This is a genomic window from Porticoccus sp. W117 (assembly GCF_030341905.1).
GTDB lineage: Bacteria > Pseudomonadota > Gammaproteobacteria > Pseudomonadales > Porticoccaceae > SCSIO-12696.
The window spans coordinates 120344-178014 of the sequence record NZ_JATAAF010000004.1 but is presented as its reverse complement, the minus strand read 5'-3'; the positions used below and the strand labels follow the sequence as shown (position 1 = coordinate 178014).

The 57671-nt window shown below is 53.2% G+C and carries 51 protein-coding genes (1 of these 51 cut by a window edge); 23 read left to right on the top strand and 28 right to left on the bottom strand.

The window, feature by feature from the left end:
• The first annotated feature begins 18 nt into the window (after positions 1 to 18).
• The 7 genes from QSV34_RS05110 to QSV34_RS05080 all read left to right on the top strand — a co-directional run bounded on the left by QSV34_RS05110 (position 19) and on the right by QSV34_RS05080 (position 7238).
• The gene (locus QSV34_RS05110; RefSeq protein WP_289152552.1) at positions 19 to 819 is read left to right on the top strand and encodes a MotA/TolQ/ExbB proton channel family protein; all 801 of its coding nucleotides are present in this window, start codon (positions 19 to 21) and stop codon (positions 817 to 819) included.
• A 133-nt stretch (positions 820 to 952) separates the two neighbouring features.
• The gene (locus QSV34_RS05105) at positions 953 to 2212 is read left to right on the top strand and encodes a hypothetical protein (protein ID WP_289152551.1); all 1260 of its coding nucleotides are present in this window, start codon (positions 953 to 955) and stop codon (positions 2210 to 2212) included.
• 15 nt (positions 2213 to 2227) lie between these two features.
• Entirely contained in the window at positions 2228 to 3292 is a 1065-nt protein-coding gene (locus QSV34_RS05100; protein WP_289152549.1) for a VWA domain-containing protein, read from the top strand.
• Between the two features lie 10 nt (positions 3293 to 3302).
• Positions 3303 to 4280 carry a VWA domain-containing protein gene (locus QSV34_RS05095; protein ID WP_289152547.1) on the top strand — a complete coding sequence of 326 codons (978 nt, stop codon included), beginning with the start codon at positions 3303 to 3305 and terminating at the stop codon, positions 4278 to 4280.
• Positions 4281 to 4376: 96 nt separating this feature from the next.
• Positions 4377 to 5072, top strand: a complete 696-nt coding sequence (locus QSV34_RS05090) for a hypothetical protein (RefSeq protein WP_289152545.1) — start codon at positions 4377 to 4379, stop codon at positions 5070 to 5072.
• Complete coding sequence (locus tag QSV34_RS05085; protein WP_289152544.1) at positions 5059 to 5769, top strand: hypothetical protein; 711 nt, start codon at positions 5059 to 5061, stop codon at positions 5767 to 5769. The genes QSV34_RS05090 and QSV34_RS05085 overlap by 14 nt, the downstream gene beginning before the upstream one ends.
• 11 nt (positions 5770 to 5780) lie before the next feature.
• On the top strand, positions 5781 to 7238 hold the full coding sequence (locus tag QSV34_RS05080; RefSeq protein ID WP_289152543.1) for a M48 family metalloprotease: 1458 nt from the start codon (positions 5781 to 5783) through the stop codon (positions 7236 to 7238).
• A 7-nt stretch (positions 7239 to 7245) separates the two neighbouring features.
• Here QSV34_RS05080 and QSV34_RS05075 read toward each other — a convergent pair whose 3' ends face one another.
• From QSV34_RS05075 to bioB, 12 genes are all read right to left on the bottom strand, one after another.
• The gene (locus QSV34_RS05075) at positions 7246 to 8259 is read right to left on the bottom strand and encodes a hypothetical protein (protein ID WP_289152541.1); all 1014 of its coding nucleotides are present in this window, start codon (positions 8257 to 8259) and stop codon (positions 7246 to 7248) included.
• 175 nt (positions 8260 to 8434) lie between these two features.
• On the bottom strand, positions 8435 to 8851 hold the full coding sequence (locus QSV34_RS05070) for a rhodanese-like domain-containing protein (protein ID WP_289152539.1): 417 nt from the start codon (positions 8849 to 8851) through the stop codon (positions 8435 to 8437).
• Positions 8852 to 8929: 78 nt separating this feature from the next.
• On the bottom strand, positions 8930 to 9481 hold the full coding sequence (locus QSV34_RS05065) for a rhodanese-like domain-containing protein (protein ID WP_289152538.1): 552 nt from the start codon (positions 9479 to 9481) through the stop codon (positions 8930 to 8932).
• Positions 9474 to 10193 carry a sterol desaturase family protein gene (locus QSV34_RS05060; RefSeq protein WP_289152536.1) on the bottom strand — a complete coding sequence of 240 codons (720 nt, stop codon included), beginning with the start codon at positions 10191 to 10193 and terminating at the stop codon, positions 9474 to 9476. Before QSV34_RS05060 ends, QSV34_RS05065 begins: the two co-directional genes overlap by 8 nt.
• Positions 10194 to 10307: 114 nt before the next feature.
• The gene (locus tag QSV34_RS05055) at positions 10308 to 10682 is read right to left on the bottom strand and encodes a hypothetical protein (protein ID WP_289152534.1); all 375 of its coding nucleotides are present in this window, start codon (positions 10680 to 10682) and stop codon (positions 10308 to 10310) included.
• 89 nt (positions 10683 to 10771) lie between these two features.
• The gene (locus tag QSV34_RS05050; protein ID WP_289152532.1) at positions 10772 to 11443 is read right to left on the bottom strand and encodes a glutathione S-transferase family protein; all 672 of its coding nucleotides are present in this window, start codon (positions 11441 to 11443) and stop codon (positions 10772 to 10774) included.
• A gap of 116 nt (positions 11444 to 11559) precedes the next feature.
• Positions 11560 to 12222, bottom strand: coding sequence for a hypothetical protein (locus QSV34_RS05045; protein WP_289152530.1), 663 nt, complete (start codon positions 12220 to 12222; stop codon positions 11560 to 11562).
• An 18-nt stretch (positions 12223 to 12240) separates the two neighbouring features.
• Positions 12241 to 12429 (bottom strand): DUF3094 family protein, encoded by a 189-nt coding sequence (locus QSV34_RS05040; RefSeq protein ID WP_289152528.1) that lies wholly within the window; start codon positions 12427 to 12429, stop codon positions 12241 to 12243.
• A gap of 30 nt (positions 12430 to 12459) precedes the next feature.
• Entirely contained in the window at positions 12460 to 13161 is a 702-nt protein-coding gene (gene bioD / locus QSV34_RS05035; RefSeq protein ID WP_289152526.1) for a dethiobiotin synthase, read from the bottom strand.
• Between the two features lie 3 nt (positions 13162 to 13164).
• Positions 13165 to 14739, bottom strand: coding sequence for a malonyl-ACP O-methyltransferase BioC (bioC, locus tag QSV34_RS05030; RefSeq protein WP_289152525.1), 1575 nt, complete (start codon positions 14737 to 14739; stop codon positions 13165 to 13167).
• Between the two features lies 1 nt (position 14740).
• Positions 14741 to 15934, bottom strand: a complete 1194-nt coding sequence (gene bioF / locus QSV34_RS05025) for an 8-amino-7-oxononanoate synthase (protein WP_289152523.1) — start codon at positions 15932 to 15934, stop codon at positions 14741 to 14743.
• 210 nt (positions 15935 to 16144) lie between these two features.
• The gene (gene bioB, locus QSV34_RS05020; RefSeq protein WP_289152522.1) at positions 16145 to 17203 is read right to left on the bottom strand and encodes a biotin synthase BioB; all 1059 of its coding nucleotides are present in this window, start codon (positions 17201 to 17203) and stop codon (positions 16145 to 16147) included.
• Between the two features lie 114 nt (positions 17204 to 17317).
• Between bioB and QSV34_RS05015 the strand changes: the two genes are divergently transcribed.
• Positions 17318 to 18025 (top strand): ComFC family protein, encoded by a 708-nt coding sequence (locus QSV34_RS05015; protein WP_289152520.1) that lies wholly within the window; start codon positions 17318 to 17320, stop codon positions 18023 to 18025.
• 25 nt (positions 18026 to 18050) lie between these two features.
• On the opposite strand, the gene QSV34_RS05010 is transcribed toward QSV34_RS05015, so the two are convergent.
• Entirely contained in the window at positions 18051 to 19412 is a 1362-nt protein-coding gene (locus QSV34_RS05010; RefSeq protein ID WP_289152518.1) for an energy transducer TonB, read from the bottom strand.
• A 134-nt stretch (positions 19413 to 19546) separates the two neighbouring features.
• Here QSV34_RS05010 and QSV34_RS05005 point away from each other — a divergent pair, with 134 nt between their 5' ends.
• The 3 genes from QSV34_RS05005 to QSV34_RS04995 all read left to right on the top strand — a co-directional run bounded on the left by QSV34_RS05005 (position 19547) and on the right by QSV34_RS04995 (position 22990).
• Positions 19547 to 21463, top strand: a complete 1917-nt coding sequence (locus QSV34_RS05005) for an ATP-binding cassette domain-containing protein (RefSeq protein WP_289152517.1) — start codon at positions 19547 to 19549, stop codon at positions 21461 to 21463.
• A 58-nt stretch (positions 21464 to 21521) separates the two neighbouring features.
• Complete coding sequence (locus tag QSV34_RS05000; protein WP_289152515.1) at positions 21522 to 22223, top strand: DUF4377 domain-containing protein; 702 nt, start codon at positions 21522 to 21524, stop codon at positions 22221 to 22223.
• A 191-nt stretch (positions 22224 to 22414) separates the two neighbouring features.
• On the top strand, positions 22415 to 22990 hold the full coding sequence (locus QSV34_RS04995; RefSeq protein WP_289152513.1) for a DUF6151 family protein: 576 nt from the start codon (positions 22415 to 22417) through the stop codon (positions 22988 to 22990).
• Between the two features lie 2 nt (positions 22991 to 22992).
• On the opposite strand, the gene QSV34_RS04990 is transcribed toward QSV34_RS04995, so the two are convergent.
• Both QSV34_RS04990 and QSV34_RS04985 read right to left on the bottom strand, forming a co-directional pair.
• Positions 22993 to 23553, bottom strand: a complete 561-nt coding sequence (locus QSV34_RS04990) for a cytochrome b (protein ID WP_289152511.1) — start codon at positions 23551 to 23553, stop codon at positions 22993 to 22995.
• A gap of 124 nt (positions 23554 to 23677) precedes the next feature.
• Positions 23678 to 24559, bottom strand: coding sequence for a DMT family transporter (locus QSV34_RS04985; RefSeq protein WP_289152510.1), 882 nt, complete (start codon positions 24557 to 24559; stop codon positions 23678 to 23680).
• Positions 24560 to 24594: 35 nt separating this feature from the next.
• Between QSV34_RS04985 and QSV34_RS04980 the strand changes: the two genes are divergently transcribed.
• Positions 24595 to 25338 (top strand): glutamine amidotransferase-related protein, encoded by a 744-nt coding sequence (locus tag QSV34_RS04980; protein ID WP_289152509.1) that lies wholly within the window; start codon positions 24595 to 24597, stop codon positions 25336 to 25338.
• 259 nt (positions 25339 to 25597) lie between these two features.
• Here QSV34_RS04980 and QSV34_RS04975 read toward each other — a convergent pair whose 3' ends face one another.
• Positions 25598 to 26392 (bottom strand): TIGR00266 family protein, encoded by a 795-nt coding sequence (locus QSV34_RS04975; RefSeq protein WP_289152507.1) that lies wholly within the window; start codon positions 26390 to 26392, stop codon positions 25598 to 25600.
• A 355-nt stretch (positions 26393 to 26747) separates the two neighbouring features.
• Between QSV34_RS04975 and QSV34_RS04970 the strand changes: the two genes are divergently transcribed.
• The gene (locus QSV34_RS04970; RefSeq protein WP_289152506.1) at positions 26748 to 27863 is read left to right on the top strand and encodes a TlpA family protein disulfide reductase; all 1116 of its coding nucleotides are present in this window, start codon (positions 26748 to 26750) and stop codon (positions 27861 to 27863) included.
• A gap of 560 nt (positions 27864 to 28423) precedes the next feature.
• Here QSV34_RS04970 and QSV34_RS04965 read toward each other — a convergent pair.
• The 6 genes from QSV34_RS04965 to QSV34_RS04940 form a co-directional block, all read right to left on the bottom strand.
• A complete protein-coding gene (locus tag QSV34_RS04965) occupies positions 28424 to 31711 on the bottom strand; it encodes a TonB-dependent receptor (protein WP_289152504.1) in 3288 nt (1095 codons plus the stop codon).
• 282 nt (positions 31712 to 31993) lie between these two features.
• Complete coding sequence (locus tag QSV34_RS04960) at positions 31994 to 33028, bottom strand: FecR family protein (RefSeq protein ID WP_289152502.1); 1035 nt, start codon at positions 33026 to 33028, stop codon at positions 31994 to 31996.
• Between the two features lies 1 nt (position 33029).
• Positions 33030 to 33620, bottom strand: a complete 591-nt coding sequence (locus QSV34_RS04955) for an RNA polymerase sigma factor (protein ID WP_289152500.1) — start codon at positions 33618 to 33620, stop codon at positions 33030 to 33032.
• A gap of 161 nt (positions 33621 to 33781) precedes the next feature.
• The gene (locus QSV34_RS04950) at positions 33782 to 34474 is read right to left on the bottom strand and encodes an MBL fold metallo-hydrolase (protein WP_289152498.1); all 693 of its coding nucleotides are present in this window, start codon (positions 34472 to 34474) and stop codon (positions 33782 to 33784) included.
• 28 nt (positions 34475 to 34502) lie between these two features.
• A complete protein-coding gene (locus QSV34_RS04945) occupies positions 34503 to 35282 on the bottom strand; it encodes a sulfite exporter TauE/SafE family protein (RefSeq protein ID WP_289152496.1) in 780 nt (259 codons plus the stop codon).
• A gap of 285 nt (positions 35283 to 35567) precedes the next feature.
• Positions 35568 to 37241 (bottom strand): aminotransferase class V-fold PLP-dependent enzyme, encoded by a 1674-nt coding sequence (locus QSV34_RS04940; protein WP_289152494.1) that lies wholly within the window; start codon positions 37239 to 37241, stop codon positions 35568 to 35570.
• Positions 37242 to 37571: 330 nt separating this feature from the next.
• Here QSV34_RS04940 and QSV34_RS04935 point away from each other — a divergent pair, with 330 nt between their 5' ends.
• Complete coding sequence (locus tag QSV34_RS04935; protein ID WP_289152493.1) at positions 37572 to 38027, top strand: Lrp/AsnC family transcriptional regulator; 456 nt, start codon at positions 37572 to 37574, stop codon at positions 38025 to 38027.
• Positions 38028 to 38255: 228 nt separating this feature from the next.
• Positions 38256 to 38867 (top strand): peroxiredoxin-like family protein, encoded by a 612-nt coding sequence (locus tag QSV34_RS04930; RefSeq protein ID WP_289152491.1) that lies wholly within the window; start codon positions 38256 to 38258, stop codon positions 38865 to 38867.
• A gap of 197 nt (positions 38868 to 39064) precedes the next feature.
• Here the strand turns inward: QSV34_RS04930 and lpdA are convergent, their stop codons facing one another.
• The 5 genes from lpdA to QSV34_RS04905 all read right to left on the bottom strand — a co-directional run bounded on the left by lpdA (position 39065) and on the right by QSV34_RS04905 (position 45664).
• Positions 39065 to 40471, bottom strand: coding sequence for a dihydrolipoyl dehydrogenase (gene lpdA / locus QSV34_RS04925; protein WP_289152490.1), 1407 nt, complete (start codon positions 40469 to 40471; stop codon positions 39065 to 39067).
• A 203-nt stretch (positions 40472 to 40674) separates the two neighbouring features.
• Positions 40675 to 42276: a dihydrolipoyl dehydrogenase family protein gene (locus tag QSV34_RS04920; RefSeq protein ID WP_289152488.1), complete on the bottom strand. Its 1602-nt coding sequence runs from the start codon at positions 42274 to 42276 to the stop codon at positions 40675 to 40677.
• Between the two features lie 3 nt (positions 42277 to 42279).
• A complete protein-coding gene (locus tag QSV34_RS04915) occupies positions 42280 to 43296 on the bottom strand; it encodes an alpha-ketoacid dehydrogenase subunit beta (protein ID WP_289152486.1) in 1017 nt (338 codons plus the stop codon).
• Between the two features lie 29 nt (positions 43297 to 43325).
• Positions 43326 to 44567 (bottom strand): thiamine pyrophosphate-dependent enzyme, encoded by a 1242-nt coding sequence (locus QSV34_RS04910; protein ID WP_289152485.1) that lies wholly within the window; start codon positions 44565 to 44567, stop codon positions 43326 to 43328.
• Between the two features lie 350 nt (positions 44568 to 44917).
• A complete protein-coding gene (locus QSV34_RS04905; protein WP_289152483.1) occupies positions 44918 to 45664 on the bottom strand; it encodes a DUF748 domain-containing protein in 747 nt (248 codons plus the stop codon).
• Between the two features lie 103 nt (positions 45665 to 45767).
• Between QSV34_RS04905 and cysZ the strand changes: the two genes are divergently transcribed.
• The 5 genes from cysZ to QSV34_RS04880 all read left to right on the top strand — a co-directional run bounded on the left by cysZ (position 45768) and on the right by QSV34_RS04880 (position 52282).
• A complete protein-coding gene (gene cysZ / locus QSV34_RS04900) occupies positions 45768 to 46553 on the top strand; it encodes a sulfate transporter CysZ (RefSeq protein WP_289152482.1) in 786 nt (261 codons plus the stop codon).
• A gap of 79 nt (positions 46554 to 46632) precedes the next feature.
• On the top strand, positions 46633 to 46848 hold the full coding sequence (locus tag QSV34_RS04895; RefSeq protein ID WP_289152480.1) for a DUF6559 family protein: 216 nt from the start codon (positions 46633 to 46635) through the stop codon (positions 46846 to 46848).
• A 279-nt stretch (positions 46849 to 47127) separates the two neighbouring features.
• Positions 47128 to 47754 (top strand): RNA polymerase sigma factor, encoded by a 627-nt coding sequence (locus tag QSV34_RS04890; RefSeq protein WP_289152478.1) that lies wholly within the window; start codon positions 47128 to 47130, stop codon positions 47752 to 47754.
• Positions 47755 to 47756: 2 nt separating this feature from the next.
• Positions 47757 to 48782 carry a FecR family protein gene (locus QSV34_RS04885; protein WP_289152476.1) on the top strand — a complete coding sequence of 342 codons (1026 nt, stop codon included), beginning with the start codon at positions 47757 to 47759 and terminating at the stop codon, positions 48780 to 48782.
• 137 nt (positions 48783 to 48919) lie between these two features.
• Positions 48920 to 52282: a TonB-dependent receptor gene (locus tag QSV34_RS04880; RefSeq protein ID WP_289152474.1), complete on the top strand. Its 3363-nt coding sequence runs from the start codon at positions 48920 to 48922 to the stop codon at positions 52280 to 52282.
• Between the two features lie 112 nt (positions 52283 to 52394).
• Here the strand turns inward: QSV34_RS04880 and QSV34_RS04875 are convergent, their stop codons facing one another.
• Positions 52395 to 53573, bottom strand: coding sequence for an amidohydrolase family protein (locus QSV34_RS04875; protein ID WP_289152473.1), 1179 nt, complete (start codon positions 53571 to 53573; stop codon positions 52395 to 52397).
• A 338-nt stretch (positions 53574 to 53911) separates the two neighbouring features.
• Between QSV34_RS04875 and leuS the strand changes: the two genes are divergently transcribed.
• The 3 genes from leuS to holA form a co-directional block, all read left to right on the top strand.
• The gene (leuS, locus tag QSV34_RS04870) at positions 53912 to 56506 is read left to right on the top strand and encodes a leucine--tRNA ligase (RefSeq protein ID WP_289152472.1); all 2595 of its coding nucleotides are present in this window, start codon (positions 53912 to 53914) and stop codon (positions 56504 to 56506) included.
• Positions 56507 to 56608: 102 nt separating this feature from the next.
• A complete protein-coding gene (locus QSV34_RS04865; protein ID WP_289152471.1) occupies positions 56609 to 57106 on the top strand; it encodes an LPS-assembly lipoprotein LptE in 498 nt (165 codons plus the stop codon).
• Between the two features lies 1 nt (position 57107).
• Positions 57108 to 57671, top strand: the 5' portion of a protein-coding gene (gene holA / locus QSV34_RS04860) for a DNA polymerase III subunit delta (RefSeq protein ID WP_289152469.1). Its footprint extends 480 nt past the window's final position; the window shows 564 of its 1044 coding nt (coding positions 1-564); it begins with the start codon at positions 57108 to 57110; its stop codon lies off the right edge, out of view.

Here is a 57671-nt window from a genome sequence, read left to right as displayed (position 1 = left end):
AAACATGAGTAAACAAGCATGAGACAGCAAGCCGCCTCGAGAGAGTTTTTCTTCCAGATCTTTGCCCTGATCCTGTCACTGATCATGGTGCACGCCATTTACGTGGCCCTGATCCGTCCCAACGCCAACGCCATCATGCAGGCCCAGCTGGAACGGGAGGCCGCCGGTGAAGTCGTCGTGGCAGAGCGCTCCCTCTACGTGGTGCTCAAGGACTACGAACAGGAAGCCTGTTTTATCCTGATGTTCTGGGCCATGGCGATCATGGGCTACAAGGCGCGCCGCTCCCTGAAAGAGCGCAGCCTGTTGCAACTAAAACTGATCCAGATCGACGAGGGCTCGCGTATCCTGCCGGAAGACTCACGACAGCTGGCGCGCCCCATCCAGGCCCTGCCGACAGAGCAGCAGGAATACCTGCTGCCGCGCATTCTCAGCGCCGCCCTGCAACGCTTTGCCACCACCCGCAATATCCAGGGAGTGTCGGAAGTGAGCAACGACACCTGCGAGAAAGAATCCGACCGCCTCGACTCGGAACTCTCCATGGTGCGCTACATCGCCTGGGCGATTCCCTCCATCGGCTTTATCGGCACTGTGCGCGGTATCGGTGAAGCCCTGGGGCAAGCAGACAAAGCGGTGCAGGGCGACATCGCCGGTGTCACCGCCGCACTGGGTGTGGCGTTTAACTCTACATTGATCGCTCTGGTAATCAGCATCGTGGTGATGTTCCTGGTGCACCAACTGCAACTGCTGCAGGAACGCCTGGTGCTGGACAGCCACAGCTATGTGGATAGCAAACTGTTAAGACACTTAAAGACTGACTAATCAACATGACCTTGAAGACAGTTGAAGCCCGAGCCACTGGAAAGCGGTCGCACGTCGCACGTCTGACGTCGCACGCTAAAAACCAATACCGCGTGCGACGTGCGACGTCAGACGTGCGACCAAGGTCTTTTTAATGTTGGCAGTATTCGACCTCAACGACAGCGCCATCGGCCACGGCAGCAGTGCCGACAACTGGCAACACAGCCCCGGTTTTGCCCGACTGGCGGATGGCGGTATTGTCACCGGTGAGGCCGCTCGCAGCCGTGCCTGGCTAAATCCGCAGCAAAGTTTCCAACAGTACTGGCAGCAGCTTAACCTCACTCCTCTGGCGGTTCATACCAACAGCGCCCGCCACCACGCCGACCTGGCCTACGCGCAACTGCAACAGCTTCACAAAGACAGCGGCGAGCCCGGACAAGTCATTCTCGCCGTGCCCGGCAGTTTTAACCGCGAACAACTGGGGTTGCTGTTGGGGTTGGCCAAGGCACTGCCTTTTGAAGCAGTGGGTTTGGTGGACAGTGCTCTGGCAGCAGTGAGCACACAGCCGCCAACTGGCACCGCACTGCACCTTGATATCCAACAGCATCAGTCGCTGATCACCCGCCTCGATAAGCGCGGTGAACTGTGCAGTGTTGACCATGAAGCGGTAAGCAACCTGGGCTTGAAACAACTGCTGGACCACTGGGCCCATCAGGTGGCCGACCAGTTTATTAGCCAGTACCGCTACGATCCACTGCACACCGCTGAGGGTGAGCAACAGCTCTACGACCAACTGCCCCACTGGCTCGCCAGCTTGCAGCGGGAACCACAGGTCGCAGTGTCACTGAAAAGCGGCAAAGGTAACTTTGAAATCAACCTGATGCGCGAACCGCTGTTGGCCAGCGCCGAGGCGCGTCTCAAGCAACTGCAACAGGCGGTGGAAGAATTGTGGCAAAACGGCGAAACCCTGTACCTGAGCCACCGGGCAGCGCAGATTCCCGGCCTGCGGCGACGTTTGGGAGAGCATCAGGTACTGGCAAGTGATGCCGTGCTACAAGGTTGCCTGGGTCACCAGCAACAGCTGTGTAGCGATCCCCAATCCCTGCATCTTATCAACGCTCTGCAAGTGGCTGCGCAAGCACCCGTCGCCGACACTACCCCTGCGCCACAAGCCAGCCACCTGCTGGTGGGCCATCGGGCACTGGCCATTGGCGAGCAACTGGCGTTGCGCGCTACAGGCAGCGATGTGGAACCCTGTGAGCCTGAACAGGCAGATTTGGTGTTGACCAATAACGGCTCCGGATTGGTGCTGCAAACACCCTCTGAAGTGGATGTGAGTGCTCCGTCACCGCTGCAGCCCGGCGCCATCATCCAACTGCAGCAACACCGTCTGCAACTGATTGTTGTGGATTAAGGGGCGCACAGGAGCATGGCAAAAAAACGTGGCTTCAGTCCCTTCAGCTTGTCGTTTCTCGACATCATGGCCTGTGGTTTTGGCGCCGTCACTCTGCTGTTTTTGATTCTCAAGCACGACCCCACCACCATCACCACCGCCGACCCCAATATCGCCGCCGAGGTAAAACTGCTGCAGGAAGATATTCGCGAAGGCCGTGAGGAGCTGGTGATTTTGCGCAACACCCTGGCGGATGTGGAGCAGAACAACGACGAAGCCCAGGGGCTTTCCGACCGCATTGTCGAGCGTATCCAACAGCTGGAACGGGAGCTGAGCGCCCAGACCGACCCGGAAGAAAAAGTCGCCACCTTGCGCAAGCAAGTGGAAGAGCTGGAAGAGGAAATTTCTACCCTGGAAGACCAGTCCCGCGCCAACGACACCCGCCGTTTTGTGGGCCAGGGGGATCGCCAATACCTCACTGGCATCAAGCTGGGAGGGCGTAACGTGCTGATTCTACTGGACGCCTCTGCCAGCATGTTAGCGGAAGACATCGTCAATACTGTGATCACCCGCAACCGCAGTGATGCAGAAAAAAAGCGCGCTGACAAATGGCAACGGGCACTGAAAACCGTGGAGTGGCTGGTATCGCAAATGCCCCCCTCCACCCAGGTGCAGGTAGTCACCTTTAACACCGACACCAACAAGGTGGTGGAGCTGGACCACAGCGACTACGCCAGCGTCGCCGACCCGGAGGAACTGGATCAACTGTTCGACAACCTGAACGATGTTGTGCCCGGAGAAGGCACCAGCCTGATCAACGCATTTGGCGCCATCAACCAGTTGCAGCCGCGCCCGGACAACCTGTTTTTGATTACTGACGGCCTGCCCACCCAGGGGCATCAACCGCCGCGCCGCGCCACCATTACCGGGCGTGACCGGGAACGTCTGTTCAGCCGCGCCCTGGAAGCGTTGCCCAACAACCTGCCAGTGAATGTAGTGCTGTTCCCCTTCGAGGGCGACCCCACGGCTGCGGCAGCATTCTGGCGCCTGGCGCTGGCCACCCAGGGGTCGTTTTTAAGCCCCTCCAGAGATTGGCCATAGGAGACGAACAATGAAAAAGAAACGCAGCTCCGTGGCCGAAATGAACATCTCCTTTCTGGACGTGATCAGCTGTGGTTTTGGCGCCATTGTGCTGTTGCTGCTGATCGCCAAAACTGTCGAAAGCACGGCATTTGAGGAGTCTACCGACCTGGATGGCTCTTTTAAGGACTTGCAAAAAGAGCTGTTTGATATCCGCGGCGAAACCACTGTTATCAACCGTCAGCTGCGTTCCAAAGAGGAGCAACTCTCCAACCTGCAGCTGAAAATCGCCCGTTTACAGGAACAATTGGCCAGTGTGGAAAAACAACGCAAGGCGGTCTCTCAGGTGGATACCACTGAGGAAGAAGAACTCACCCTGGCGCTACAGATTCTCACCGAGGAAATGGAGCGCCTGCTGGGCGCCGACCACAAACGTACAGACGACACCGTGGGCGGTATTCCGGTAGACAGCGAATACGTCATTTTTGTGGTGGACACCTCCGGCAGTATGCAAACCGCCTGGGCGCGAGTGCGCCGGGAAATGATCAATATCCTTGATATTTACCCCCAGGTAAAAGGCATTCAGGTAATGAACGACCAGGGCGGTTACATGTTTTCCAGCTACAAAAATCGCTGGATTGAAGATACCCCCACCCGACGCCGCGCCATTGTGCAACGGCTTAATACCTGGACACCGTTCAGTAATTCCAGCCCGGTCGAAGGTATTCAAAAAGCGATTCGCTCGTTTTACGACCGCGACAAGAAAATCAGCATTTACGTATTCGGCGACGACTATCAGGGCCAGTCGGTGCGCCGGGTATTGGACGTGGTGGATCGCCTCAACGCCCAGCGCAGCGGCCAGCGCCTGGTGCGCATCCACTGCGTGGGCTTTCCGGTACACATGATGGGTAATGGCGTACCGGCATCGGCAGTGCGTTTCGCCAATCTGATGCGGGAGATGAGCTACCGCAACGGCGGAACCTTTGTGGGGCTGAATGGCCTTAATTAAAGTCCTTGCCCATAAATGTAGGGTGGATTAGCGTAAGCGTAATCCACCAAAACAGGTCGGTGGATTACGCTAATCCACCCTACGGGAATAACAGTAATGGCAACAAAAACACATAAAAATTGGTTAGTGCCGCTATTTGCAGCCAGCGCGTTGCTGCTGTCCGCCTGTTCCACCAACGTCACCGTCACCGGCGATTACCCCAGCCCACTGGCCAAACCCATTCCCTACGACGTCGGCATTGTTTTTGACGACGCTTTCAAAGACTACGTGTTCACTCGCGACAATATTGAAATCAAGCTGGGAGACGCCCAGACCCGCATGTACAGCAACCTGTTTTCTGGCATGTTCGCCAACAGCACGTTGTTGGAATCTCGCGAGGCTGCCACCCCGGATATCGATCTGGTGATCGTACCCAATGTGGAAGAAATCCAGATTGCCACCCCCAAAGACAACCGCCTGAAAGTCTACGAAGTGTGGATCAAATACAACATGCAGGTGTACGACGGCGATGGCAGTTCCATCGCTGACTGGCTGATGACTTGTTACGGCAAAACCCCTACCGCCACCCTCAAATCCAGCGCCCGGTCGCTAAATCTGGCCAGTGTGGTCGCTCTGCGCGACGCCGGTGCCCGTATGACTACCGGATTTGTGCGAGTGCCGGAAGTGCAAGGCTGGCTGATACGCCAGGCCGCCCGCAAGCGGCAACAGCCAGCACCAGCAACCAGCGACACTCCAGCGGCCTCCGAGCCGCAAACCCAAACCACTGTGGAGGGCAATCATGAACGAGGATAAAGCCACTGGTACGGAGAAGGCCATGAGCATCAAATCAACCCTCTACGCGCTGGCCATGGCGGCAGCAACCCTGGCACTCGGTGCCTGCTCCACCACCACAACCATCGATGAATACCGCGACGCCGGGGTGCGCGACATTACCCTCAATGACAATGAATCCATGGTGATTCTGGGGCGCCGCCATCTGGGCGACCACGAAACCGAACCCGACTTGATCAGCTGCATCGGCAAACGCCTTAACCGCAAATTAGAAGTGGATGTTGTCAACGAACAAAACTTCCTCAACCAGCTTTACCCCTGGTTTGAACCGCGCACCGCGCCTTTGAAGTTGCGCCGCATGGAAAGGCTGATGAACGACCAGGCCATCGCCAACCAGATTGCCGCTATGGGCGTGCGCTACATGGTGTGGGTCGATGGCAATACCGAAACCACTGACAGTAGCGGCTCCCTGAGCTGCACCATCAGCCCGGCAGGCGGCGGCTGCTTCGGCTTTGCCAGCTGGGATCGCCTGTCTTCCTACGAGGCCATCATCTGGGACATTCAGGAAATGGAAGAAAAAGGCCGGGTGCGGGTGGATACCGAAGGCACCTCATACATGATTGCCGTGGTTGCCCCAGTGCCCTTTATCGCGCAGGTGCAATCAGAAGCCTGCGAAGGCATGGGCAATCAGTTGTCTACATTCTTTGATGGTGAGTAGCAGGTAACGTCGTGGGCAGAAAGAAAATCACTTCGAATCTGAATGGTCGCACGTCGCAGGTCGTACGTCGCACGCTAACTGCACTGCTCGCTATTGGTGCTCTGGCTGTTTCCGTTTCGGCTCACGCCTGGTCGAAAAAGGACGCGCGAATCGGTAAAGAGATTTACGACCAGACCATCGCCGAATCCGCCATTTACGAAGAACCCAGGCTGGTGGAGTACGTCAACAAAGTGGGCCACCGCATTGTTGCCGGCTCTGACCGCCCCGACGAAGAATACGTTTTTACGGTTATCGACAGCCCAGACATCAACGCCTTTGCCACCCCCGGCGGCTACGTTTACATCAACCGCGGCCTGATCAGCTACATGACCAGTGAAGCCCAACTGGCCGCGGTACTGGCCCATGAGGTGGGGCACATTACCGCCAAACACGCCGCGCGGCAGAACCGGGCCAACACCACCAGCAATATTGTTTCCGGCATTCTAGGCGTGCTCACTGGCAGCGGCGACGTGGCAGAAGCCAGCTCTCTGTGGGGCCAAACTGTGGTACGCGGTTACGGCCGCGATATGGAATTGGAGGCGGATCAGCTGGGGGCCAGGTTCTTGTTTAACTCTGGTTACCCACCCAGCGCCATGATCGAAGTGATTTCGCTGCTCAAAGACAACGAAAACCTGGAAAAACGTAAGGCACGGGAAACCGGTAGAAAAGTACAGTCCTACCACGGCCTGTTCGCCACTCACCCGCGCAATGACAAACGCCTGCTGGAAGTGGTGGCCGAAGCGGGCAAACTGTCAGAAGGGCTGGACGCAGACGCCAATGTCACCCCATTTCGTATCGCCACCAATGGCCTGCCCTGGGGCACCAATTTCCGCGCCCCACCGCCCCGTAAAAACCGTGTCAAAGACGAAAAACTCAAATTCCAGTTTGACCACCCGGATGGCTGGCAATTTATCGGCAAAGACAAAACCTATACCGGTAATGACGCCGACCAGCACTACCGCATGACCATCGACGTGCAAGCGCGCACCAGAGATACCCCGCGCATGTACATCAAAAACAAACTGGGCGAAACACTGAAAAAAGCCGAGGATTTCACCCAGGCCAAACTCAACGGCAGCCGTGGCTACGTGACTACCGCCGATGGCAAACAACAGCGCATCGCGGTGATCTATCACAGCCGCTACGCCGTTGTATTCCGCGGCGATGTACTGGAAGGTGGTGACGCCAAGCAGGGCGAAGAACACTTTGGCAAAGTCATCGGCAGCTTTCGGGCCATATCAACCCGCGCTCTGGCGGCGGGCAAGACCAAAACCATCAGCTACGTAAAAGCCAAGGAAGGAGTCACCTTCAGAAAACTGTCGCAGTTTTTAAAACTGGGGCAGTTTGGCGAACAGGAGCTACGCATTATCAACGGCTACCCTTCCCGAGGGGAACCAAAGCCCGGTGAGTGGATAAAGATTATTCGTTGAGTAACTTTTAACGGGTAGCACCAATCAGTTTTATCGACGATTTAGCATGCCGACGTAATTTTGCTGAACTCGCCTTATCTGCCACTTCAAGAAGGAAGTTTCGATACCCTTCTTCCTCTGTTCGACCAATGGTCTTGCAGAACCAGGAAAAAGCATCAACTAGATTGCGGTCTTTTGTGTGTATATCTCGGCGGATGCGATCAATAATTAAAGCGATTTTTTCCGGATCATTCTCTCTTGCCTCGTACATCTGGCGCGCCAGCACACGTAAATAATGCCCAGAGCCAGACTGAATATCCTTGGCAAACTCCCCTGCGCTTTTTTCAGCATGGCGCGACGGTTCCACGCGATGTACCAACCATTCACTCCGAAGCCAATTAAATACAACGCGGCCTCTATCCTCATATATCAATGTTAAAAATGGATGACGAATTGTCCCAACAAACGGTTTATGCTTACTTAGGAATGTGACTCCAACCCTGTCTGGAACACCCAATTTGCTCGCAACATCATTTACATGAGTATCCCGCTGAATATCACTCAACCTACCTGACTTTTCACCTCCTGATGACAAAACAAGGCTTTGGGCCATATCCCGCCATCCAGCACTGGCTACAAAAGCCGGATCGCTGCGTTTGAGCTTTCGTACTGCCTTGCGCGCGTACTTTTGGACCTTGCTTTCTTTGTGATCAACAGCCGATTGTATAAGCTGGGCATACCTCTTTGACCTGCTCTCACCAAGGGCACGAAGAATCAAAGCAAATGTATCCTTATGAAATACCCTGCCCCCAGTTTCGTATTCCGTAAAGATATGGGCAACAACATCTTGCAAAGACCTTCGATCAGCGTGGTTATATATAACATTTCTCAACCCAAGGCGCAGATTTTCTATATTGTCTGAAAGCAGTAATTTTAACGTTATCTGTTCATAATGAGTTAACCCGGAAGTTTCACTTTCATCTGAGAAAACAGAAAAAGAGAGAACGAAGCCAATCACAAAAACACCCAACTTCAAGTTCATAATTATTATCTCTAACAGCTTCCAATAATCTTTAAATATCAAAATAATATAGCAAGAACACAAACTGTATTATTGCCTTACTTCATAGCTTAATAGATTTATTCAGAAGAATGATGATTAATCAATATAGATATAATTTTTCGGCACTCATTATATGCCGAAAAAATAAATAGAATCATTTCTCAAGCGGCAAGCTCTGCGATTTCCAGGCTTTTATGCCTCCATCGAGATGAATAACTTTTTCAAAACCCAATTCCCTGAATAATTTTAAGGAGCGCCCACTGCGGCCACCGGAGCGGCAGTGCACAAGATAGGTTTTGCTTTTGTCCAGCTGTGACAGGTTTTGTTTAAAGTCATCGCTGTAGTAATCGATATTCAGCGCTCCGGCAATATGGCCTTCAGCGAATTCTTTCGGGGTGCGAATATCCAACACCAAGACTTCCGGGTGTTGTTCAACTACTTGGCCGGCCTGCTGGCCATCCAGATGGCGAATGCCATTTTTCAGTTGACCAACCTCGTCTGCAACGTCTGCCTGGACAACTGCACAGGCAAATATCATCGCCGCCAAAAACCATTGGATTGCTTTCTTCATCGTTATTTACCTTGGTAAAGAAATTGTTGTCATTGCCAGCGCAACAAAGCAATTTCATGACATTAATTATTCAGACGGTTAGTCATCCACATCAAAGCGAATGGCACTTTTATCCACAATCAACTGGCCCCAATAACGGTTGTAGGGGTGAATTGCCTGAATCATTTCGCCCTCATCGTTCACCAGTTCACGCCCCTGATTATGCCACTGGAACAGACCTCCGCTCAGATTATAGGCCTTGGTCGTTACCGACAGCCTTGGCGCCAAATCGGATATCAATGCTGAAGAACGCCGCCCTACCGAGCAGTAAAAGATCGCGGTTTTCCCCACCAGCTGATTGCCGTATTGATCCATAAACTCGTCAGCGGAAAGTCCTGGCTCCACCTGTAAAGCACCGTCCATATGGCTGACTAGGAACTCACTGTCCTCGCGCACATCAAAAATAACCAGTTCACCCGGTTCAAGGGCTTTTAACTGCTCTGCGGATATATGCTCAACGTTGCGGTAGTCCGCCAAAATCGTCTGATGAATGTCTTCCAATCGAGGCTTGTTTGCTAACAATACAGCGACAATCAAACCTGCGAATACCACAGCGATTATTGCTATCTGAGGCAAGCGCCGTTTATTCATTGCCAGTCACCCGCGACCGTCGAACAGGCTTGAACGGCAACAACAAACTCCACCACAAAGAAGCCGGGCGATTATCCTGGTAAACGGCAAGGCCAATAGTCATACCATCGTGACCATCGCGAGGCTCTTCCACATAGGTGCCAAACCAGCGATCCCAACACGACAGAAAAAAGCCGTAGTTACTGTCAGTCTCTCCCGCAATGACTGAGTGATGAACTCTATGCATATCCGGGGTAATAATGACTGAACGCAGCAACGCATCCAGCTTCTTCGGCAAACGCACGTTGGCGTGATTAAACATAGCGGAACCGTTCAGAATCACCTCAAATAAAATCACCGCTGCTGCTGCTGGCCCCACAAGCAACACACAGAGCATTTTGTAAACCATGGAAAAGAGAATTTCCAAAGGATGAAAACGGGCGCCCGTGGTGACGTCGATATCCCGATCCACATGGTGCACCTTATGCAGGCGCCACAGCAAAGGCACTTTGTGAGACAGCACATGCTGGGCGTAGATCAGCAAATCCAGAAGCACCACCGCCAGGGTTATTTCCAACCACAAAGGTAAAGCCAGAATATTGAATAACCCCCAGCCTTTTTGTGAGGCAATAACTGCTACACCCACAGCCAATATAGGAAAAACAACTCGTAAAGTCAGAGCATCGATAATGACCAAACCCCAGTTGGTCAGCCAGCGGCGAGTTCTGGGCAATACACGTTGCCTTCTGGGGAATATTGTTTCCAATAGAGCCATCAGTATAAATATGCTTGCGAAAACACAAATACGAACAGCTACTTCGTTAGTTTCAAAAAAAACCATAAACAACTAATGAGCTCGAGCCACAGAAACAATTTTATATTCATTATCAATATACTTGATTTCCTGTAACTCAATATGACCACTACCCATAGAAAACACATTGAGTATAAGCACTTCATCATTCATATTTTTTGCAACAAAAAAACTAGGATGAGCAGGCAAGCAACCCGTATACAAATACCCACTTTCAGCCAGTTTAAATACATATATTTGTTTGAGCCTATTGCCGGTTCCGCGAATCTCAAGTTTTTCACGCACACCATCCAAATCTACATCTCTGTAAATTGTTTTCGCTTCCCCTAAATCCCTATTTGGGTCACGCCCATTCACTGCCCTAAAACAGACATCTGCCCACTTGGAAGTATCCTCGATTACGGCCATATCTCCTTTCCTTGGACACTCTTTTGGAAAATTAATCTCCGCACAGGTCAAAATTGGCATCAAAATGAGAAAAACTATAAATGCGACCCTCATTCTTCCCCCGCCTCATCCGCCGCCACAACCTCAGTTTCCTCCGCCGCATCCGCCATCCACTGCTGAATATCCCGATCGTTCAGCACGTGCTGCATATACTGCCTGGAATCGTCACTGAGGTTTGCACCGTAGGTGTTAAAGCGCAGCACCACCGGCGCGTACATGGCATCGGCGATAGTGAATCCGCCAAACAACCAGGGGCCAATATGAGCGTGTTTTTGGCGGCACTCTGTCCAGATTTGGTCAATGCGGGCAATGTCTTTCTCCAATCCGTCGGTCATCGGCACTGTGCGCCCGGTAGCGCGGCAATTCATGGGCATAGCATTGCGCAGGTGGGGGAAGCCGGAGTGCATTTCCGCACTAATAGAACGAGCCCAGGCGCGCTCGGCGTAGTTGGGGGGCCACAGGTGGCCTTCGTCCATGTTTTCGCTGATGTATTCACAGATGGCCAGCGAGTCCCACACTGTGCGAGTGTCATCAACCAATACTGGTACTTTGCCAGTGGGTGAATAGTTGCCAATTTCCCTGGCAAATTCCTCAGTATCCAGAGGCAGCCGTTTAATCTCTACATGTACCCCCGCCTTGCGAATCGCCAGCCAAGGGCGCAGCGACCAGGAGGAGTAATTTTTATTGCCGATAACCAGAATAGGGTCGGTATAGATGCTCATTGCTTTGTTCCCTTTTTATCACTGTTAAGCAAAGCATAGAACAGAAAATCGAAAAATGTCCTGTGCTAGATCAAGCTAAAGATGCTTACTCATTAGCACCAGATTTCGGCATAGTATTAAATCGTACTCTTCAAAATCTTATTCAGTTGACGCTCCATAAGCAAAGCCAACTGTCCATCATCAGTTATCGGAGTACTTTCTCGTATTTTTAATTCTCTATGCACACTACCAGAGCTATTATCATCGACCCACCAAAAAGTGCTCAATAACATGTCACCGAAGTCATTAATATGTAAATCTAACTTAGCATGCTCTTCAACTGAAGGTTTAACGTAAAAGCTCCAGCAAGGCTGACCGTGATAATAACGTTTAATTCTGAGCTGATGGCTTTCTGCGAACTTTTCGAGCATCGAGGCATAGGGTGAAAACCTGTTATCTAACGGGTTCCATTTATCAGGATCAACAACCTTTCCTTCGGGCCAAGATCCTTGGTAATTACGCCATCTCGGATTAGGGTGATGTTGGTAAGACCCTATTGATAATTTTGACCAATTCTGAATTACTTCGTCGTCAATATCGAATTCTTTTAGGGGGCGCCCAGCTGAACTAGAGCGCAGCACTGTGGGATGATTGTCAACATCACCATCCCAAAAGCCATCTCCTTGTCCTGGGAACATATCTTTCATTTGCTCAACGCTATCAGCATAAATAAACATAGCTGTACCGCCTGTTCCATAATCATGCCCAGCAAGAAATTTTATCCGTTTTTTGGTAGCCATCCGTCCTCTCGCTTTCAGCTACACCAATAGGCCCACTTTTTGCGCCACCAGCCATGCCATGCCGCTCATAAACAAAATCACCAGCCACACAGCTAACAGCAGTCGCCAGAAACGAAACGGCTGGCGTTTTACAGAGTGAACGCCACTGGTGGTGACTTTGCGTACCCGCTCCAGGTCTTCCGGGTAGAGTTCGTCTTCGCTGCGCATCGATGTGTTCCTGTAGTAATCCGCTGCAGTCTAGCTGGCCGACAACAACGGCTCAATATCCAAATGATTTGCCGCCAGCTGTGGGTCAGGATTTTCCAGATGTGGCACCACCCCCAGCAAAGGCGCTGGCAGTAACGATTGCAGGGTGGCGAGATTTTCTTCAAAGCGGCTCATCTGTGCATCTACCCGATTGGCTACCCAACCCGCCAGAGGCAATCCATCGCGGCGAATGGCCTCGGCTGTCAGTAACGCATGATTGATACAGCCCAATTTCATCGCCACCACCAACACCACCGGCGTGTTTAGCTCTATGGCAATATCAGCGACGGTTTCCCGGCCATTGAGGGGCACACGCCAGCCACCAGCACCTTCAATCACGGTAAAGTCCGCCCCCTGCATCAACACCCCGCGACAAAAACCGGTGATGCGTGTCGCCTGCAAACGCTGCCCCGCTTCTTCCGCGGCAATATGAGGGGCAATGGCCGGTTGCAGTGCCACCGAGTTTATTTGCTGGTAGGACAGTTTCAGCGTCGCCGCTTCTTGCAACATCAGGGCATCGCTATTGCGCAATCCATCCTCGGTCTGCTCACACCCCGCCGCCACTGGTTTGATGGCTGCGGTGGTTAAACCTTTTGCACTGGCGGCGTAGAGCAAACCTGCAGCGACCAGTGTTTTGCCCACATCGGTGTCAGTGCCAGAGATAAAGAAGGTTTTTTTCGTCTCTCGTCTCACGTCTTACATCTCACGTCGAACCACCCCATACACCACTTCATAAGTGGCGGGCAGACGGCCCTGGCTGTCGCGGAACTGTTCGTAGGCATCCACCAGGGCACGCATACGCTGGCGGCCGGTGAGCGCACTAGGGCGCCCCTGATTGACGTTGTGGGCACCAATGGCCTTGAGGTCGCGCATCAGGGATTTCAAATCGTCGTAGCGGGGGCACAGGGTTTCGGTCGTCAGTTGGCACTGCAATCCGGCGGCTTGTAACTGTTGTTGCAGCCGCTCCAAGGGTACAAAGCGGTTAACGTGAACCTGATCGTCCACCGCCTGCCAGGCTTTTTGCAATTCCCCAAGAGTGCCAGGGCCAAAGGTGCTGAGCACTGCCACACCGCCGGGCTTGAGCACTCGCTGCAGTTCAGCGCCCCATCGCTGGGGGTGTTCACACCACTGGTAGGTCAGGCTGGAAACCACCAGATCAACACTGTTGTCTGGCAAGGGTAACGCCTCTGCATCGCCACAAAGCCAGCGGTCTGCCACCGGGCGATGGCTCTGCGCGTATTCCAGCATGCCGGGAGCCAAGTCGAGAGCAGTGAGCTGGGTGTGCGGGAACCGTTCGCGCACCCTTGCGTACAGATAACCGGTACCGCAGCCCACATCCAAAGTGGACTGTGGAGCTGTATTTTCAGGGACTAGTGCTGCCACACTATCCGCCACCTTGCGTTGCAGGTCGGCGGCGGCGTCGTAACTGCTGGCAGCGCGGCTGAAAGAATCCGCCACACGCTGTTTGCTCAAGCGGGAATCCGATAAAAACTGCTCTACGGCTTCGATTACTCGCTGTGGCACCGACAAATGCATGGCATGGCCCGCCCCCTCAATCACCATCACTTGTTGGCCTGAATTGAGCGCATCAATATCAGCAACGGCCGTCACGGGCACCAAGGCGTCATTCTCACCAAATAGATGCAGGCCCGGGATGGACAAAGCAGCCAGTGCATCGCGATTATCCAGTTGCCCCAACAGCGCCAGCGTTTGTTGCCAGTTGCTGTTGGTATCCACCTGAGCAAAAGGCCGCAACGTTTTTAAAAGCTGCCGTTGTTGGCTATCGCCCTGGGATTCCAGGCCAATAAACTGTTTCAGGCATGCCTGCGGAGACTGTTCAAAGAACTGGCAAAATTGCTGAAAAGTGCTGGCTTCCATGGCCTTGGGCCATTCGCTGCTGGCAACAAACCGCGCGTTGCTGGCCAGCGTCGCCAGCTTGCCCACCCGCTCCGGGAAACGGGCACAAAAAGCCGTTGCCACCATGCCTCCCAAAGACCAGCCCAGCATATGGCATTGCGGCGGCAATTGGCTCGCCAGTATTTCCAAAAGCTCATCAAGGCCCACCTGCAACCACTGTTGACTACCACCAAAACCTGGCAAGTCCACCAAAATAACCGGGCGTTGTTGAGCGAGACTTTGGGCAAACTCGGCAAAAATGCTGCTATCAGCCCCCCAGCCGTGGAGCATCACCAAGGGAATGCCGCTGGCTGTAGAAGGCAGGTGGCGCTGATGTAAGGTTGGAGTTGGAATCTGTAAAACTGCTTCTGTCATATCAAGTCCCTGGATCGCCACGCTGCGCTCGCGATGACGATGTATTTAAGATTTCATCCAGGTTTTGCAGCAGCCGATCTACCTGCTGCTCGTTGTGTTCAGCACTCAAGGTAATACGCAAACGACCAGTGCCTTTGGGTACAGTGGGTGGGCGAATAGCCCCCACCAGAATACCTTTTTCCCGCAATTGCTGCCCCACTTGAACAGTGAGAGCATCGTCGTTAAGCAGCACCGGCTGAATGGGGGTTTGAGAATGCACCAGCTGCAAGCCCAGCTGTTGGGCGCCGCTGCGAAAACGGGTAATCAGTTGTTGCAGCTTTTCCCGGCGCCAGTTCTCCGTTTGCAGGAGTCGCAAGCTGGTGCGTGTGGCTGCCGCTACGGCCGGTGGCAATGCGGTGGTAAAAATATAGGGGCGAGCAAATTGGATTAATGTTTCGATCAGCGCTTCGCTGCCCGCCACAAAAGCGCCAAAGGTACCGAAGCCTTTACCCAGAGTACCCACCAGAATGGGCAACTGTTCCGGGCTCAGGCCAAAGTGCTCAGCACAACCGCCGCCGTTTTGCCCCAGTACGCCAAAGCCGTGGGCGTCGTCTACCATCAGCCAGGCGTCGTGCTGCTGGCAAGTGGTCGCCAGCGCAGGCACGTCTGCCAGGTTGCCATCCATGCTGAATACACCATCGGTGACCACCAGTTTGCGACCGCTGTGTATTTTGCTCAGGCGTTTTTCCAAGTCACGGTTATCTCGATAGCGCTGAAAGTCGGCGCGACTCAACAAACCGCCATCCAACAGGGATGCGTGGTTAAGGCGATCTTCCAGCACCGTATCGCCACGATCAGCCAGCGCCGCGATAGTGCCCATATTGGCCATATAGCCGGTGGAAAACAGCAGCGCGCGGGGCCGCCCGGTAAAGGCGGCGAGTTCTTCTTCCAGGGCATGATGCTCGCGGGAGTGACCGTAAATCAGGTGAGAAGCACCACTGCCAACGCCGGACTCGGCAGCACTTTTTTGCAGCGCAACGACCACCTCCGGGTGATTGGCCAAGCCAAGATAGTCGTTGCTGCAAAAACCCAAACAGGCTTTCCCATCCACCACCACCTCCGGCCCGGCAGCGGATTCAAGCTGATAGCGCTGGCGGTAAAGGTGGGCCGCTTTGCGTTGTTGCAGGGCGGGGAGTAAGGCGCTGTCTATCGACATAGGGAGGCGCTGTAGGTTGAGAAGCGATATACAAAGGGTCGCACGTCAGACGTCGCACGTCGCACGCTTTGTTTTGGAGTTTGCGTCATTCCCGCGAAAGCGGGAATCCATCTAGCTACTTCGTCAGATCCATGGATCCCCGCTTTCGCGGGGATGACGAAGTGCGTGGTTTTAGCGTGCGACGTGCGACGTCTGACGTGCGGCGTCAAATCACTTCGCCGCATCGTAGAAAAACTTGTCATTCTCCGCATCGGTAATGGCCTGATGCAGCTGCGCGGCCTCTTGCTCGTTGTCGCGCTCTACCCGGTACTCTTCGGGCTTGATACCGAGTTTATCGAACAGCTCCATGTCTTTATTGGCTTTGGGGTTGGGGGTGGTGAGAAGTTTGTCGCAGTAGAAGATGGAGTTGGCACCGGCCATAAAGGCCAGGGACTGCATCTGTTCGTTCATGGCCTCCCGGCCGGCGGACAAGCGCACATGGGATTTGGGCATCATGATGCGGGCCACGGCAATGGTGCGCAGGAACTCGAAATCGTCCAGGTCTTCCTCATTTTCCATCGGCGTACCGGCCACTTTCACCAGCATATTGATGGGCACCGACTCCGGGTGCTGAGGCAGGTTCGCCAGTTGCATCAGTAACCCGGCGCGGTCTTTCTGGCCTTCACCCATACCGACGATACCACCAGCACACACTTTCATACCGGCGTCACGCACATTGGCGAGGGTGTCCAGACGATCCTGATAAGTGCGGGTTGTGATTATGTCGCCGTAGTATTCCGGCGAGGTGTCCAGGTTGTGGTTGTAGTAATCGAGGCCAGCATCCACCAGTTCTTTGGCTTGCTCATCGGTCAGCATACCCAACGTCATGCAGGTTTCCATACCCAGCGCCTTTACCCCTTTGACCATCTCCGTCACCACCCGCAGATCTTTGGCCTTGGGAGAGCGCCAGGCGGCCCCCATGCAGAAACGAGAGGCGCCGGACTCTTTAGCCAGCTTGGCCTGCTCCACCACCTTTTGAACTTCCATCAGCTTTTCCCGCTCCAGACCAGTGTCGTAACGCACGCTCTGGGGGCAGTATTTGCAATCTTCCGGACAGGCCCCGGTTTTGATAGAAAGCAGCGTACTGAGTTGCACTTCGTTGGGGTTAAAGTGAGCGCGATGCACCACTTGGGCCTGGAACATCAAGTCATTGAAAGGCAGTTTGAACAGTCCAAGAACCTGATCGCGGCTCCAGTCATGGCGGATGTTGGCGTTGTGGCTGGCACTCATAGGGCAATCTCGTGTTATGGTTGCCCGCAGGCAACAATTTACAGACGGCAATGGGTTTTCGACAGATTGCGCAATTATCTGTTAACCCAACTGACACTACAAGGTTAACAGCGGATGTTTGGCCTCCACCAAGTTTTACAAACCCTTCGGCGTACAACCCCCAATCGCTGCCTGCTGTGCCAATATCCGGTAACCAGCGCCCTGCCCCTGTGCCACCCCTGCCAGCTGGAATTGCCTTGGCTTAACACCCACTGCCAGCACTGCTCACTTCCGCTGGGCACTCAGGGCATCTGCGGTGAATGTCTGCATTCGCCACCACCCTGGCGTCAGTGCATCGCTGCCTTTGAGTACACAGCACCAGTAAAGCAGTTGATCATTCAATACAAGCAGAGCGCCAACCTGGCGGCTGGGCGCACCCTTGCGCACTTACTGGCCAAAGCGGTGCAACTAAATGCAGAACCGCCCCTGCCCCAGCTACTCCTGCCAGTACCCATGCACTGGCGAGGGCAGTTGGCCAGGGGTTTTAACCAAAGCTACGATCTGGCGCGCATGCTATCTACCCAGCTCGGTATCGCGGCCAGCTGCCGTCATCTGCGCAAGCGCCATCACACTCAGACACAGCACACATTGCCCCGCAAGCAGCGGCAACGGAACTTGCACGGTCAGTTTGAAATAAGAAAGTCTGTTAGTGGGAAACGCATTGCGTTAATTGATGATGTGATGACTACCGGCAGTACGGCCAGGGCTATTGCCGGGTTGTTAGTCAAAGAAGGGGCTGAACAGGTGGATATTTGGTGCGTGGCAAGAACTCCCAAAATTTAACGGCAACTTAAGCCTCACAAGAACCTTAGAACCTAAACATTTCAATAACTCTAGGGGTTTCTACAGGTACTCCATCAGAAAGCATAGGTATATAAAGCATTTTCTTTATAACCGACAGAAAAGCTTTATCGATACGTTTCTGTTCTTCTGTTGGCTCTTTTGGAGAGTCATAAACAACCTTTGGATTCAACACTTTACCTTCGGGAGATATTGAAAATTCCACAGAGACGAGCCCTCTGAGCCTCTTTCTCTTTCCCTTGTGAGGGGCACCACGCACTAAGCGATAGCTACCATCATGAGTAGCAGACAGATAGGTATGAACAACTGGAATCTGTGTTAAAGACCACTCATTTTTACTGTACCCTAAATCTGGACAAGCGTTGCTTTTCTTAAACAAATCATCTTCATCACCAGAGCGAACTAGCAGCCAGTATAAGTTCTGGCATGCGAGACGAACGCCATCAACATCTCCTCCCCGATTCCAATCATCGATTATCCGATTGAAAGATTTTATCGATGCTTTAACATCACCCCGCCACTCTCCCATACCAGCCCATCGAAAAAATCCCCGTCGAATAATCGCATTCGAACAACCTAGTGACTCCAAAGTGTCTACAGTATCATCCACCTGATCGTTCTCAAGATACACCACTACTGCCTCACTGCATGCCTGATCTCTCTCCTTGAGAAGATTGCTTTCATTCCATTTTTTGATATTTTTCAAATAGGCGTCAGCGGCAGAATTATCTTTTCCGAAAAAAACTACCTTTGTACGATTAACTCTAACAGCGTATTTTTCTACTGACTTAAGATAATCAATTCCCGACATTGATCTTGCGCCATAAAAGACACCTTTGACTAGATCATCATTAGAGCACAGCCCCAACACCTCATCATTGCCTGATTCACCAGTCCGTAAAAGCGAACCAGAATAAATTTGGCAAATCTCAGATAAGTCCTCAAACACACTGACAGAATTCCATTTCGGGATCAGAAATTCCGAAAGAGCTACTCGACCTTTTGCAGAGTTAATCCAAGCTAAAGTCAAGAACTCATCACGAATCAATGAACTTGGACAGATATCAGTTTTTTGTTCGTATTTATCTAACTGATTAGAGTCAACCAGCAAACCGAATAAGCCTTTACACGCCTGAAAATATGATTCGGTGTATTCCTTAGAATGCCAATTTTTTATTAAAGGCCGGTACAACTTCTCTGCTTTATCGTACATTCTATTTCTTCTTAGGGATTCGGCAATCTCTAGCAGCTCAGTACGTACTCTAATATCGTGGTGTTTATACTTTCCATCGGCACCCTTTAGCTCTACTGAATCACCCCAGCAAGGCGAAATAGCTACTGTAAATAACAAAACAAATATCTTCTGCACTTTTGTTTCTCCTATCAACTAGACCTCGTTTCCTACTCATCTCCAAAACTTCGCATAACTGACACTAAGAATAGGCCAAAATAGCCCGATTTATGAAATAATGCCCGCCCCAATTACCTGCATCGACCACCACCATGCCCCTGCTACAACTCACCGATATCTCCCTCGCCTTTGGCAACCACGTGTTACTGGATCAGGCTGACCTGACCATTCACAAAGGCCAGCGCATCGGCATTTTGGGGCGCAACGGCGCGGGTAAATCCACCTTTATGAAGTTGCTGGATCGCCAGATTGTCGCCGACAGCGGCGAGCTGTGGCTGCGGCCCGGCACAGTGGTGAGTTACCTCAATCAGGAGCTGCCCGCCGCCGACAGCGCCACCGTGTACGATGTGGTGGCGTCCGGGCTAGCAGAGCTGGGGGATTTACTGGCGAGGTTTCACCACCTTTCCAGTGATGCTCACGACGAAGCCAGCCTGAAAAAACTGGCGCGGGTGCAAGAGCAGATTGAAGCTCAGGACGGCTGGCTGTTTGGCCAGCGAATCGACACCGTGCTCGGCAACCTGGAGTTGCCTGCAGATACACCCATGAAAGCACTCTCCGGCGGTTGGCGCCGCCGGGTGGCACTGGCAAGAGCGCTGGTGAGCGAGCCGGACATTTTGCTGCTGGATGAGCCCACCAACCACCTGGACATTCCCACCATCCAGTGGCTGGAAAAGCAGCTGGAAGGCTTTCGCGGCGCGCTGTTGGTGATTACCCACGACCGCGCCTTTTTGCAGCGCATGGCCACGTCCATTATCGAAATCGACCGCGGTCAACTGCGTTGCTGGGAAGGCGATTACCAGGGCTTTTTGAAATTCCAGGAACAGCAATTGGCCGCCGAACAACGAGCCAATGAGCTGTTCGACAAAAAACTGGCCCAGGAAGAAGTATGGATTCGCCAGGGTATTAAAGCCCGCCGCACCCGCAATGAAGGCCGGGTGCGCGACCTTGAAAAAATGCGTACTGAGCGGGCCGAACGCCGAGATCGCCAAGGCAACGCCAGCTTTGGTATGGAGAGCGCTGGGCAATCCGGCAAAGTGGTGGCGGAAGCCAAGGGCCTGAGCAAAAGCTACGATGGCCAGGCCATTGCCAATAACTTTTCCCTGAAAATTTTGCGTGGCGATCGCATCGGCTTTATCGGCGCCAACGGTATGGGTAAAACCACGCTGCTACGCATGTTGCTGGGCGAAGAAACGCCAGATACAGGCTCAGTAAAGCTCGGCACCAAACTGGAGATCGCCTATTTCGACCAGTTGCGCAATCAGCTGAACGGCGAAAAAACCGTGATCGACAATCTCGCAGAAGGCCGCGAATTTATCACCATTAATGGCAAAGACAGCCATGTCATCAGCTATCTGCAGGACTTTCTGTTTACCCCGGATCGCTGCCGCCAGCCGGTAAAATCCCTGTCAGGCGGCGAACAAAACCGGCTGATTCTCGCCCGCCTGTTCAGTAAACCCGCCAATGTATTGGTGCTGGACGAACCCACCAACGACCTGGATATGGAAACTCTGGAACTGCTGGAAGAAATTCTGCTGCAGTTCGACGGCACCATTTTGCTGGTCAGCCACGACCGGGAATTTCTCGATAACGTGGTTACCAGCTGCCTGGTTTTTGAAGGCAATGGCATCGTTAACGAATACGTGGGCGGCTACCAACACTGGAGCAAGCGCGGCAAATCCCTGCCCTCTCTAAACAAAAAGGCCGCTGTTGAATCAGCGCCAGCGCTAGCCCCAAAAGCGGCACCAGCCCCTGAAAAAGCACCCTCTAATAAAGCCCCGAAAAAGAAAAAACTGTCTTACAAATACCAGTTAGAGTTAGATCAGTTGCCGGAAAAAATCGAAGCACTGGAAACGCGGGTAGAGGCACTCACCGAACAAACATCCAGCGCCGACTTTTACAACCAGCCCCACGATATCACTCAACCTGTATTGAATGATTTGGCCAATACCCAGGCAGACCTGGAAGCCGCTATTGAACGCTGGGCCGAGTTGGAAGAAATGACAGAGTAAACCAATCGCCAACTCAACAGTTTTCTCTACCATCATTTTTCAGCACAAGGACTGCACCATGTACCGCATCATCACCATCCTGAGTATCGCCCTGATTACGCTTTTGGCCACCGCCTGTGGCAGCCAGCAAAACAGCGAACAAAGTTACACCCTGTGGGTCAACAGTCACACCACCCCCTGCCAGGGTGTGGCGCCGATGGATTGCCTGCAAACACACAAAGGCAAGGCTGAGCCGCAAGACAGTGAATGGCAATTGTTTTACAGCACAATTGAAGGCTTTACCTTCGAGCCCGGTTATCGCTACCAGCTATCCGTGACAGAGCGCCAACTGGCCCCGAAAGACGTACAGGCAGATGCCTCATCCAGCACTTACCACTTGGTCGAAGTGCTGCAAAAAATTGCCGACGCCAGCAACCAACTGACCGACATCTGGGCGCTGCAAGCGTTGAATGGAGAGGAAATCAGCACCTCTGAAAACACCATCAATCAGCACCCCGTACTGGAACTGGATATTGGCAACAAACGCTTTAGTGGCAACGACAGCTGCAATCAAATCTTTGGCGGCATCGAAACTCTGACAGACGAAAAAATCACCTTTGGCCCTGCAGCCAGCACCAAAATGGCGTGCCCGGATATGACACTGGCCGACAGTTTTTACAATGCTCTGGAAGCCACATCCAGTTATAAGCGCGAAGGTCTGCTACTCTACTTTTACAACCAGCAAGGCAAAGAAGTACTGCGCTTTCGAAAAGTGGACTAAACGGCAACGCTGCTGGAAAAACCAAATGTATGGATTGGCTATCACTTGATGTGACCGTGGCCAGCAGGGAAGCTGGCCTCGAGCCCCCATGGATGGGTTTACGGCGTGTCACAGCAAGTGATAGCTAATCCTTGCTGTGCGCCAAGTTACCAAGCAATTTCACAGCAGGTTATTGAATTGGGCAAATCGATATGAGCGAACTCTCCCTCTCCTGCCAGTGCGGCGAAGTCAAAGGCACAGCCCGTAACGTATCAGCCAAAACCGGCAATCACCTGGTGTGTTATTGCAGTGATTGCCAGCGTTTTATGAAGGAGCTGGGGCAGGAAAGTCTATTGGATGACAACGGCGGTTCATTTATTTTTCAGCTGCCGCCCTGCAACCTGGTGATTCATCAGGGCCACGACCAGCTGCGCTGTCTGAAGCTCACCCAGAAAGGGCCGCTGCGCTGGCACACCGCCTGCTGCAATTCCCCTGTGGCAAACACGTTTGCCGCTGGCATGCCCCTGGTGGGCATGGTCACCAGCTTTATTGCCAACGAAACGGATCGTTCCAATCTGGGCGAAGTGCGCTTTTATATTCAAGGCCAACACGCCATTGGCACACCACCACAGCCGGTGGTACACCCCAAATTCCCCGGCAAACTGATTCGCCGCATTATGCGGCAGATGGTGTGTGGCAAAATATTGGGGCGGCAGAAGCCGAATCCGTTTTTTACCGAACAGGGAAAGCCGACATCCAAACCCGAAAAACGCTACCCGACAGATTGATACTACACACGCTTACCCAACATCCGCCGCAATGTGCCATCCTTATCCACCACATGGTGTTTGATAGCGCCCACCACGTGCAATACCAGAGCGCCGATAATGCAGTAACCCGCTATCCAGTGCAGTGAATGAGCAGTGCCAGCAATACCCGCATTGATGGGCAGCACTTTGCCGGGGTTTTCCGGGTCCGGGTTGTGATGAAACAGCTCCCAGCCAAACACCGCCACGCCGTGGCCGCCCATGGCGGACATTAGAAAGCCGGAAATGGGCATCACCAAAGTACCGATAATCAACAGCCAGTGCACCAGACTGGCCAGGAAGGTTTCGATGGCCGTGTAATTGCCCACGTGTTGCGGCCAACCCTGCTTGATGCGCCACAGTATTCTCACCACCACAAACACGGCGATAATGACGCCGAAAGATTTGTGCCAGGGATAAAGCCCATAAGCACTCGTCTGCTCCATATAAATTCCGGTGGCCAGCAGGCCTATCATTAACAGAGCCACTATCCAGTGCAGTGATATGGTGGTGGAGCTGAGTTTTTCTCGGGTATCGCCGCTCATCATTTACTCCGTTGATTTGAATAATTCACCATTCTTACATAAACCCTGATTAACCGGGCCTATGATATCCTCACGCCGCTGCGCGGCTCAGGATGACGAGGCAGAGTTGAGATTAAAAGCCCAGTCAACGGACACGCTGTTGTAAAGACTCATAAATAGCCACCGACAGGATTATGGCTCCTCCGGCAATAACCCAACCGCTAACGCTTTCCCCCAGTAACAGCCAGGCCAAAACAGCCCCCAGCACCGGCTGCGAACAGCCGATAATAGACACGGTTTTTGCCGGTAGCCGCTTCAGGCACACAGCCAACAAAGTGTGCGCCCCTGCTGTGGTGACCAGGCCCAGCAACAACAGCAACAACCATTGGTCACTGTTCATTTGAGCTACCTGGCCGCCATCCACAAACAGCGCCAGCATCAGCGCCACCGCCAGTATCTGGTGGAGAATCATTTTGCCACTGGGCACATCGCTGTAGTGATGCTTCAACACCAAATTGCGTACCGCAAACAGCAGCGCCGACAACACCCCCCACAGACAACCGGCGACAATGGGGCTGCCCTGGGACAATTGCAGTTGGTCCCACACCATCACCACCAGACCCACCAACACCAACAGCCCGGCCATGACATCGCCAAAACGCAGGCGGTACTTGCCACGGCCAGAACGAAAAAGTGGCTCCAGCAAAATAGTGAGTACCGGATAACTGAACAACGCCAACATGCCCACCGCCACCGTGGACACCTGCATGGCGTGGAAGTAGGTAATCCAATGCAAACCCAAAAACACCCCCAGGCCGTAAACGCCCAATGCCTGGCGCCAATCCCGCAAGCGCCAACTCACCCCCTGCAACCAACAGAACAGCAAAAGGCCCAACACAGCGATCACACTGCGCAGCTGCGACATGGTTGTGGCATCCAGGGGAATGGCTTTGGCGAACAAGCCATTGAGGGAGAGCAGCAATATCTTGCTGTACAACGCCAGCCAGCCTTGATGATTCTGTGTCATAGACAACCCCCAAAGGGACAATTTACTATCCGCTTATGGCAAAAATTCTGGTGTTCCAGCACGTACCTTACGAGCCCCTGGGGTTACTCGACCCCATGCTGCGCCGCCACAAACACCGCATCCGCTACGTGAATTTTGGCCGCGACGACGCCACCGTACCCGCCCTGGACAACTACGCCGCACTGATCGTATTGGGTGGCCCCATGAACATTGGTCAGGAAGCGGAATTCCCCCACCTGGAACTGGAAAAGCGTGCCATTTTACAGGCTATGGAGCTGCAAATCCCGATTCTGGGCATCTGCCTGGGAGCGCAGCTGGTTGCCAGCGCTTTGGGGGCAAAAGTCTACCCGGCGGAATCCATAGAAATTGGCTGGCACCCGGTAAATACCACTGATCAGGCAGCCGCTGACCCGCTAGCAAAACATTTTTCAGAAAGCGAACAGATTTTTCAGTGGCACGGCCACACCTTCGACCTGCCACCGGGCGCCACCCCGCTGATTAGCGGCGAATTGTGTGCAAATCAGGCCTTTCGAATGGGCAACAGCACCTATGGCCTGCAATTTCATCTGGAAGCCTGCGAATCCGTGATCGAGCGCTGGCTCACCGTACCCCAACACGAAGACGACCTGGCGAAGCTGGCACCGGGAGCTGCGGAGAGCATCCGCCAGCAAAACCACAGCGCCCTGCCGCGCTCAAAACAACTGGCAGAAAAAGTGTTCGGGGAGTTTATTGGCTTACTGCCTGCGGTGAGGAAGCAGCATCGGTTGAGGTCGAGGTAAAACACAGCTGCGGGCAACGGGTTTCGGGCGGCGAGCAAATCGAGCGAGATTGTCCTTATAAATGGCATTGAACTCAAAAGAATCGTCATCCCCGCGCAGGCGGGGATCCATGTTCAATATGGCACTAAAGCCTTTAAATACCGAGGTTTTTGGATTCCCGCCTGCGCGGGAATGACGGGTTTGAAAGTTTTACCGGAGACAATATTGCTCCCTAGCATTACGGAGTGGAATCGCCCGTAGCCCGCTGCTCGCAGCAAAATCACGACCCATCAATCATCCGACCTACACTACCCAGCACCGACCCTTCACCCTTATCGGAACCGCCATGACTGGGCGCACTTTCGATAATGCGATCCGCCAAACGAGAGAACGGCAGGCTTTGCACCCACACGCTACCCGTACCGCTGAGTGTTGCCAAAAACAAACCTTCACCGCCAAAAATCATTGACTTGAGGTTGCCAGCACGCTCAATGCTGTACTCAATGCCTTGGGAAAATGCCACCAGACAGCCGGTATCCACACGCAGGGTTTCGCCATTCAGTTGCTTGCGCACCAGGGTGCCGCCCGCATGCACAAAGGCCATGCCATCGCCTTCAATTTTCTGCAGGATGAAGCCTTCGCCGCCGAAGAAACCCGCTCCCAGTTTTTTGTTGAAGGTGATGCTGATTTTGGTACCCAGAGCCGCCGCCAGAAAAGCGTCTTTTTGGCAGATAATCTTGCCGCCCTCTTTTTCCATATCCAGAGCGACAATCGTGCCAGGGTAAGGGGCAGAAAACGCCACCCGCTTTTTACCGGCACCATTGTTGGTAAAGTGAGTGGTAAAAATGGATTCCCCGGTGAGCATGCGCTTGCCAGCACTGAACAACTTGCCCATTAACCCTTGATCCGGGTCGGAGCCATCCCCCATTTTGGTCTGAAAGTCGATGCTTTCTTCCATGTAGGTCATGGCTCCTGCTTCGGCGATTACGGTTTCGCCAGGGTCCAGTTCCACCTCCACCAACTGAATATCATGGCCCTTAATTTCATAATCCACTTCGTGACAATGTTGCGGCATTTCTACGCTCCCTCTGATTCACTAAAGCAGGCAATGTAGCCTGTCTTTGATCATAAAAAAAGCCACCTGTGAACGCATAACACCTAATCAGAAAGCTTCGAAACAGGCTAAACGAAACTTTATTCCAACAAAAAACACATTATCAGGATAAATTTCTTTTGGTTTGTAAATTTATGTATTTTGCAGCCGCTTAAAATGAATTTTTTTAGCAAAAACACTACAATTACCACCACTTGAAATGCCGATCACCAACCGTGTAATCGGCATCTGTGGCCAGCGATAAAAAACTGGCTAACTTGCTAAATCAACAATCTTGTAGAAGCCATACTTGAAAAATATTTTTTGGAGAAAGGTAATGAAAAAACTACTCGCAACAGTGTTACTAGCACTGGCTTCCACCCACACTTGGGCAGAGGAGTACAAGATTACTATTGAGTTTACCCCAGGCGTCACTAACGCCACTGAAGTTGAGTTATCCATTAATGGAGAAACCACTAAAGCTGACATCGTTGATAACCGAGCTACATTCACCGGAAAGATTGAAGACATGGCTTTTGCCAAACTATCCACTAAAAGCCGTTATCACAACATTATTCTGGAAAACGCAGAATACGATATTCGATGGCAGCCATACGGCACCACTTCAACCGGTGGTGATTTACATAACCTGATATATGGCTACTTTCAAAATCCTGAATACATCGCCGCAACAAAAGCCCATCATCAGGTAACACTAAAACGCTCCAACATTGATGACATGGACAGGGAAGCAATGGCTGCCTGGATGGCAGAATTGCGAGCTGCTGGCGCGCCAAGAAACAAAATCAAGAACGATTACTTGCATAATATCCTACAAGGTGATTATTCGGCTCTGGAAAAATTTTTAGCGCTAAAAGGCAACTATGACTGGAACCGTTACGACTTACAGAAAAAGCTGGAAATGGCCCAATCTTACCAAAAGCAACTGCCTGAAAATAACGACATTGCAGCTTATATCGAGAGCATAAAACGTGGCATAGCCAGAAGCAAAGTTCGAGACAACCTGGCAGAGGGCAGCATCTACAAACCTGTGACTGCCAAAACAGTAGACGGCGAAATGCTTGAACTGGAATCCGTACTTAAAGAAAATAAACTGGTACTACTGGAATTCTGGGCATCCTGGTGCGGCCCCTGCCGCGGTGCATTTCCACATCTGAAACGTGTCTACGACGAATATCACGATAAGGGCTTTGAAATTTACGCCATCTCCCTGGACGAAGACCACGACGACTGGCTGCAAGCACTGGAAGAAGAAGACGCACCATGGATAAACCTGATAGACGAAGACGCCTTCGATGCCAAATCAGCTCTTGATTATGCAGTGACCGGAATACCGGCCAGTTTTTTGATTACCTCTGACGGAAAAATGCTCGGCTCTGACTTTCGGGACTGGAAGCTGGATGATGCGCTTAAAGAATTCTTTGATAAATAAAATTGTTTAGAAAATCAAAGTTAGTATCAAGAGCCCTGCCATTGGCGGGGCTTTTTTGTTGTAGCGTTGATGCCATAGCAAAGGTGGATTCCCGCCTGCGCGCACTACTGTCTGGGACAATCTTCTACCGTCATGCCAGCGACAAATCTTTGATTTGGGCAGTCACAGGACTGAGGCGCAAGCCGTACAATGCGAGCATCCATAGACCACCGTATTTTCTGACTTTAGTGCCATATTCATAATGGATCTCCGCCTTCGCGGAGATGACGAAATTTTTAAGTATCTCTTCCATCGATTTGGCAATAGAGCTTACGCAACAAGGCTTTACAGTAAGGCCTTTAATTTATCCAGGACAGTAGTGCGCGAAAGCGGGAATCCAGAAACCACCATACTTGAAAACCACAACCCCATAGCGAATATGGATCTCCGCCTGCGCGGAGATGACGACCTATTAAGACATGGGTCTTACCGGACAGACCAAAAAAAACGGCGCCAACCGGCGCCGTTTAAATTGATACCCTTTTTCAAGCAAAGGGAGTATTTATTTCCAACCCTGAGAATTAAATTTCAAAATCCTTTGTCAGGTTCAGATATACCACCCGACCGCTAGTGGACACGCGACTGGCAGAATAGCCCAGGCGATTATCCACAAAGGTGGGATCCGGGTTAAAGATATTCTGGGCACCCAGTTTTATTTTAACCCCTTGCATCAAACCAGATACCGCCGGAGAGTCATAGCCCACTTGCAGGTTAGTGGTCATATAAGAACCAGCCCTGGTTTGCGGGTTAGGATTAACTGGCAGCTCATCCAGTGGACGGAAACGCTGTCCATCAAAGGTAACGAAGGTACTGGATGGGACAACCACATCGTGACCACTGTGGTAACGGGTTTCCACTGCAGCGTTGTAGTTACCATTAATCCAGCTTATCCGCAGAGTGCTGCCCCAATCACTGGTACCACTTTCGGTACCGGCCGTATCTACGGAGGGCAGGAAAGGGGCAAACTGGCGGCTGGTTTCCAGGGTACGTACCGCATTCAGGTCAAACACAAACTGGCCGATATCGGTATCCATGGCGTAATTGACCAGAAAATCAACCGTGCGGGAATCAAAGGTGGATAGATTTTTCTGACGTTGATCCAGGAACAGAGTGTCGGTATCGCCAAGAATAAACAGCCCCGGCAGGTCCTGGAAGTTATCCACCAACGTCGCAAACAGCGCACTATCAACAGAGCCAACCCTGTCGATATAATTATCGTAGGAGGCATCCTGATAGACGACCGTCATATTCAGACCCGGAACACCCGAGGGCGTAAACTCCAGCGACACAGTTCGAGTGTCGGCAGTTTGCGGCTCCAAAAGCGGGTTGGCACCACTCAAAGCAAACAAATTGGTATAGGGCTGCAGTTGAGTCTGAAAATCTCTCAAGGGGAACGCACTGGGGAACACAAAAATGCCGCCAAACAATTGATTGGACAGTGGCGTCAGGAACGACTCCCCCCAGGTGGCACTCAGTTTCAAGTCGTCGTTGACACGCCAGATCATACCCACGGACGGCGAGGTATTGCTGTAGTCGCCACTCAAAGGAATTCCACGTTGGGTAGGTCCGGGAGGGGTATTGGCAGCAGCCTCACCAACCAAATCTGCCAGGTTGATGCCGTCTACCAGCTGACCATCGTTGCCAAGCCCCCCGAAATTGCCCAAGTCGACAAAACCGGCACGATCGTGTTTTTCGTAACGGGCTGACAGCAGCAGGCTCAACTCCTGCATAGCGGGCAAGTCTTTAAACAGGGGCACGGAGAACTGGGTAAACAACGACTCTACCGACTCCTCATTGGGACCAACAATAAATGGGTCTCGATCTGTTCTCACTCCTGATTCCGCATCAAAGTCTAGAGTCACGGAACTGTACTCACTTTCCCGCACCTCAACGCCCAGCGCCATTTTCACTTCGCCGGCGGGCAAATTGAACAATGTACCGTCAACCTTAAAGGTAAACTGGTGGGTTTCGTTGGAGCCAACTCTTTCACTTCTTACGAAGGTATCCAACAGAAGTGCAGCGTTGTTGGCGGCCGCCTCCGGGGTTCCAGAGAATGGGTCAAATTGTTCGGCAATTGCATCCAAAGCCGTACAGTTAACACGACAGAAAGGAACGCTGAAGTTCAGATTATCACTGTCTTCACTGCTGGTGCTTAAATCCAGTTGGTAACTCCAACCATCCAGGAACGCCAGGTCACCGGCCAGGCCAATGCCCGCTGAATAGCTTTCCAGCTCCGTACCCACAGGGTACTGTCGAGCACCGACCAGCGCCGACTCCAGAGCGAAATCGTAGCCTACCGCAACAGGTCGAGCACCGTAGCGACTGATTACATGGGGGTTAGTATCTGACAGCAAGAGGAACTGAGTAACACCATTGAGCCGCTGACTGAAAAAGCTGGGCTGGCCAGGTATGGGAATACTAATATCACCCAGAACGCCCGTCGGGTTCAGGTTGTTAAAGCTCAGCTGGTTGGTGTCGATGGTGTTCTCGTCTTCCGAATTATTGTAGCTGGCGTCAAAGGTCAGGGTGTGAGAGCCACCGAGCTCCTGTTTGCCGCGAAAGCTAATGGAAAAGCGCTTTTCTTCCGGCCCATAGGCACGTTGCTTGAATATAGATGGCACACCAGCTTCCCGCGGCCCGGTGATATCACCAGTGACCGGGTCTCTTTGGAAAAAGGGGTTGGGGCCATCAATAATTTCCCCTGTTGAGGTAGCTCTGAAGCCCGGAATATACCCCAATACCGTGCCTTCTCCTGGGCCGCCAATGCCATAGAGGCGGTTGTCAACACCACCCATGCCAGTGAGATCGCCGGGGCCATTGGGGCCGCTGGGAGTCAGGGCATTGGGGTCATTGGGTTTGGTTTGCTCGGCACTGACGGTAGTGGTTAACTGGCCGCCGTCCCAGCTAAAGGTGTAGCCTACGTCCAGGCGATCACGGGAGGCGTCGTTAGAAGCACTTTCGGTGCGCAGGGCCAGATTCAGGCCCTCATAGTCCTTGCGCAGAATAATATTGACCACACCGGCTACCGCATCGGCGCCGTAAATGGCGGACGCGCCATCGGTAATAATTTCAATGCGCTCAACGTGAGAAATGGGGATACTGGATATATCCGTCAGTTGATCGCCCGATCCCTGGGAAGAGCGCGCCCGGCGGCGGCCATTAACCAACACCAGAGTGGAGCGAGCACCCAGGCCACGCAGGTTTACACCGCTGGTACCCAGAGTGGACATAGGAGGAAAACCGTTGGTATTGTCGCCCTGAAAAGACCCATTGGCTACCGGGTTAACATTGCTGAGGTTTTGCGGCAAGCTGCGGAACACTTCTTCCAGGCTGGCATAACCGCCACGGGCGAGTTTTTCACGGTCGATGGTCACCCGCGGGGATGCCGGCTCAACGTTTTTCAAGTGGGTGCCGGTGATCGTGATTTCTTCATCCACTTCAATATCATCATCGCTGGCGTCGCTGCCCGCTTCGGCGTCGTCTGCGGCCTTGATAATAACGGAATCATCGGAAAGGAATTCGTATTGCAGGCCACTGTCTTTGGTCAACATGTCCAGCGCCTGAGCCAAGGAATATTCGCCACTCAGGGACGGCGCCTGATGGCTGCTGCCCAGTTCGCTGGGCATAACGATCTGTACACCAGCGTCTTTTGCCAGCTCTCGTACAGCCGCGCCAACGCTCTGGCTGGCAATATCAATTTGGTATGTTGCGGACGGATCCGCCACGGCACCTGTGGAAACGGTCAGGGCCAGTGCTGAAGTAACGCCCAGTGCAAGAGCATTGCGTTTGAATACGTTGGTACGTTTCATTTATCCCACCTCTAATGGTTGTTGGTACGCCGCCTGAGGCCTGTATTTTTGTTATTCAGCCCGCAAGCAACACAGATGACACGTATAAATCCGCACACCCCCTAAATTTTTTTAAAAATTATCAAAATTTGTAAATATGACCCCAAAGCCGAGATTAGCCTACGGGTAAAATCGAGGGCACTAAGTCGTCATCGTGATCATATCTCTACTGTCATCCCCAACAAAAAGCCCCCCAATGTTACCAGTGGGAGGCTTTAGAGAGTATCTGCGGCGTGTTAAGGCTTAAAACCCGGATTCGCTTCCAGCAAGGACAATCCGGTCAAAGTGGTGAGTAACCTCAATGGGAAATACCCGCTCCAAACCCTGGAAGGCCCGGCTGATGTTATCTACCTGCACCACGCCGGTTACCTTTAGCCCCAGGATGCTGGCATCTTCAATAAGAATTTTTTTACCGCTGTAGCGGTTGAGTTCACGCACCACGTCCATCAAGGGCACATTGTCAAAGTCCAGCACACCGGTGCGCCACAGGGAGAGCTCGCGCATACTGTCCGGCGCGTAGGTCTGCAGTTGCCCTTTATTGGCGTTTACTTCCGCCACCCAACCGGCAGAGACCCGGTACTGCCCAACGGGCAGAGCTGTGGGCTCCGTGCCATTGCGACCGGCAGACATCAGGGGAGCGTCTGCATTCAACACCTGCTCAGTGGCGTGCAGTGCAACCATACCTTCGTTCACCGCTAGCTGCATTTTGCCCGGCTCTTTGCGAATATTGAATTCCGTCCCCAGCACAGTGACGGAGTTTTCTCCCACCTCAACAACAAAAGGCTTGTCCGGGTTGTGGGCGACATCGAAATAGGCTTCACCGCGTCGCAAAATCACTTTGCGCTCGTCGCCCTCTACGGAAACCAGCAACTCGGAGCCGGTATTCATGGCGATCACACTGCCATCACCCAGCGGAACTGTTCTCTGCTCGCCGATACGGGTGACATAGCGGTCCATACTGACAATCGACTCCACCGCTTGTTGGCCCTGCAGTAATAAACCGGCCCCTATTGCAATCATCAGGCTGGCGGCAGCAGCGAACACCGGCTTCATATAACGGCGCTCGCTGACGGGAACACGCGTTTCGCTGTATCTCAACGCCAACAACTCACGGTCATTCTCCAGGTCGTTCATATCTGCCAATAGATGGCTGACGGAGAGAAAACCCCGTTGATACTCGGCACTTTCCTCCACCCAATTCAGCGGGTGGTGAGTGTCAGCATCCAAATGCAGACGAGCAGCATCCTGCGCCGCTCGTTGCTGTTGTGTTGATTCCATTTTACTTACCATCACTTTTTCCTCGCAGTGATACACGGCGGCCGTACACCGCCTTGCGTAACTCCATTAACGCGTTGGTTATGTATTTTTCCACTTGCTTGACGCCAACACCCATTTCCTCAGATATTTCACGGTAGGTCATATTGTGAAAACGGCTCATGGTAAAAGCACGGCGCCAAGTGGGCTTGAGCTTCATAATTGCCGTTTTCAGCAACGACAGTTCTTCATTGGCCACGACCTCAACCTCTGGGCTCAATTCATACACCAGGTAACCGGATTGGTTGCGCTGTTCGTCCTGATAGCTGCGCCGGGTGGCCCGTTTGCGCTCCATATCCACCACCAGGTTATTGGCAATGGTGATCAGAAAGTTGCGGTTTTTGCCCTGGGAGATACGCTGATCCAAATCCGGCATACGCGCCAGTTTGGCGAACACCTCTTGGGCCACATCCTCTACTTCGGCTTCATTACGCAGACGTTTAAACAGGTAACCGCGCAAAATACGACCATCCTCCTGAAACAGTTTTTCCAGGGAACGGCGGCGGCTATCCTTCCGCTGATTCAGGTCGATGACTTTGCTTTTGGTTTGGGCCATAAACGCCAGCTTTTTCTCCGTTAGAGAGGGCCACTTAGAGAGTAGACACGTATTAAGCGGCAATTCCCCTACAAAAGGAAGCCAGATTTTATTCGGAAGTAGCTATGGCTGGCCGGGATGGAGGAATCCCGGCCTGATCGATAGTGCAGTACAGCGTTGAGTTATTCGCTCAATCCCAAGGCGATATTGGCGGGCACCGCAATGTCAATCAATTTGGGGTTGGGCAGGTTGAGGTTGTCCATAATATCCGCGTAGGCCTGGGCATCGGCCACCTGCAGGCGGGGGTTAAAGCGCTTTTCCTCGCCGATGGTGCTAACCGTCATACCGTTATAGTCGTGGCCGGGGTATACCAGAGTGTCCTCAGGCAGAGTGAGCAGCTTGTTAAAGATGCTGTCGTAGTGAGCACGGGAATCGCCGTGCTGGAAGTCGGTACGGCCGGTGCCGCGAATAAACAGGGTATCACCGGTAAACAGGTAGTTCTGGCCGCCTTGCTGCAACAAGAAACAGTACGAGTCGTCGGTGTGGCCGGGGGTGTAGAGTACTTTCAATTGCAGGTCGCCAACCTCAACCACGTCACCGTCATGCACTGTGCGGTCTACGCCTTTGGCGGCGGACTTCTGGCCCTGAATAACCGTGCAACCTGTCATTTCCCGCAGCTTGCCAGCGGCAGTTACGTGGTCTGCATGGACGTGGGTTTCCAGGGTACTTTCCAGAGTGAGGTCGAGCTGCTGTAACAGGCGCAGGTATTGATCGATGTTTTCCAGTACCGGGTCGATCAACAGTGCCTTGCCACCATCGCCAATCAGGTAGGTGTATGTGTAAGAGGAATAATCGAAAAGTTGGCGAAGTATCATAACGACTGTCTACCTTGGGTATTTTGTATTAAATAAATTCTCTCACCAGCGTCACTGACACCAGGCCAACAACGCAGGCGGCAAATATCTCTTGCAGGTTGCCACTGGAAATACGGCGCACCAGAAAGGTTCCCACTGCCATGCCGGCAACCGCACCAATGGCCAGTGGCAGCAAACCATGCCAATCCTGGGCCGGTTGCAACCACAGGTGGGACAGAAAGCCCGCCGCACTGATCACACTGATCACCAGCAACGATGTGGCAATGGAGCGCTTGATATCCAGCCCCACCACTAACGTCAAAACCGGCACAATCAAAAACCCGCCGCCAACACCAAAAATCCCGGAAAGCAGGCCGGTGGCTGCACCACAGAGTGGCAATAACCAAAAGCGGCCAGGGCTTTGCCGTTGAGCATCTGATGGCTGCTCGGCGTCCTGCTCCAAAGCCTGTTGCTGTTTTGTGGCGCGCGCTTTTTTCACCATGTTAATGGCCACATAAAGCGCCAGCAGGGAAAAACTCACGGTGATCAGACGTTCGTTCAGCTGGGCGGCCAACCAGCGGCCAACGGGGGCAAACAGGGCTCCGCCAACCACCATCACTCCGGCACTGCGCCAGCAAATTACCTTGTGGCGCAAGCGGCCCAGTACACCAATCAGCGCACTGAAACCCACCACCCCCAGAGAAATACCGGCGGCGTAGCTGGGGCTGTAATTCAACAGCAGCATAAACAGCGGCACGGCAAAAATGGCCCCGCCCGCTCCGGTCAGACCCAGTACCAGGCCGACGACACTGCCGACTAACGCTTCCACCTGGCAGCCCGACTTAGTTAGGGCCTGTTGACACTAATTGAACCATCACTGCTGGGAGCCATTTTTTTGCCCAACAAGGCAGAAGGAGTGCTGTGTAGTCATTCTACATAAGCGACTGATAACGCAGCTGGGCGAGAAAATGGCCCCAGCCCTTCGGGTTGCGGCTAAAAAAGCGCCACTCGGTGTTGCTCGTCGCTCATTTGGAATGACCAAACTACTCTCCTCGCGCCTTGATTGGCGATTTTTTAGCCACAACAGTGGCGATTCAATTAGTGTCAACAGGCCCTAAGCCGTGGCCGCTTCAAGCTCATCCTGGGGCAGAGCAAACCAGCGCAACTTTTCCGCGCTCTCTGGCAGCTCCAGCGTGTAGGTTTCACCGTCCCGGGCAACTTTCTGCAGCTCTTGCTCTGCCATGGAGAGGAAGTGCCCCAGTGGCTCCTCCTCTTTGCCAAGGGGATTTGCAGCAATAGAAAACTCACCGCTCTGGTAGCTGATGTCTTCCAGGCTAACGGAAATTGGCATGCGGCGATTCTGGTACAACCACACGCCATGGCTTTCATCAAAGCGGTAGTACGGCATCAATTTGTAGCCGTGCTCTGCCACCAGTTCCACAGCACGCACCAGGTATTCGAAGGTTTCTTCGTCAATAAAGTAATTGAAGTTCATGCGAACCCAGCCGGGGCGAATCACCATCAAGCCTTTATTCATTTCTGCTTCCAGCGCCTTGCTGTACTCCATATCCATACCCAGCAGCTCGTGGCCGTAAGGGCCGGCGCAGGAGCAACCACCGCGGGACTGGATACCAAACAGGTCGTTAAGCAGTGCCACCACAAAACCATAATGCAGGTATTTGCCGTTGCGGGTGAGCTGCAGGGAAATAATGGACAGCCGATCCGCATCCTCACAACCGAGAATGTCAATATTGGGATGGTTGCGCCAGCGAGCGATGGCGCGGGTGACAAAATCGTGCTCGCGACGTTCGATTTCATCGGTGCCCACTGCGGCCTGCAGCTGAAATACCAGCCCGGCACGAATGGATTCCACCACTGCCGGGGTGCCACCCTCTTCACGACGCTCCAAGTCGTCTGTGTAGAGGTGGTCTTCCGGGGTCACGTATTTCACCGTACCGCCACCAACAATGGCGGGCACACGGTTGGAGATAATCGACTTTTTCACCACCAGAATGCCCGGCGTGCCGGGGCCACCGATAAACTTGTGAGGGGAAATAAATACCGCATCTTTGTGGGCACCGTCGTCCACATTCATGTCGATGCCAACGTAGGGAGAAGCCGCCGCATAATCCCAGAAGGACAAGGCACCGTGCTTATGCAGCAGGCGGGCTACTCCGTCAACATCGGTTTTCAGGCCGGTGACGTTGGAGGCGGCAGAAAAGCTGCCAATCTTCAGGGGACGATCACTGTACTCTTGCAGGGCGCTATCCAGAGCATCCAGATCCATGGCGCCGCTACCTTTCAGAGGGATAGTCACTACGTCAGCGATGGTCTCGCGCCAGGGCAACTCGTTGGAGTGGTGCTCGTAGGGGCCGATAAATACCACCGGGCGCTGTTCCTGGGGAATCTGTGCCAGCAGCTGGTGCTTGTCGTTGAGATCGGCGGGCAGGCGCATATTGAGAATATCGATCAGCTTGTTCACCGCTGCGGTGGCGCCGGGGCCGGAAAAAATCACCAGGTCATCATCGGTGCCGTTCAAACAATCCCGGATAATGGTGCGCGCCTGCTCGCGCAGCAGAGTAGTCTGCATGCCGGTGTAGGACGTTTCCGTATGGGTATTGGCGTAATAGGGCAACACTCGTTGCTGGATAAAATTCTCAATAAAATCCAGTGAACGACCAGAGGCTGTGTAATCGGCGTAAACCAGAGGCTTGGTTCCGAAAGAGGTTTCAATCTGTTGGCGTTCGCCAATAACCGCCTGGTTAATTGATTCGATCAGCTGTTGCATGTGCCAGTATCCCAAAAGTAGAAAACGAACAGGAAAAATGAGTTAAACGATTTTAGTGCAACAAACCTGAAATTTCGTTGCCAATTACCGCAACCAGCGTAATTTATTAGAATAATATGCTATATTTTTTTCATTAAAAGAAAATAATATTTCATAGTGGATATTTGAAGAAAAATCCTCCCAAAAGGTAAGGGTTTTTGAGGACAGAAAACCGCCATCAAATTCAGAGTGATTTGCACGGGGTTTTCAGGCAGAATATGCAACCCTGTTTCAATAAAACCGGTTTTATTAAAAACAAATTCACCCTCCCCCGAAAGCGGGCCACTGACTATGGACAAGTTTGACAAAGCTATTCTGGAAACTCTGCAGCGGGACGCCACCCTGTCTGTAGCAGAAATTGCCGATCGTATCTCCCTGTCGAAAACCGCCTGTTGGCGACGCATTCAAAAGCTGGAAAGTGAAGGAGTTGTGAAGTCCCGAGTCGCCCTGCTCGACCAGGAAAAGCTCAACTTGTCCCTTTCGGTGTTTATCTCTGTGCGTACCAATCAGCACAATCAGGAGTGGCTGCAGGAATTTCGCCGCGTGGTCAGCGGCATCGCCGAAGTCCTTGAGGTGTACCGCATGAGCGGCGAGCTGGATTACCTGGTGCGCGCCGTGGTCACGGATATGGCGGGCTTTGACAACCTCTATCAAGAACTGATCAAGGCCGACCTGTTCGACGTCAGTTCCAGCTTTGTGATGGAAACTATTAAACACACTACCGAGCTGCCGTTGAATCATTTGTAAGCCTCGGGCGGCGGGCTACTGGCTGCGAGCAGTCCGAGCCAAATCGTCATCCTGAGCGAAGGATCCCGTACTGCATCTTGGCACTGAGATTCTTCGCTGCGCTCAGAATGACAAAATTCTGCCAAACTGCTCGTAGCCAATAATAACTTCACACATTTTTACTTTGGGCGGAGCAAATTCGTCCGCTGGTTGTCATACACTGGATTTCTACTTTGAGGGAGCACTTTTATGAAACGGTTTAGCGCTTTATTGATTTCCACTCTGTTATTTGCCACACAAGGCATGGCGGCTTCGGTTGCCGAATCATCCGCCCAGATCAATCCGCTGTCAGTGGGGGCAGCTATTCCCGCGGCCACCCTGAGCAATCTGGACGGCGAGCCGGTTACGGTCACTGCACTGGCAGACAAACCCACCATTGCAGTTTTCTACCGCGGCGGCTGGTGCCCCTACTGCAACCGCCATTTGAAGGAGTTGCAGGGTATTCAGCAGGAGTTGTTGGATATGGGCTACCAGATTGTCGGCATCAGCCCGGACAAAGCGGAAGGCTTGAAGAAGACCACAGAGGGAGAGGAACTCAAATATCAACTGCTGTCTGACAGCAAAGGCGACGCCGCCCGCGCTTTCGGCATTGCCTTTAATGCCGCCAAAGAATACGCCAGCCGCGGCCCGCGGATCGTCACCATGCTGGAAAACGCCTCCGGCGAAAAGCACCACCAACTGCCAGTGCCAGCGGTGTTTATTCTTAAAAACGGCAAAGTGGCATACAGCTACGTCAATGCGGACTACCGTACCCGGCTGTCGGCGGAGGAGTTGATTAAAGCGGCGAAGAGCAGCCGCTAGCTTCGGGCTACGAGCATCGTGCAGCCCGAGCGAATTTGTCATCCTGAGCGCAGCGAAGGATCTCTGTGCTTCACCAAAGTACGAGATTCTTCGCTGCGCTCAGAATGACGACAAACCAAAAAAACCGAGTCTTGCAACAAGGCTCGGTTTTTTATTTGGCACAAGCTGCTCGCAGCCAGTAGCCCGACGCCCGCAGCTTATATATGAATCGCATGCCCCAGCGTCGCCAGCGCTGCCTCAAAAGACCCTTCAGTCAGAGTTGGGTGAACATGGATGGTGCCGGCGATATCTTCCAGGCGCGCGCCCATTTCCAACGCCAAGGCAAACTCGCCAGACAGCTCGGATACATGGGCACCCACAGCGTGAATGCCGACAATCACATGGTTGTCTTTGCGCGCAGTAACGCGCACAAAACCGCCATCGCTGCCGGCATCCATGGCCAAGGCGCGGCCACTGGCAGCAAAGGGGAATTTGCCGGTAATAACATCAATACCTTCGGCTTTGGCTTCATCTGGTGTTAAACCAACACCGCAAATTTCCGGTTCGGTAAAACACACCGCCGGAATCGCCACCGGGTCGAACACCCGGCGCTGGCCAGCGATCAATTCCGTCACCATTTCCCCCTGAGCAGAGGCTTTGTGAGCCAACAGTGGCTCGCCCACCAGATCACCAATAGCCCACACATGAGCCATGGACGTGCGGCACTGGTTGTCCACTTTCACAAAAGGGCCGTCCATGTCCACGCACATATTTTCCAAACCCCAGCCCTGGGTATTGGGTTTGCGGCCCACGGTGACCAGAACTTTGTTGGCGAGAATTTCCTGGTCGTTGCCGTCTTTATCGACGTATTGCAGCCAGGTGCTGCCGTCTTTTTCAACCACGCCTTTGGCTTTCGCCTGCAGGTTCACAACCACCTTGTGCTTTTTCAGCCACATTTCGATGGGGCGGGTCATCTCCTTGTCGTAGATGGGCAGAATGCGATCCAGCGCTTCCACAAAGGTTACGTTGGCGCCCAGCTTGCGCATGGCCATGCCCATTTCCAAGCCGATATAGCCAGCGCCGACCACCACCAGGTTTTCTGGCACTTCGGTCAGTTGCAGCGCTTCAGTAGAAGAAATCACATTGCCGCCGTAGGGCATAAAGGGCAGTTCTGTGGATGTGGAGCCGTTGGCCAGAATCACATGTTCGGCAGAAATGGTGATCACGCCGTCTGCAGTCTCGACGTCACAGGTTTTGCCATCGCGGAATTTTGCCCAGCCCTGAACCCGCTCCACCTTGGCTTTTTTCAGCAACTGACCGATGCCATTGGTGAGTTTGCTGACAATACCGTCTTTCCATTCCACCACGCCAGCCATATCCAGCTGCGGCTGGCTGGCGATGGAAATGCCCATATGGGCGCCGTCTGCGTGCTTGCTGAGTTCTTCAAAGCGAGTGGCGGCATGAATCATTGCCTTGGAGGGAATGCAGCCCACATTCAGGCAAGTGCCGCCTGGGTTGCCCGATTCCACAATAATGGTGTCCAGCCCCAACTGACCGGCGCGAATGGCGGCCACATAACCGCCGGGGCCAGCGCCGATAACCAGGACTTTGCAGTGTTTTTTCATTTCTTTCTAACCTTGATTACTGTGACGGGTTTTAAAGGTCGACCTACAGCATTGCCGTCATCCTGAGCGGCGCAGCCGCGTGAGGATCTCACAACTTTCAAGCTCTGAGATCCTCACGTCGCTACGCTCCTCAGGATGACGTATAGAAGAGCTTTTCGCGTCAGACGTCCGACATCCGGCCAGGTAGGGCCGAAGGCCCACCATCAAATAAACAACGTGGCAGGATGCTCAAGCAACTGTTTCACCCGCTGAATCATCTGCGCCGCGTCGTAGCCATCGATCACACGATGGTCGAACGAGGAGGAGATGTTCATCATCTTGCGCACCACAATCTCACCATCTTTAACCACTGGGCGTTCCACCATGTTGTTGGTGCCGATAATGGCCACTTCCGGATAGTTGATTACCGGGGTATGTACCAGGCCGCCCAACGGGCCGAGGCTGGTAATGGTGATGGTGCCGCCGGTGAGTTCGTCTTTGGTAGCGGCGTTGTTTTTCGCCGCTAGTGCCACACGGGACATCTCGTTGGCCAAGCCCCACACATCCAGCGCTTCGGCGTGTTTCACCACCGGCACTTTCAGACCATCATCCGTCTGTGCGGCAATACCCAGATGTACACCCTGGTAGCGGGTGATGATGTTATTGGTGTCGTCAAAGGTGGCATTAAATTGCGGGAATTCCGCCATGACTTTGGTGACCGCCTGCATTATGTACGCCAGCAAGGTGAGCTTGGGCTGGTCGTCCCGGCGGGTGGCGTTCATGTGTTGGCGCAACGCTTCCAGCTCGGTGACATCCATCTCCTCTACATAGGTGAAATGAGGAATCTGGCGCTTGGATTGCTGCATTTTCTGGGCAATCAGGCGGCGTAAGCCGCGCACCGGAATTTCCGTGGTGGCGTTTTTCTTCACCCGCACCATCGCCGAACCGGAATTACCGCCGGTGGCGATAAAGTTATCCAGGTCATTGTGCTCAACGCGGCCAGCGGGGCCACTGCCCGGCACATCCGCCAGATCAATATCTGCATCCAGAGCACGGCGGCGCACCGCTGGAGAGGCCAAAACGTCTTTGGAAGTCGCTGCGGCGGTTGGAACCTTAGGAGAAACGGCAGCAGCAGGAGCCGCCGGCTTCGGTGCCGGCGCAGGTGCCGCTGGTTTCGGTACTGGTATAGGCGTAGGCTCAGCAACCACAGGCGCCACCGCTTCCACAGAGGGCGCATTGCCATCGCCATCTACCGCAAAGGTAATCAATTCCGAACCCACTGCCACAACATCGCCGGCAGCACCAGCCAGGGAAACCACTGTGCCAGAAACCGGTGCGGTCAACTCCACAGTGGCCTTGTCGGTCATCACATCGGCGATTACCTGGTCTTGTTTGACGCTGTCGCCAACCGCCACATGCCACTCGGCAATTTCCGATTCAACAGTACCTTCGCCCAAGTCTGGCAGTTTGAATACAAAGCGCCCACTGGCAGCCGCAGGTTCGGCAGGCTGTTCTGCTATCGGTGCAACGGGCTCCTCAGCCACCGGCGCAGGCGCCTCGCTGACGGACTCGGCATTGCCCTCGCCTTCCACATCAAAGCGAATCAACTCCGACCCCACGGCAATCACATCGCCAGCGGCACCGGCCAGGGAGGCCACTACGCCGGCTACCGGAGCAGTGAGTTCCACCGTGGCTTTGTCGGTCATCACATCGGCAATGTGCTGATCCTGCACCACCACCTCACCGGGCTGAACATGCCACTCGACAATTTCCGACTCGACAGTGCCTTCCCCAAGGTCTGGCAGTTTGAATACGTATTGGCCCACCTGTTATCCCCCCTGGAGTGTTTTATTGACGGCATCGAGAATGCGCTGCTGGCCGGGGAAGTAATCCCACTCCATGGCGTGGGGATACGGTGTATCCCAGCCGGTGACCCGCTCGATGGGTGCCTCCAATCGCCAAAAGCACGATTCCTGAATCTGCGCGGAAAGCTCGGCACCAAAACCGCTGGTGCGGGTGGCTTCGTGTACCACGACACAGCGGCCGGTTTTGTTCACGGATTCGGCAATGGTGTCGATGTCCAATGGCAACAGGGTGCGCAAATCGATGATTTCCGCATCAATGCCCGCTGCTTTTACAGCAGCTTCCGCCACATGCACCATGGTGCCGTAAGTAACAATGGTCAATGCATTGCCCGGGCGAACCACTTCAGCTTTGCCAATTTCCAGACTGTAATAATCTTCCGGCACCTCACCTTTGGGGTGCGTGTTCCAGCCGATTGCGGCCTGGTGTGGGTCGCCATCGAAAGGGCCGTTGTAGAGGCGTTTGGGTTCAAAGAACACAACCGGATCGTCGTCTTCAATAGCGGCAATCAACAAGCCTTTGGCGTCGTAAGGGTTGGAAGGCATGACCACCTTCAGGCCCGCAACGTGAGTAAAGATGGCCTCCGGGCTTTGCGAGTGGGTCTGACCGCCGCGAATACCGCCACCGCATGGAGTGCGTATGGTCACCGGCGCCGAGAACATGCCGTTGCTGCGGTAGCGTAACTTGGCCAGTTCCGAGGCAATCTGGTCAAAGGCGGGATAGATGTAATCGGAGAACTGAATTTCCACCACCGGGCGCAAGCCATTCACCCCCATACCCAAAGCGGTGGCGATAATGCCACCCTCAGAAATGGGGGAGTCAAACACCCGCTGCTTGCCGTACTTTTCCTGCAAGCCAGCGGTTACCCGGAAGACGCCGCCAAAGTAGCCCACATCCTCACCAAAAATAATGACGTTGGGGTCTTTCGCCAGCAGATTATCCTGGGCGGAGTTGAGCGCCTGAATCATATTCATTTGAGCCATATCGACACCTTCTTACTCATAATAAAGTCCTATCGGCCCAGTTGCTGGCGCTGTTTGCGAAGGTGCGGCGGCATCTCTTTGTACACCTGCTCAAACAGGGCGGCAGAGTGAATATGCGCGTATTCCGGGTCATTGATATTGCCCATGGCATCTACCTTCTTCCAGCATTCGGTAACGTAGTCTTCCAGCTCTTGCGCCAGCTCATCGTGCTGTTGCTGGCTCCATTCACCCAGCTGGATCAAGTGATCCTTTAGCCGTTCAATGGGGTCGCCCAGCGGCCAGAACTCCGGCTCGTTACGCGGGCGATAGCCGGTGGGGTCATCACTGGTAGAGTGGCCTTCCACCCGGTAGGTGTAAAGCTCAATCAGAGTTGATCCCAAACCGGCACGGGCGCGCTCGGCGGCCCATTGTGTGGCGGCGTACACTGCCAGAAAGTCGTTGCCGTCCACCCGCAGCGCGGGCAAACCATAGCCAATGCCACGGGCGGCAAAGGTGGTGTTTTCACCACCGGCGATGGTCTGCGGTGAGGAAATGGCCCATTGGTTATTCACCACGGTGAGGATGCAAGGCGCCCGGTAAGTAGCGGCAAACTGCAAGGCGTAGTGGAAGTCCCCTTCCGCAGTAGAGCCATCGCCGGTCCAGGCCAGGGCAATATCATCCTCCCCTTTATAGGCAGCAGCCATGGCCCAGCCTACCGCTTGTGGGAAGTGGGTGGTCAACGGCCCGGAGATGGAGAAAAAGCCTTTTTCAGCGGAGGAATATTTAATGGGCAGTTGCTTGCCCTGCATGGGGTCCAGTTCGTTGTTCATCACCTGGCACATCATTTCCTGAAACAGGTCAGCGCCGCGGGCAATAAAGGCACCCTGCTGACGGTAGGTGGGGAACAGCATATCCGCCGGTTGCAGTGCCATGGTAGAGGCCACTGCCACCGCTTCCTCACCGGTGCATTTCAGGTAAAACGACATCTTCGCCTGGCGCTGCATGCGAAACATGCGCTCGTCGTATTTGCGAGTGAGCAGCATGGTGCGCAGCCCTTCGCGCAAAACGTCGGGGTTCAAATTGGGGTTCCAGTCCCCATGCGCCACGCCGTCGTCATCCAGCACCCGCACCAGGTTATAGGCCAGGTCGCGGATTTCCATGGGTTTACTGTTGCAGGGGGGGCGTTCTACGGAACCGGCGACGCCGATATCCAGGTGGGAAAAGTCCGGTTTATCGCCCGGACGAAAAGGCGCGTCCGGAATATGAAGTCGGTTTTTGGTGCGGTTACCCATAGGAGCAGTCCTGTCTGGTTGGCACAATCGGCTTGGCTGCTACGGGTGATTAATCACCGTTATTGGAGTGTCGCGTCGTCCTTTTGCCTGCGTCCTTTTATCTGTTTGTCGCACACAGCCAGCTCAAATCAGGGGACACATTATTCTCCTCCGAGCACCCCTGAGTAAACCGTTTAATTGAGTAAAAAACAGACAGATGCATGTAATTCTAGCCATATTTTTGGCTATACCAGACAAAAATTGAAGTATTGAAGTGAAACGTAGGGTGGATTAGCGTCAGCGTAATCCACCAAAGACCTCGCCAATCCGGTGGGTTGCGCTGACGCTAATCCACCCTGTTCAAACTGCGATTAAAACAAGTCTTTCAGCTTTTCCGCCGCCTTGTCTTTCAAATCCTGCTTCTTGTCCTCCAGCTTTTCTTTCGCCTGGGCTTTCAGCTCTCCCAGCTTGCCGGATTCCAGCACAGCGGTTTTGGCACGGCTGGTGAGTTCGCCGAGCAGTATTTCCGTCACCTCGGCGGCGGTGGCACCGTTACTTTTTTCGCCGATACCGGTGAGGTGAATATTGGGCAGCTGCACATCCAGAGATTCTTCACCCAGCAGTTGGCTGGTAACCGAAATCAGACCATCGGTTACCTTGAAATCGCGAATAATCAGCTTCTTGGCACTTTCGGAATCGCTGGACGAGTCGCTGGTTGGCCCTACCGCTTTTTCAATATTGCGCTGCAGAGTCTGCAGGTTGGTGCCCGCTGCAGTTTGTTCAAAGAACACCGCCGGTGCCACTACTTCAATGCTATTCACAATAATGGTATCGGTGGTCACACTGTTGAGGTCCACATCCACAGCGATTTCACCCAGAGTAAATGCATTAGGCTGGGTAAAGCCCGTCGGGTTGCCCACATTCAAATCCGCCAGCGCCATATCGCCGGACAACAATGAAAGGTTCACACCACCCAGAGTCACCTGAGATTGAGTGTACTCCGGTGCTACCGTTTCTACTGTTTCAGTCACCAGGGTGTCTACCTTGCTGACCACCACAAAACCGGCAACAACAACCAGCAGCACCAAAACGATCAAAATGCGAAAAATCCACTTCATGACTTAATCTCCATTACAATTCGCGTTCGCGCACGACTCTAAATTGAAAACTTGTTCACTCTATACTCTTAAACCACTATTTAACACCGGACTCTGTAAAACTATGGTTACCAACGCCATCGGCTCCACCCTTTCCGGCCCCGGCTATCTGATGAAAGGGCTCAAACTGCTGAGCCACAAACGCATTCGACTTTTTGCCATTGTGCCCGTGCTGATTAACATCCTGTTGTTTGTGTGGCTCACCACTCTGGCGGTAAACGGCTTTGATTCTGCCATGGCCTGGATGGACGGCTGGCTCAACGGTTGGCCCGCCTGGATTCAGTGGTTTTTCGATTTTCTCAGTTGGTTGTTGTGGGCAGCTTTTGTCGTACTGCTGCTGATTGTGTACGCCTACACCTTTACCCTGTTCAGTAACCTGATTGGCACCCCGTTTTACGGCCTGCTGGCGGAACGGGTGCAAGAAGTACTGACCGGCCGCGTGGACGAACGCGGCATGACCTTCAAACGCGCCACAGAAATTGCCATTAGCGCCATCAAACGCACCTTTACCATGCTCGCCTACACTTTGCCCCGCACCATCGGCATTGGCCTGGCGGCACTGGTGCTGCTGTTTACCCCGCTGGGTTTTGTGGGCTCCATTATCAGCTTTTTGTGGGGTGCCTGGTCACTGTCACTGGAATACCTGGATTACACCTCCGACAATAACGAACAGAGTTTTCCCGCTTTACTGGAAGAATGCCGCCAACAGCGCAACCGTTGTTTGGGTTTTGGCGCTTCAGCACTGGCGGCAACGTCGATACCGGTTTTGAATATTGTGGTGGCGCCCGCGGCGGTGGCGGCTGGGACGGCGATGTGGGTTGATAATTTTGGCAGCGAGCAACGGGAATAATAGCTGCGGGCAACGGGCTTCGTGCGGCGGGCAGTAAGGCGGTTGCGGGTTGCGGGTTGCGGGAAACGTAGGAGGAAGTATGAGAATACAAAGCTACTTTAAACATCGAGCAATCAAGAAATTCATGGAAGCATTGTCTCCAGAATTAAAGTCTCGTTACGGCAGCCCTGAAAATTATACGCTCAACCAAGTCCAGAAAACGATTGATGCTCTTAAACTCAACAAAAAATATGCCGACTTTGCAATTTTTGTGTTCTGTGATCCGCAAGAATACAAAAAAGTGGCTTTCATCTAGACAAAATCAACAAATACGAAAGCTATGTAGACAAAATTTTCTATGGTGCTTGCGGCGCCGGTAACTGTGGTTCCTCTATCAGCAGCGAAGGCTCATATGGTGGAGGGAGCGATTAGCTGCACCAACAACTTCACACTGCTCGCAACCCGAAATCCATCCCAAAACGGCCATCTTAGTGATGACCGTTTTTTTTTGCCCTAGTAGTAGCGGGTTTTCCAATCTGGCGTGTTATCTGTTTGGAGCAGTTCCAAAACAGCTACACTTGCAGGTACTAGCCCTTTGCCAGATCAACGACCGGACATGCCTCTGCTACCGCCGAAAAAGCAGCGTGCACGCAGCGCTACCAGTTCGTCGCAACAGCGACTGAGCGAGGCATTTCTGCGCTACCAGTCCGCCCTTAAGACCTATCTGGGCAAATTCCTCAAAAATCAGGACGATGTGGACGACATCCTCCAGGACACGTTTTTCAAGAGCTTTCGCGCCGCCAAAGGCAAGCTTATCGACAGCCCCGGCGCCTTCCTGTTTCGCACTGCCCACAATCTGGCGCTTAACGACATTCGCAACAAGGTCACCCGAGCCACGGATTTAGTGGAGGACTTTGACAACCTGGGTGTCACTAACAATGAGCCCACTCTGGAACAACGGGTAATGGCCAGCGAGGAGTTTGCCCTGCTGTGTGAAGCAGTGGATGCACTGCCGCCTCAATGCAAGCGGGTTTTTGTGCTGCGTAAGGTGTATGGCCTCAGCCACAAAGAGATTGCCAGCGAGCTGGGCATCGCCGTCAGCACCATCGAAAAGCACATTGCCAAAGGGGTGCTGGCTAGCCGAGATTTTCTGGCAGAGCGGAACAAGATCAACAGTAAAAATGAGCCATCGGCTCACTTGCACACATTCAGGAAGAAATAGTTATGACTGACAATGTATTCGACATGTCAGAACAAAACCGCATTCGCGAACAGGCCAGTCTCTGGTTGGCGCGCCTGGACGGAGAAGACACAAACCACAGCCTGCACCGGGAGTTTGAACAGTGGCTGCAGGAAGACCGTCGCCACCGCTCGGTGTTCAAGGAGCTTAGCGGTGTGTGGAGTGAAATGGATATTCTGGCTTTATTTCAGCCACTACTGGAACCGGATGAAAGTGTTCAGCCGTCAGTGGAACAAACTTCACCTCGCACCAGCAAGCGGGCTTGGTTCAGCATGGCCGCGGCAGCCACCTTGCTGATCACAGCGGTCATTTTGGCGTACCCTTTGTGGCAAAGCCAAGCCGCCCCCGAGATGTACGCCACCGCCATTGGCGAACAGACCGATGTGGAATTAAGCGACGGTTCCAAGTTATCCCTAAACACCAACAGCGTTGTGGAGGTGTCGTACAACGACAACATCCGCCAACTGCGCTTGGTGCGAGGCGAGGTGTTCTTCGATGTCGCCCACCAAAAGAGCCGCCCGTTTGTGGTGCGGGCGGGCAGCGGTGAAGTGCAAGCCGTAGGCACCGCCTTTGTGATTCAGCTGGACAGAAGCAATGTGGAAGTTGCGGTTACCGAGGGCAGAGTGAAAGTCACTCCATTATCTCCTTCTGGCAAGCCTGACCGTTCCAGCGAAAAACCACTGGCCTACGCCGAAGCCGGACAGATTGTGGTGTACGATCAAAGCATCCATTCCATAGACACCGCGTCAGCAGAAACACTGCAAAATCTGCTGTCCTGGCGCCAGGGCTTACTGAGGTTTCAGGGTGAAACACTGGATGATGCGATTTCTGAATTCAGCCGCTACAGCGATATTCGCGTGGTTGTGTCAGACCCGGATCTGCGCACCTTGCGCATTGGCGGTGTTTTTAAAACCGATGATATAGAGAGCTTCTTGTCGGTGCTGGATGAAGGCTTCGATATCAAAGTACAGCGCCATAGCCCCAAGTTGATTTACCTGAGCAAGAAATAACTTTCTCAAAGAACATTTTCCTCAAAAAACACTTTTCGCAAGCAACGACTAGCGGTTTTTCACCACCTGCGGGTTATTAGTCTCAACCGGTGCACAGATCACCAGTTAAGACTAAAATCATTCAAGAGGGTAAATACGTGAAAAACACGAACAGCAAGGCGCAACAACGCCATCTCCAAACCACAGGCCTCGCCAGGGGGCTGTGCAGCGCTTTGGCCCTATCGGCGTCACTGGCACTGGCCGAGAGTCAGACCGTTGCCTTCGACATACAACAACAATCTGCCACCAGCGCCCTGAACACCTTCGCCGAACAGGCCAACATCCAGATCATGTTTTCCTTCGACGAAGCCAAAGATATTAACGCCAACGCCCTGAAAGGCACTTACAGCACCGAAGCAGCCCTCAACCAATTATTGAAGAACACCGGCCTGAAATTCCAACTCACTTCCAGCGGTTCTTATGTGGTGCGAGAGGAAGAAGAAGTTGCCGAACCAGAAACAGCGCCAGTGGATCACAAAAAAAAAGAAGTCGATGAAGAGGTAGTTATCACCGGCACCCTGTTGCGCGATGTTAACCCCGCATCGCCGATGATCACTTTGAACAGCACCGATTTTGAACGCCTGGGCGTCAACAGCGCCGAAGACATTATTCGCTCTCTGCCCCAGAACAAAGCGAGCCTGAATCAGTCCAGCAGTTTAACCGACACGCTGCTTTCATCAGGTCGGGAAGGCGGATTTTCAGACTTGCAGGGCAACGCGGCTGCCAACCTGCGCGGCATTGGCGTGCAAAATACCCTGGTGTTGGTGAACGGCCGCCGCACGGCAGGCTCACCAATTTTTGAAGGCAATTTTGTCAACCTGTCCAACATTCCCTTCGGCGCCATTGAGCGTGTGGAAGTTCTGTTGGACGGCGCCTCCTCAATTTACGGCGCTGATGCGGTGGGCGGTGTAATCAACTTTATTTTGAAAAAAGGCTGGACAGGCAGTGAAACCTCTGCCCGTTATGAAAATTCCGACAATGGTGGCCACAGCTATTCTTTGACCCAGAACTTCGGCACGTCCTGGGGCAGCGGTGATCTGACAGCGTCTATTGGTTATACACAAAACACCCGCACCAGATCACAGGACGCGGGCTGGACCACCATCGATCAAACCTCCATCGGCGGCACCGACTTTCGGTTTGCCGGTAACGGTTCCCCCGGCATTATTTCAATACCGGGGTTGCCCCCGGTATCACTGCCTGACAGCTTCGATGGCACCGAGGACTGGACAATCGCCGATCTGGCCAACAGCAATATCAGCCTGGACAGTGGTGTGCCGGAGTTCCTGACCCCGGAATCAAAAAATAAAAGCCTCAGCCTGACCATCAATCAAGACATCAGCGACGGCATCAGCGCATTTGCGGACTTGCAGTACGCGATCAATGACACCGACAGCAGTCGGCAATTTTTAACCACCAATGTTACGACCATGGCTGGTCACCCATTCAATGGGCTGGATCGCCTGCAAGCAGTTGGCTATCAGTTAATCAACGAAACCAGCAGCGGTTTGGCACCTCGCGCTCAAAACGAAACTTCACAGACGCAAAAATCCCTGACTACCGGTTTGGAATTTGAACTGCCAGAAGGCTGGCGGCTGCGCACAGAGGGCAGCTGGAGCGAGTCTTCCAGTGAATCCGCCATCACCAGTTTTGGGGCGGCTTCCGATTCATTGGAAGATCAACTGGAATTTGCCGAGTTTGTCGGCGGTGTGCGCATGATGGAAAACCCGCTGCTCAATCAATTTCCCCCGGCCTGTGGATCATTCCAACTGTTTCGCGCACGATTTGTACCCGTGGCTGCCGACGGCTCGATAGCATGTACCGCAGCAGAGCAACAGGCACTACCTGTGGATCAGGTGTTCAACCCCTTTGGCAACGGCAGCGCCCAAAGCGAACGCCTGAGGGATTTTATTCGGCTAACAGATAATGGCTCACCGGTATCCACCACCCAGTCATTCAAAGCCATTTCCGATGGTGAATTGTTCGACCTTGCTGCCGGCACCGTGCGCGCGGCCGTAGGACTGGAATATCGCCAGGACAAAGTGGACTACACCAACAACACTCAGCGCACCATCAGCTCGCCATTTGTCGCCGATACTGCCGGCGATACCAACGAGCCAGAGCGCACGATTAAATCGGTGTTTACGGATTTATCCATTCCATTAATCAGTCACGATCAGGAAATCCCAGGGGTTCACTCCCTGGAGCTGCAACTGTCCGCACGTTGGGATGAATACACCGTAGACGCCAATCGTCTTAACCCAACCAACAACGACCCCTTGTTGCCAGACAGTGCCACCTTTTCCAACACATCCCCCAAGGCGGGCATTGTCTGGTACCCGATAGAAAGCCTGAAAATTCGCGGCACCTGGTCCGATGTTTTTCGCGCACCGGATTATTCCGAACTGTTGAGAGGCAATAATGTCGAGAGAAACGCCCAGGTTCTGGATCAGTTGATTACCGACCCCAACAGCGGTGAACTGGTGGAAACCGATGCATTTGAAAGTGTCTATTACGAATCCACCGCTGACAGCTTTCGCCGGGAATTCGACCCGACAACATTTCAACTGTTAACACCGCTGCCAAACAGCGTCCGCCCTGATTCTGTGATTGGCGGCAACGCCAACCTGGAGCCAGAAACCGGCGACCTGATCACCTTGGGGTTTGACTGGACGCCTTCATTCCTGGAAGGGTTTGCAGTATCTGCCACCTACACCAAATCGGAGTTGGAAAACCAAATCGACACCATTGGCAATGACTTTATGCCCGCTGCCAGCACTCTGCGAAACGGCGACGTTTACGTGCGGGGTAACCGACCAGGGTTTGGCATATACCGATTCGTGCCTGACACTGCCAACAATCCGTTCGGCATAAACGGCACTTTCGAACGCATCAGCTCGGCGGAGAATTCAATCCTGTCTATCCAGAGAACGCCGGTAAATACTGGTGGCCTTACCACTGAAACTGTGGACTTTAATATCAGCTATCAATTTGATACCGATTGGGCAACCTGGAATACAGAGCTTTACGGCACTTATGCAAAAACTCTGGTGAAAAAGCCACTGCCGGTATCACCGGAAATCGAAGAAGTCGGAGTCATTAATGGCGTTGACCAGTGGGTGGGTACCTTGCGGTTCGGGTTTACTCGCCAAAACTACGGTGGTTCCTTGCTGGTTAACTACAGCAGCAGTTACCTGAATACCCGCAATAACTCGTTCTTCAACTTATTGCAGGGCTCTGGCAATCAGGAATTTCCCAAAGTGGAACACTACTCCACCATTGACCTGACTGGGCACTACAGTATGGAAAACGATGGTTGGCGCTTCCTCTTTGGCGCACGCAACCTGCTCAACCAGCACTTCCCCAGGTTGACCAATGTAGGCCGCCCCTTCGACAGCTCAAGGGTGGATGTACGTGGACGGGTTATCTATCTGGAAGCCAAGAAGACGTTTGATATTTAATTAAACCACCCCCTCGAATACCGGCCGATCTGGTGACAGATCGGCCGGTAATTTTTGCCTGTGGTAGTAACAAAGTATTTGACAAAGGATGGCAGCGAAACGATCCGCTGATTTATAAATCATCGCGTTTATAAACAACGCCGCTTTTCAGAGTCAATAAAACTGATTCCAGATTGCGAATGGATTCCAAAGGATTGTTAGCGAGCACCACCAAATCCGCGCGCATGCCTTCTTCGATCGTTCCCCGGTCGTGGTCGACCCCCGTCGCTGCAGCGCCATTTAGGGTGGCCGCCTGCAAGGCTTGCCAAGGGCTGTAGCCTGCCTTTTCAACGAAAAAATAAATTTCATCAAAAAGTCCTGGCCAATCTTTATTGAGAAGGCCATGCATATCAGTACCAGAACAGACTTTAACGTTGTGCGCTTTGGCCATTTTTAGAAAAGCTATTACCTGTTTTTCATTATTGATATTTTCAGCAATAACAGCGGTAGCATCGATAATAGCCCCCGCTTGAGCCATTTTTTTCAACAGTGCGCTTATATCAGGAACTGACTTTCTAAATTCCAGCGAATAGTTTTTATTGTTTTCCAGAAAGCTGGCGCTCAAGTCATCAGCCGCTTCCCATACCAGCAGGTTGATGTGCGAAAAAACCTCCAGTCCGGCATCCACCAGTTCGCTTGGCTTGGCAGGCATCAATGCAGCGTGGCCCCACACCCGCAACCCTTGCCGTTTGGCCTCTGCACTCAACCTGGCCGCTGTTTCACGATCGAGGCCGGCATACATTTTAATGCCGCTGGAGCCAATCCCCTTTATCTCCGCAATGGCCTGCACCAAGTCCGTATCCGCTTCAATTTTTGTTTGCCACGGAGAATTTTCCTGAGGCCAGGCGCGAAACATTCCCTCTACCCGATCCGGGGTTTCAGCAAAATATTGAGGCCCGGCTACCAGTGATGAATAGTAAATATCCGGAGAGGGAATTTCATGCAGCGCTGCCGCTCGTTTGAGCTCCATAACCAGGCGCAAATCACCCCCCATATCCCGCACGCTGGTTACACCCCCATAAAGGTTCAGGCGCAAAAAATCTTCTGTTTGCTGGGTGCGAACAGTCCGTGGTTTATTTTTGAAGCTGTCCAAATGCACATGGCTGTCAATCAGCCCGGGAATAACATACTGGCCGCTGATATCGATAACCTCAGCACCTTCGGGAATATCTGATTCCGGCGAAAGAATCCGCCGAATCTTTCCACCCTCGATCACCAGATTTTTGGGCTCTGGCAGTTTGTCGGCAGTCATATCGATAATGTATCCGCCGTAAAGTACCCGGACTGGCTCTAAAGTGGAGTTAGAGGTTTCCTGAGTATGTTGATGGGCAATAGCGAAGCAGGAAAACAGAGGTAGGCAGATAAACAACAAAGATTTCGCTGCTCGGGAAAAGTGTTCTATTCGCATAGTAGTGACCATTTGTAAGGGCGGGTTTGTATTTCAGAGTGTTCACTACATAACACCTGGAACAGGCAAACCCACCAGTACATAACACCACTGCAACAGCCCTATGTATCCCCCACCATTGCCCGTATAATTGCCGGCTTACTTTTTAACCGGCCCGTCGGGCAGAACACAGAACACGAGCGATGCAAGAGCAATACACCCCCGAATCCATTGAACAGGCCGTCCAACAATATTGGGCCGACAACAAGAGCTTTGAAGTTACCGAAGACCCGGATCGCGAGAAATTTTATTGTCTTGCCATGTTCCCCTACCCCAGTGGCCGCCTGCATATGGGCCACGTGCGCAACTACACCATCACCGATGTGATTTCCCGCTACCAGCGCATGCAAGGCAAGAATGTGTTGCATCCCATGGGCTGGGACGCCTTCGGCTTACCAGCGGAAAACGCCGCCATCGCCAACAACACCGCTCCCGCCAAGTGGACGTACAGCAACATCGGCCATATGAAGGGGCAGTTGCAGGCGCTGGGTTTTGGCTTTGACTGGACCCGCGAACTGGCTACCTGTGCGCCGGATTACTACAAGTGGGAACAGTGGTTCTTTACCCGCCTGTACGAAAAAGGTTTGGTGTACAAGAAGATGGCCACGGTGAACTGGGACCCGGTGGACCAGACAGTACTGGCCAACGAGCAGGTCATCGACGGCCGCGGTTGGCGCTCCGGTGCACTGGTAGAACGCAAGGAAATTCCTCAGTGGTTTATCAAGATCACCGACTATGCGGAACAGCTGCTCAACGACTTGGACAAGCTGGAAAGCTGGCCAGAGCAGGTCAAAACCATGCAACGCAACTGGATCGGCAAAAGTCGCGGTGTGGAAATGACTTTTGCCCTGAACACCGAAGTGGCAGGCATCGCCTCTTTTGATGTGTACACCACTCGCCCGGATACGCTGATGGGTGTGACTTATGTGTCCATCGCCGCCGAGCATCCAATCAGTTTGGCGCTGGCTGAAGACAACGCCGAGTTGGCCGCCTTTATTAAAGAGTGCAAATCCCAATCCGTGGCCGAAGCCGATATGGCCGCCATGGAAAAGAAAGGCATGGATTTGGGCTTGAAAGCCATTCACCCCATCACAGGCTGCGAAGTACCGGTGCTGGTGGCCAACTACGTGCTAATGGATTACGGCACCGGCGCGGTGATGGCGGTACCCGCCCACGACCAGCGGGACTGGGAATTTGCTACCAAAATGGACTTGCCCATTGAGCAAGTGATTGCCCCAGCTGGCGACGAGCAGGTTGACCTCAGTAAAGAAGCCTTTACCGAAAAAGGTGTGCTTGTGAACTCGGGCGACTTTAACGGACTGGAATTCGACGCCGCTTTCGATGCCATCTCCGCCAAACTGGTAGAACTGGGCAAAGGCAAGGTCACCACCAACTACCGTCTGCGCGACTGGGGCGTATCACGCCAGCGTTACTGGGGCTCACCGATCCCTATGTTCAATCTGCCTGACGGTGGAGAGATTCCTGTACCGCTGGAAAAGCTGCCGGTACTGCTGCCGGAAGATGTGGAAATGGATGGCGTTCATTCCCCTATAAAACAGGATGCAGAGTGGCGTAAGGCGGAACTTAACGGCCAGCCGGTGGAACACGAAACCGACACCTTCGACACCTTTATGGAGTCCAGCTGGTACTACGCCCGCTACACCTGCCCCAATTACGAAGAGGCGATGCTGAACCCGGACGCTGCCAATTACTGGCTGCCAGTGGACCAGTACGTGGGCGGTATCGAGCACGCCATTTTGCACCTGCTGTACGCCCGCTTCTTCCACAAGCTGATGCGCGACGAAGGTTTGGTGAACAGTGACGAACCCTTTAAACGCCTGCTGTGCCAGGGCATGGTGCTGGCGGAATCGTTTTACAAAGAGAACAGCGACGGCAGCAAAACCTGGGTAAACCCGGTAGACGTAACGCTGGAGAAAGACGACAAAGGCGCCACCATCAAAGCGATAGAAACCGCTACCGGTGATGAGCTGCGAGTGGGCGGCACCATCAAGATGTCCAAGTCAAAGAACAATGGCATCGACCCGCAGACTGCCGTGGATCAATACGGCGCCGACACCGTGCGCCTGTTTACCATGTTCGCCGCACCCCCAGAGCAAACCTTGGAGTGGCACGACTCCGGTGTGGAAGGCGCCAGCCGCTTTTTGCGCCGTTTGTGGAAAAATGCCCAGGAACACCTGACGAAGGGTGAAGCTGCAGCGCTTAACGTTGACGCACTCACCGACGCGCAAAAAGACCTGCGCCGCAAAACCCACGAAACCATCGCCAAAGTCAGCGACGACTACGGCCGTCGCCAAACCTTTAATACCGCCATCGCCGCGGTGATGGAATTGATGAATGAAGTAGGCAGGTTCAGCGACGATTCCGAACAAGGCCTGGCGGTAGAGCGGGAAGCCCTGGAAGCCTCAGTGCTGCTGCTGGCCCCGGTAGCCCCGCATATCAGCCATATGCTGTGGAACGCCTTGGGCAATGACGGCGCCGTGATCGACGCCCCCTGGCCCAGCCACGACGAAGCTGCCCTGGTACGCAGCAGCATCGAAATGGTGGTGCAGGTAAACGGCAAAGTACGCGCCAAACTGTGTGTGGCCGCCGACGCCGATCAAGATAGCATTATCGATCTGGCCAAAGCCGACGCCAACGTGCAGAAATTCCTGGAAGGCAAAGAGATCAAGATGTGCAAAGTGATTCCGGGTAAACTGGTGACGTTTGGGGTTAAGTAACGGGAGATGAGAGACGGGAGATGAGAGATGAGAGACAGTTACTCCGCACTTACAATCGGAGTCACACGTCTCCCATCTCCCATCTCCCATCTCACAAAAACAATGAAGAAACTGCTCAATTACGCAATAACACTCATCTTGCTAACTACCACCGCATGCGGCTGGCACCTGCGCGGCGGCTTGGACGCCAGTGAGCTGGAAAGCATTTATGTGCGTTCCGCCATGCCTCACAGCGGCTTTGCCAAGCTACTAAAAAATGACCTGGCCAGCCAGGGCATTCGTATTCCGGAGCAGGCGGAAGATGCCCAATACCAGGTTGTGGTGATCCGCGAGAACAGCGACAGTCGCACCGCCAGTATTACCAGCAGCGCACGGGCAGCAGAGCAAACAGTGGTGGAAGAAATTACCGTCGCCGTACTGGATCGCAATGGCGACACCCTGCTCGACAACACCGTATTGCGCGCCGAGCGCTCACTGGATTTTGACGAAAACCAGATTATCGGCAAAGCAGACGAGCTGGAGCTGGTGCAACAGGAACTGCTGTCCGACCTGGTGCGCCAACTCACCCGACGCCTGCAAGCGCTGTCGAAAAACCCGTAATATGAAAATCAAACCAGAACAGCTCTCTCGCCACCTGCAACAGCTGGCGCCGGTGTATCTGGTTTATGGCGAAGAACCGCTGTTGGTGCAAGAAGCCTGCGACGCCATTCGCACCGCCGCCCGCGCCCAGGGTTTTAACGAGCGCGAATTGTTCCACGGCGAGGCGGGTTTCGACTGGAACCAGCTGCTCACCGAAGCCAACAGCCTGTCATTATTTGCCGACAAAAAAATTCTTGAGCTGCGCATCCCCACCGGTAAGCCCGGCGACAAGGGCAGCAAAGCCATTCAGGAATACTGCCAAAACGCCAGCCCCGATAATTTGTTGCTGGTGATCGCCCCTAAACTGGACGCTGCTACCCAACGAGGCAAATGGTTCAAAGCGCTGGAAAGCACCGGCGTTGCCGTACAAACCTGGCCAGTGCCCGCTAACCAACTGCCCCGCTGGATTGGTCAACGACTGCAGCAGGCGGGTATCAAAGCCAACAACCAGGCCATTGAAATTCTCGCCGACCGGGTAGAAGGCAACCTGCTGGCGGCGGTGCAGGAAATTGAAAAGCTCAAACTG

Coding starts and splice junctions, on each gene's coding strand:
- QSV34_RS04995 (WP_289152513.1), top strand. CDS start 22,415: ATGAGCGAACTCTCCCTCTCCTGCCAGTGCGGCGAAGTCAAAGGCACA.
- QSV34_RS05075 (WP_289152541.1), bottom strand. CDS start 8,259: ATGAACTTGAAGTTGGGTGTTTTTGTGATTGGCTTCGTTCTCTCTTTT.
- leuS (WP_289152472.1), top strand. CDS start 53,912: ATGCAAGAGCAATACACCCCCGAATCCATTGAACAGGCCGTCCAACAA.
- QSV34_RS04950 (WP_289152498.1), bottom strand. CDS start 34,474: ATGATACTTCGCCAACTTTTCGATTATTCCTCTTACACATACACCTAC.
- QSV34_RS04985 (WP_289152510.1), bottom strand. CDS start 24,559: ATGACACAGAATCATCAAGGCTGGCTGGCGTTGTACAGCAAGATATTG.
- QSV34_RS05085 (WP_289152544.1), top strand. CDS start 5,059: ATGAACGAGGATAAAGCCACTGGTACGGAGAAGGCCATGAGCATCAAA.
- QSV34_RS05065 (WP_289152538.1), bottom strand. CDS start 9,481: ATGAATAAACGGCGCTTGCCTCAGATAGCAATAATCGCTGTGGTATTC.
- QSV34_RS05040 (WP_289152528.1), bottom strand. CDS start 12,429: ATGCGCAGCGAAGACGAACTCTACCCGGAAGACCTGGAGCGGGTACGC.
- QSV34_RS04905 (WP_289152483.1), bottom strand. CDS start 45,664: ATGAAGTGGATTTTTCGCATTTTGATCGTTTTGGTGCTGCTGGTTGTT.
- QSV34_RS04955 (WP_289152500.1), bottom strand. CDS start 33,620: ATGGCCCAAACCAAAAGCAAAGTCATCGACCTGAATCAGCGGAAGGAT.
- QSV34_RS05090 (WP_289152545.1), top strand. CDS start 4,377: ATGGCAACAAAAACACATAAAAATTGGTTAGTGCCGCTATTTGCAGCC.
- bioF (WP_289152523.1), bottom strand. CDS start 15,934: ATGTCGATAGACAGCGCCTTACTCCCCGCCCTGCAACAACGCAAAGCG.
- cysZ (WP_289152482.1), top strand. CDS start 45,768: ATGGTTACCAACGCCATCGGCTCCACCCTTTCCGGCCCCGGCTATCTG.
- QSV34_RS04915 (WP_289152486.1), bottom strand. CDS start 43,296: ATGGCTCAAATGAATATGATTCAGGCGCTCAACTCCGCCCAGGATAAT.
- QSV34_RS04875 (WP_289152473.1), bottom strand. CDS start 53,573: ATGACTGCCGACAAACTGCCAGAGCCCAAAAATCTGGTGATCGAGGGT.
- QSV34_RS05000 (WP_289152515.1), top strand. CDS start 21,522: ATGTACCGCATCATCACCATCCTGAGTATCGCCCTGATTACGCTTTTG.
- QSV34_RS04965 (WP_289152504.1), bottom strand. CDS start 31,711: ATGAAACGTACCAACGTATTCAAACGCAATGCTCTTGCACTGGGCGTT.
- QSV34_RS05070 (WP_289152539.1), bottom strand. CDS start 8,851: ATGAAGAAAGCAATCCAATGGTTTTTGGCGGCGATGATATTTGCCTGT.
- QSV34_RS04885 (WP_289152476.1), top strand. CDS start 47,757: ATGACTGACAATGTATTCGACATGTCAGAACAAAACCGCATTCGCGAA.
- QSV34_RS05095 (WP_289152547.1), top strand. CDS start 3,303: ATGAAAAAGAAACGCAGCTCCGTGGCCGAAATGAACATCTCCTTTCTG.
- QSV34_RS04975 (WP_289152507.1), bottom strand. CDS start 26,392: ATGCCGCAACATTGTCACGAAGTGGATTATGAAATTAAGGGCCATGAT.
- QSV34_RS04935 (WP_289152493.1), top strand. CDS start 37,572: ATGGACAAGTTTGACAAAGCTATTCTGGAAACTCTGCAGCGGGACGCC.
- QSV34_RS05015 (WP_289152520.1), top strand. CDS start 17,318: ATGTTTGGCCTCCACCAAGTTTTACAAACCCTTCGGCGTACAACCCCC.
- lpdA (WP_289152490.1), bottom strand. CDS start 40,471: ATGAAAAAACACTGCAAAGTCCTGGTTATCGGCGCTGGCCCCGGCGGT.
- QSV34_RS05100 (WP_289152549.1), top strand. CDS start 2,228: ATGGCAAAAAAACGTGGCTTCAGTCCCTTCAGCTTGTCGTTTCTCGAC.
- QSV34_RS04930 (WP_289152491.1), top strand. CDS start 38,256: ATGAAACGGTTTAGCGCTTTATTGATTTCCACTCTGTTATTTGCCACA.
- QSV34_RS04940 (WP_289152494.1), bottom strand. CDS start 37,241: ATGCAACAGCTGATCGAATCAATTAACCAGGCGGTTATTGGCGAACGC.
- QSV34_RS04960 (WP_289152502.1), bottom strand. CDS start 33,028: ATGGAATCAACACAACAGCAACGAGCGGCGCAGGATGCTGCTCGTCTG.
- bioB (WP_289152522.1), bottom strand. CDS start 17,203: ATGAGTGCCAGCCACAACGCCAACATCCGCCATGACTGGAGCCGCGAT.
- QSV34_RS05050 (WP_289152532.1), bottom strand. CDS start 11,443: ATGAGCATCTATACCGACCCTATTCTGGTTATCGGCAATAAAAATTAC.
- QSV34_RS04980 (WP_289152509.1), top strand. CDS start 24,595: ATGGCAAAAATTCTGGTGTTCCAGCACGTACCTTACGAGCCCCTGGGG.
- bioC (WP_289152525.1), bottom strand. CDS start 14,739: ATGACAGAAGCAGTTTTACAGATTCCAACTCCAACCTTACATCAGCGC.
- QSV34_RS04990 (WP_289152511.1), bottom strand. CDS start 23,553: ATGAGCGGCGATACCCGAGAAAAACTCAGCTCCACCACCATATCACTG.
- QSV34_RS05045 (WP_289152530.1), bottom strand. CDS start 12,222: ATGGCTACCAAAAAACGGATAAAATTTCTTGCTGGGCATGATTATGGA.
- QSV34_RS05110 (WP_289152552.1), top strand. CDS start 19: ATGAGACAGCAAGCCGCCTCGAGAGAGTTTTTCTTCCAGATCTTTGCC.
- QSV34_RS04895 (WP_289152480.1), top strand. CDS start 46,633: ATGAGAATACAAAGCTACTTTAAACATCGAGCAATCAAGAAATTCATG.
- QSV34_RS04865 (WP_289152471.1), top strand. CDS start 56,609: ATGAAGAAACTGCTCAATTACGCAATAACACTCATCTTGCTAACTACC.
- QSV34_RS04910 (WP_289152485.1), bottom strand. CDS start 44,567: ATGGGTAACCGCACCAAAAACCGACTTCATATTCCGGACGCGCCTTTT.
- QSV34_RS05105 (WP_289152551.1), top strand. CDS start 953: ATGTTGGCAGTATTCGACCTCAACGACAGCGCCATCGGCCACGGCAGC.
- QSV34_RS05055 (WP_289152534.1), bottom strand. CDS start 10,682: ATGGCCGTAATCGAGGATACTTCCAAGTGGGCAGATGTCTGTTTTAGG.
- QSV34_RS04970 (WP_289152506.1), top strand. CDS start 26,748: ATGAAAAAACTACTCGCAACAGTGTTACTAGCACTGGCTTCCACCCAC.
- QSV34_RS05005 (WP_289152517.1), top strand. CDS start 19,547: ATGCCCCTGCTACAACTCACCGATATCTCCCTCGCCTTTGGCAACCAC.